Source organism: Paenibacillus sp. 1001270B_150601_E10, assembly GCF_015558675.1.
Taxonomy (GTDB): Bacteria; Bacillota; Bacilli; order Paenibacillales; family Paenibacillaceae; genus Paenibacillus_B.
The window spans coordinates 1-49,726 of record NZ_JADMOL010000022.1; the positions used below are offsets into that span (position 1 = coordinate 1).

General features: G+C 46.9%; 50 protein-coding genes and 2 riboswitches. Of the genes, 47 read left to right on the forward strand and 3 right to left on the reverse strand.

Annotated elements, in window-relative coordinates; translation table 11 throughout:
• Positions 1-214: 214 nt before the first annotated feature.
• Entirely contained in the window at positions 215-1,084 is an 870-nt protein-coding gene (locus I2H74_RS23990; protein WP_195576787.1) for an SDR family oxidoreductase, read from the reverse strand.
• A 138-nt stretch (positions 1,085-1,222) separates the two neighbouring features.
• Positions 1,223-1,747 (reverse strand): hypothetical protein, encoded by a 525-nt coding sequence (locus tag I2H74_RS23995; protein ID WP_195576788.1) that lies wholly within the window; start codon positions 1,745-1,747, stop codon positions 1,223-1,225.
• 230 nt (positions 1,748-1,977) lie between these two features.
• On the opposite strand from I2H74_RS23995, the gene I2H74_RS24000 reads away from it, so the two are divergent.
• The 10 genes from I2H74_RS24000 (at position 1,978) to rsmI (ending at position 9,859) form a co-directional block, all read left to right on the forward strand.
• On the forward strand, positions 1,978-2,163 hold the full coding sequence (locus I2H74_RS24000) for a sigma factor G inhibitor Gin (RefSeq protein WP_195576790.1): 186 nt from the start codon (positions 1,978-1,980) through the stop codon (positions 2,161-2,163).
• Positions 2,164-2,591: 428 nt separating this feature from the next.
• Positions 2,592-4,184, forward strand: coding sequence for an aminotransferase class I/II-fold pyridoxal phosphate-dependent enzyme (locus I2H74_RS24005; protein ID WP_195576792.1), 1,593 nt, complete (start codon positions 2,592-2,594; stop codon positions 4,182-4,184).
• A gap of 120 nt (positions 4,185-4,304) precedes the next feature.
• Entirely contained in the window at positions 4,305-4,952 is a 648-nt protein-coding gene (gene tmk, locus I2H74_RS24010) for a dTMP kinase (protein ID WP_229506168.1), read from the forward strand.
• 107 nt (positions 4,953-5,059) lie between these two features.
• Positions 5,060-5,389, forward strand: coding sequence for a cyclic-di-AMP receptor (locus tag I2H74_RS24015; RefSeq protein ID WP_195576794.1), 330 nt, complete (start codon positions 5,060-5,062; stop codon positions 5,387-5,389).
• Positions 5,390-5,419: 30 nt separating this feature from the next.
• Positions 5,420-5,863: a YaaR family protein gene (locus tag I2H74_RS24020; RefSeq protein WP_195576796.1), complete on the forward strand. Its 444-nt coding sequence runs from the start codon at positions 5,420-5,422 to the stop codon at positions 5,861-5,863.
• 16 nt (positions 5,864-5,879) lie between these two features.
• Positions 5,880-6,863, forward strand: coding sequence for a DNA polymerase III subunit delta' (gene holB / locus I2H74_RS24025; protein WP_195576864.1), 984 nt, complete (start codon positions 5,880-5,882; stop codon positions 6,861-6,863).
• Positions 6,864-7,664: a PSP1 domain-containing protein gene (locus I2H74_RS24030; protein WP_195576798.1), complete on the forward strand. Its 801-nt coding sequence runs from the start codon at positions 6,864-6,866 to the stop codon at positions 7,662-7,664.
• Positions 7,665-7,700: 36 nt separating this feature from the next.
• Positions 7,701-8,090, forward strand: a complete 390-nt coding sequence (gene yabA, locus I2H74_RS24035) for a DNA replication initiation control protein YabA (protein ID WP_195576800.1) — start codon at positions 7,701-7,703, stop codon at positions 8,088-8,090.
• 111 nt (positions 8,091-8,201) lie between these two features.
• Entirely contained in the window at positions 8,202-8,960 is a 759-nt protein-coding gene (locus tag I2H74_RS24040) for a tRNA1(Val) (adenine(37)-N6)-methyltransferase (RefSeq protein ID WP_195576802.1), read from the forward strand.
• Positions 8,961-8,962: 2 nt separating this feature from the next.
• A complete protein-coding gene (gene rsmI / locus I2H74_RS24045; protein ID WP_195576804.1) occupies positions 8,963-9,859 on the forward strand; it encodes a 16S rRNA (cytidine(1402)-2'-O)-methyltransferase in 897 nt (298 codons plus the stop codon).
• A 247-nt stretch (positions 9,860-10,106) separates the two neighbouring features.
• On the opposite strand, the gene I2H74_RS24050 is transcribed toward rsmI, so the two are convergent.
• Positions 10,107-10,361 (reverse strand): AbrB/MazE/SpoVT family DNA-binding domain-containing protein, encoded by a 255-nt coding sequence (locus tag I2H74_RS24050; protein WP_195576806.1) that lies wholly within the window; start codon positions 10,359-10,361, stop codon positions 10,107-10,109.
• Between the two features lie 358 nt (positions 10,362-10,719).
• Between I2H74_RS24050 and I2H74_RS24055 the strand changes: the two genes are divergently transcribed.
• The 37 genes from I2H74_RS24055 to ftsH all read left to right on the forward strand — a co-directional run bounded on the left by I2H74_RS24055 (position 10,720) and on the right by ftsH (position 49,591).
• Positions 10,720-12,012 (forward strand): HD domain-containing protein, encoded by a 1,293-nt coding sequence (locus I2H74_RS24055; RefSeq protein WP_195576866.1) that lies wholly within the window; start codon positions 10,720-10,722, stop codon positions 12,010-12,012.
• 76 nt (positions 12,013-12,088) lie between these two features.
• Entirely contained in the window at positions 12,089-12,856 is a 768-nt protein-coding gene (locus I2H74_RS24060; RefSeq protein ID WP_195576808.1) for a TatD family hydrolase, read from the forward strand.
• A 192-nt stretch (positions 12,857-13,048) separates the two neighbouring features.
• Positions 13,049-13,245: riboswitch (cyclic di-AMP (ydaO/yuaA leader) on the forward strand.
• A 300-nt stretch (positions 13,246-13,545) separates the two neighbouring features.
• The gene (locus I2H74_RS24065; RefSeq protein ID WP_195576810.1) at positions 13,546-14,715 is read left to right on the forward strand and encodes a 3D domain-containing protein; all 1,170 of its coding nucleotides are present in this window, start codon (positions 13,546-13,548) and stop codon (positions 14,713-14,715) included.
• Between the two features lie 141 nt (positions 14,716-14,856).
• On the forward strand, positions 14,857-15,393 hold the full coding sequence (gene rnmV / locus I2H74_RS24070; RefSeq protein WP_195576812.1) for a ribonuclease M5: 537 nt from the start codon (positions 14,857-14,859) through the stop codon (positions 15,391-15,393).
• Positions 15,394-15,485: 92 nt separating this feature from the next.
• Positions 15,486-16,388 carry a 16S rRNA (adenine(1518)-N(6)/adenine(1519)-N(6))-dimethyltransferase RsmA gene (gene rsmA, locus I2H74_RS24075; RefSeq protein WP_195576814.1) on the forward strand — a complete coding sequence of 301 codons (903 nt, stop codon included), beginning with the start codon at positions 15,486-15,488 and terminating at the stop codon, positions 16,386-16,388.
• 84 nt (positions 16,389-16,472) lie between these two features.
• Positions 16,473-17,375, forward strand: coding sequence for a sporulation peptidase YabG (yabG, locus tag I2H74_RS24080; protein WP_195576816.1), 903 nt, complete (start codon positions 16,473-16,475; stop codon positions 17,373-17,375).
• A gap of 166 nt (positions 17,376-17,541) precedes the next feature.
• Positions 17,542-17,817 (forward strand): biofilm formation stimulator Veg, encoded by a 276-nt coding sequence (gene veg, locus I2H74_RS24085; RefSeq protein WP_195576818.1) that lies wholly within the window; start codon positions 17,542-17,544, stop codon positions 17,815-17,817.
• A gap of 299 nt (positions 17,818-18,116) precedes the next feature.
• On the forward strand, positions 18,117-18,296 hold the full coding sequence (locus I2H74_RS24090; RefSeq protein ID WP_195576820.1) for a small, acid-soluble spore protein, alpha/beta type: 180 nt from the start codon (positions 18,117-18,119) through the stop codon (positions 18,294-18,296).
• 256 nt (positions 18,297-18,552) lie between these two features.
• The gene (ispE, locus tag I2H74_RS24095; RefSeq protein WP_195576867.1) at positions 18,553-19,407 is read left to right on the forward strand and encodes a 4-(cytidine 5'-diphospho)-2-C-methyl-D-erythritol kinase; all 855 of its coding nucleotides are present in this window, start codon (positions 18,553-18,555) and stop codon (positions 19,405-19,407) included.
• A gap of 141 nt (positions 19,408-19,548) precedes the next feature.
• Entirely contained in the window at positions 19,549-20,379 is an 831-nt protein-coding gene (purR, locus tag I2H74_RS24100; RefSeq protein WP_195576822.1) for a pur operon repressor, read from the forward strand.
• Between the two features lie 66 nt (positions 20,380-20,445).
• Entirely contained in the window at positions 20,446-20,829 is a 384-nt protein-coding gene (locus I2H74_RS24105; RefSeq protein ID WP_195576824.1) for a RidA family protein, read from the forward strand.
• A 150-nt stretch (positions 20,830-20,979) separates the two neighbouring features.
• Positions 20,980-21,264: a septation regulator SpoVG gene (spoVG, locus tag I2H74_RS24110; RefSeq protein ID WP_005545528.1), complete on the forward strand. Its 285-nt coding sequence runs from the start codon at positions 20,980-20,982 to the stop codon at positions 21,262-21,264.
• 120 nt (positions 21,265-21,384) lie between these two features.
• The gene (gene glmU / locus I2H74_RS24115; protein WP_324254156.1) at positions 21,385-22,791 is read left to right on the forward strand and encodes a bifunctional UDP-N-acetylglucosamine diphosphorylase/glucosamine-1-phosphate N-acetyltransferase GlmU; all 1,407 of its coding nucleotides are present in this window, start codon (positions 21,385-21,387) and stop codon (positions 22,789-22,791) included.
• A 103-nt stretch (positions 22,792-22,894) separates the two neighbouring features.
• Positions 22,895-23,848 (forward strand): ribose-phosphate diphosphokinase, encoded by a 954-nt coding sequence (locus I2H74_RS24120; RefSeq protein WP_195576826.1) that lies wholly within the window; start codon positions 22,895-22,897, stop codon positions 23,846-23,848.
• A gap of 122 nt (positions 23,849-23,970) precedes the next feature.
• Positions 23,971-24,531: an aminoacyl-tRNA hydrolase gene (gene pth / locus I2H74_RS24125; protein ID WP_195576827.1), complete on the forward strand. Its 561-nt coding sequence runs from the start codon at positions 23,971-23,973 to the stop codon at positions 24,529-24,531.
• A 78-nt stretch (positions 24,532-24,609) separates the two neighbouring features.
• Positions 24,610-24,840, forward strand: a complete 231-nt coding sequence (locus I2H74_RS24130; RefSeq protein ID WP_195576828.1) for an anti-sigma-F factor Fin — start codon at positions 24,610-24,612, stop codon at positions 24,838-24,840.
• Between the two features lie 154 nt (positions 24,841-24,994).
• A complete protein-coding gene (mfd, locus tag I2H74_RS24135; RefSeq protein ID WP_195576829.1) occupies positions 24,995-28,522 on the forward strand; it encodes a transcription-repair coupling factor in 3,528 nt (1,175 codons plus the stop codon).
• Positions 28,509-29,636: a peptidylprolyl isomerase gene (locus I2H74_RS24140; protein WP_195576830.1), complete on the forward strand. Its 1,128-nt coding sequence runs from the start codon at positions 28,509-28,511 to the stop codon at positions 29,634-29,636. Before mfd ends, I2H74_RS24140 begins: the two co-directional genes overlap by 14 nt.
• 732 nt (positions 29,637-30,368) lie before the next feature.
• Positions 30,369-30,911: a stage V sporulation protein T gene (gene spoVT / locus I2H74_RS24145; RefSeq protein WP_195576831.1), complete on the forward strand. Its 543-nt coding sequence runs from the start codon at positions 30,369-30,371 to the stop codon at positions 30,909-30,911.
• 236 nt (positions 30,912-31,147) lie between these two features.
• Positions 31,148-32,764, forward strand: coding sequence for a putative polysaccharide biosynthesis protein (locus I2H74_RS24150; protein ID WP_195576832.1), 1,617 nt, complete (start codon positions 31,148-31,150; stop codon positions 32,762-32,764).
• Between the two features lie 209 nt (positions 32,765-32,973).
• Positions 32,974-34,482: a nucleoside triphosphate pyrophosphohydrolase gene (mazG, locus tag I2H74_RS24155; protein WP_195576833.1), complete on the forward strand. Its 1,509-nt coding sequence runs from the start codon at positions 32,974-32,976 to the stop codon at positions 34,480-34,482.
• 204 nt (positions 34,483-34,686) lie between these two features.
• Complete coding sequence (locus I2H74_RS24160; protein WP_085498839.1) at positions 34,687-34,959, forward strand: HU family DNA-binding protein; 273 nt, start codon at positions 34,687-34,689, stop codon at positions 34,957-34,959.
• Entirely contained in the window at positions 34,959-35,234 is a 276-nt protein-coding gene (locus tag I2H74_RS24165; protein ID WP_195576835.1) for an RNA-binding S4 domain-containing protein, read from the forward strand. The genes I2H74_RS24160 and I2H74_RS24165 overlap by 1 nt, the downstream gene beginning before the upstream one ends.
• Before the next feature lie 252 nt (positions 35,235-35,486).
• Positions 35,487-35,530: riboswitch (PreQ1 riboswitch) on the forward strand.
• 175 nt (positions 35,531-35,705) lie between these two features.
• Entirely contained in the window at positions 35,706-36,371 is a 666-nt protein-coding gene (queC, locus tag I2H74_RS24170) for a 7-cyano-7-deazaguanine synthase QueC (RefSeq protein ID WP_195576837.1), read from the forward strand.
• The gene (queD, locus tag I2H74_RS24175) at positions 36,368-36,856 is read left to right on the forward strand and encodes a 6-carboxytetrahydropterin synthase QueD (RefSeq protein ID WP_195576839.1); all 489 of its coding nucleotides are present in this window, start codon (positions 36,368-36,370) and stop codon (positions 36,854-36,856) included. Before queC ends, queD begins: the two co-directional genes overlap by 4 nt.
• Positions 36,857-36,876: 20 nt before the next feature.
• Complete coding sequence (gene queE / locus I2H74_RS24180) at positions 36,877-37,641, forward strand: 7-carboxy-7-deazaguanine synthase QueE (protein WP_195576871.1); 765 nt, start codon at positions 36,877-36,879, stop codon at positions 37,639-37,641.
• Positions 37,642-37,697: 56 nt separating this feature from the next.
• Positions 37,698-38,189, forward strand: coding sequence for a preQ(1) synthase (gene queF / locus I2H74_RS24185; RefSeq protein WP_195576841.1), 492 nt, complete (start codon positions 37,698-37,700; stop codon positions 38,187-38,189).
• Positions 38,190-38,268: 79 nt separating this feature from the next.
• The gene (yabP, locus tag I2H74_RS24190; protein ID WP_195576843.1) at positions 38,269-38,553 is read left to right on the forward strand and encodes a sporulation protein YabP; all 285 of its coding nucleotides are present in this window, start codon (positions 38,269-38,271) and stop codon (positions 38,551-38,553) included.
• Positions 38,550-39,218, forward strand: coding sequence for a spore cortex biosynthesis protein YabQ (gene yabQ, locus I2H74_RS24195; protein WP_324254157.1), 669 nt, complete (start codon positions 38,550-38,552; stop codon positions 39,216-39,218). The genes yabP and yabQ overlap by 4 nt, the downstream gene beginning before the upstream one ends.
• Positions 39,219-39,230: 12 nt before the next feature.
• Positions 39,231-39,602, forward strand: a complete 372-nt coding sequence (locus I2H74_RS24200) for an FtsB family cell division protein (protein ID WP_195576845.1) — start codon at positions 39,231-39,233, stop codon at positions 39,600-39,602.
• A 180-nt stretch (positions 39,603-39,782) separates the two neighbouring features.
• Complete coding sequence (locus I2H74_RS24205; RefSeq protein ID WP_195576848.1) at positions 39,783-40,253, forward strand: S1 domain-containing RNA-binding protein; 471 nt, start codon at positions 39,783-39,785, stop codon at positions 40,251-40,253.
• 490 nt (positions 40,254-40,743) lie between these two features.
• Positions 40,744-43,233, forward strand: coding sequence for a stage II sporulation protein E (spoIIE, locus tag I2H74_RS24210; protein ID WP_195576850.1), 2,490 nt, complete (start codon positions 40,744-40,746; stop codon positions 43,231-43,233).
• Between the two features lie 87 nt (positions 43,234-43,320).
• The gene (locus tag I2H74_RS24215) at positions 43,321-44,115 is read left to right on the forward strand and encodes a vWA domain-containing protein (RefSeq protein ID WP_195576852.1); all 795 of its coding nucleotides are present in this window, start codon (positions 43,321-43,323) and stop codon (positions 44,113-44,115) included.
• Positions 44,099-45,136, forward strand: a complete 1,038-nt coding sequence (locus I2H74_RS24220; protein WP_195576854.1) for a protein kinase domain-containing protein — start codon at positions 44,099-44,101, stop codon at positions 45,134-45,136. Before I2H74_RS24215 ends, I2H74_RS24220 begins: the two co-directional genes overlap by 17 nt.
• Before the next feature lie 52 nt (positions 45,137-45,188).
• Positions 45,189-46,730: a tRNA lysidine(34) synthetase TilS gene (gene tilS / locus I2H74_RS24225; protein WP_195576859.1), complete on the forward strand. Its 1,542-nt coding sequence runs from the start codon at positions 45,189-45,191 to the stop codon at positions 46,728-46,730.
• 97 nt (positions 46,731-46,827) lie between these two features.
• Positions 46,828-47,373, forward strand: a complete 546-nt coding sequence (gene hpt / locus I2H74_RS24230; RefSeq protein WP_195576860.1) for a hypoxanthine phosphoribosyltransferase — start codon at positions 46,828-46,830, stop codon at positions 47,371-47,373.
• Positions 47,374-47,464: 91 nt separating this feature from the next.
• On the forward strand, positions 47,465-49,591 hold the full coding sequence (ftsH, locus tag I2H74_RS24235) for an ATP-dependent zinc metalloprotease FtsH (RefSeq protein ID WP_195576861.1): 2,127 nt from the start codon (positions 47,465-47,467) through the stop codon (positions 49,589-49,591).
• The last annotated feature ends 135 nt before the right edge of the window (positions 49,592-49,726 follow it).

Genomic DNA, 49,726 nt, shown 5'->3' on the forward strand with positions numbered 1-49,726 from the left:
GGAACAGCCCACTGACACAAGTCAGTGGGTTTTTCTTTATGTTTTTTATTTACTCGTCTTAAAATTCCTTTGATGTAGAGCTTCTTGAACAAAGCCATTGCTTTGTTCAAGGGCTATTACCACTATGTCTATTTCGGATTAGAATCATTCAATTAAGATCCCCTTCTTCAGCATAGAAGGTTACAAGAGATCTGTTGTTTTACGCTTATTACCTTTATCCGTTAACGATTTCCCCACCGTTAATATGAATGATCTGCCCTGTTACATAGGAGGAATCCTCACTCGCCAAGTATACATAGGCTGGAGCGAGCTCCTCTGGCTGTCCTGGTCGCTTCATTGGCACGTCACTGCCGAATTGGCTGACCTGATTTGCCTCCGCTGTAGAGGGAATGAGCGGCGTCCAGATAGGCCCTGGCGCCACGCCGTTTACACGGATGCCATCCTTAATAAGGTTGGCAGACAAGGAACGTGTAAAGGCCACGATTGCTCCTTTTGTGGAGGAGTAGTCGAGCAGATTAGCACTTCCTTTGTAAGCTGTAACTGAGGCCGTATTGATGATTACACCTTTATGCTGGGTGAGTTGGGGCATTGCCGCTTTGACAAGATAGAACATGGCAAATATATTTGTACGGAAGGTACGCTCTAATTGCTGGACCGTTATGTCCTCGATGCGCTGTTGAGGATGCTGTTCGGCAGCGTTATTGACAAGAATATGAATATGCCCAAGGTCCTGCATCGTTTGCTGAATAGCTTGCTGGCAGAATGCCTCATCGCCAATATCTCCTGCAATCAACAGGCATCGACGCCCTTGCTCCTCGATACACGCCTTAGTCATGGCAGCATCACTGTCTTCATTTAAATAGATGATTGCAACGTCAGCACCTTCTTTGGCAAAGGCGACAGCAACAGCCCGTCCAATGCCGCTGTCTCCACCGGTAATGACGGCAACTTTATTGGTGAGTTTACCTCCAGGCCGGAATTGTTTACCTTGAAATTTAGGATGTGGATTCATTTCTGATTCAAGCCCAGGCTGCTGGTTCTGGTGCTGCGGGGGGACAGTTTGTGACTTTTGCTCAGATGACATGCTTAAACTCCTTTCACTTCTCCTGTGTGATGGGTTAGAAAACCAACACAGCGAGATTTCATTTCCAATCGAATAATGTTAACATTGCCCAAATAACAAAAATCCACCCTTCCAAATTAGGGTGGATGTATAGATGGATCATGCTTTATAAATCAAACATTGATGCGGTTGAATCTTAAGGAGCTTGTCCTCTGAGATAGAAAGGACTGCAATCGTCACGTAAAGCCTCGGAATGAGCAGCCATATGTGCCAGAATATAAACTGGAGGCTGAAGCCGATAGGTAGCCATGGCATCAGGATCAAAATGATAATAAGGCCAATGACGAGTGTGTGAAGATTGACTTTTCGCATATATCTGTCACTAATATACTGCTGCGGCAGAGGGAGAAACCCAATCCAGGGCAGCTTGAATTGAAAACCCCAGCGCTTTTTATACGTATAACGATCCATGATGAACAGGGAACGAGCGATCACATAATGAATCCAGATCATGATGCTCCAAGCTAAGAATGCATAGAGAATCCCTGCAATTGAGCTTGACCATAATGCTGCTCCAACACCGAATACGGCAAAAGCAACGTATAGAATTAAAGTGAACCTATTAAAGTTTATTTTTTTCAATAGCTGGTATTGATAGTAGGTTCGTTCCGCACTCGCTGGCATGAAGAAGATGCTCCTCTCTATGAGTACCTCGGTAAAATATATATCGGCTTACAGGAAAATAGATTGAAGATAGCCAAAGCAAAAATGAACGCCCATGAAGTGTACATACACCTGCCCGGAACCACTTGCATACAATACATCAACTATTTGAAAATAATCTATGAAAGTGGTTTAATCGCTCTATGAAATGGACATACTAGGATTAAAATAGAAGTAAAGGCGGGATGGTCATGGAACATGATGCAAAGCAGCGCTGTATCGTATGCAGTGAAGAGAAGGCAGATGGCATTGTCGTTGTTGACCAATTCATTTGTTTGGATTGCGAGCAAGAAATGGTTCATACGGATGTAAAAGATGCAAAGTATCCTTTTTTCATTGACCAGCTTAAGCGTCTCTGGTTGAAACTTCATGCATAACGGCACATCTCTGATTTGTAATGATGATGTAAGGCATGAATTGCAAAATTAACTCCAACATAACGATGGTATACCCTGCAATCTCTTGGAAACAAACAAATCATCAGACGGCAGAAGTATTTTTCGAGTAATAACAATATAAAAATAATCCATTATCCCTTACAACCTGTAATTTGTATTCAAGTTGAATGTTTCTAGCGGAATGGCTTACCAAGTGATGGCGATTCAAAGCGATATCTTCATAGGAAGCAAAACCGTATATGGTTAGAGCCCTTCGGGGCTCTTTTTGGTATGCGATGAAGCCATGAAGACGAGAAGCAGATTAACTCGACATGGTCAGATAAAAGACGCATGAAGAGCGAAATAAAGCTGAATGTCATGTACGATTCCGTTACAATAGTAGGATATTAGAAATAGGGTGATATGGAATGAAAAAAAACTCTCGAGCACCGATTATGGATGCTCTACTAACATATAACCAAAAGGGACAGGTATCGATGCATGTGCCAGGTCATAAAGATGGTGCTGTCTATCGAGAGAAAGCTCAATTTTACAATGCATATGAGGATGCTTATCGTCGGTTCGGTGATCTGCTGCAATATGATGTTACTGAGGTGGAGGGGACAGATGATCTCCATCAGCCGGAGGAGGCAATAAAAGAGGCTCAGGAGCTTGCAGCGGCATGCTTTGGGTCAGAGGAGACTCACTTTCTCATAGGGGGAAGTACAGTAGGCAATATTGCCTCTATTCTTGCTTGCTGCATGAAGCAGGGGGATCTGATCATCGTGCAGCGTAACGTCCACAAATCTGTACTGAACGGGCTGCGGATGGCAGGAGCACGCGCAGTGTTTGTCAGCTCAAGAGAAGATAAGAAGACAGGACTTGTAAGCGGCCCTTCTGTAGATGTCATACAAGAGGCGCTGGAGCGCTATCCAGAGGCAAAGGCTGTATTTGTGTGCAATCCGAATTATTATGGCATGGGGATTGAACTTAAGCCATTGGCTGAGCTTGCTCATCAATATGGCGTGCCGCTGATCGTTGATGAGGCCCATGGAGCTCATTATGGATTCCATCCGAAGCTTCCCCAGTCAGCGCTTCAAGCAGGGGCTGATCTCGTCATTCAATCGACACATAAGATGCTTGCGAGCATGACCATGAGTGCGATGCTGCATGTACAGGGAAATCTTGTTCAGCGAAAGAGACTCAAAAAGATTCTTACGATGATTCAAAGCTCGAGCCCGTCCTATCCATTGCTCGCTTCCCTTGATCTTAGTCGCCTTTGGATTGAGGAGTCAGGTTCAGCGTTATTTGAAGAGGGCTTAAAGGCTGTGAACCAGATAAGAGAGGCGCTGCATAATAAACCGTTATGGGGCGTGGTCACTAAGGACATAACAATGGAATCTGGAAGCTACAATGGCTGCGACACATGGGATCCCTTCAAGCTTGTAATATGGGATCGCACAGGGCACTGGAGCGGTTATCATCTGCTGGAGCAATTGCAGAAGGCAGGCTGTGTGGCTGAGATGGCAGACCTCCAATACGTCGTTCTTATCCTGACTCTTGCGGATACCTGTCATGAGGCGGAAAAGGTTCTTCAAGCGCTGAAGCAATTAGAGAATATCCATCCAATCTCAGCAATTTCATCAACCGATTTCAAGGTTAGGGATAGCGAAGAAGCTCTTCTCGCATGTAAAGATATGTTACAATCAAAGGAAATGGATTTTAGCTCGATACATAATCAATCCGTATTTTCGAGACTAAAGGTAACGGCTCCAATAACGTTCTCGCTATATGAGGATGAGCGAAATGTCATGACGCTCCCTGTCGATGAGATTGCGGGCTACGAGGCTGCTGAGCCGGTCGTACCATATCCGCCAGGCATCCCCTTGATTATTCAAGGCGAGACGTTAACAGAGCGCCATATCGCGCTGCTAAAGCAATTAGCAAATGCGGGTGCCAAGTGTCAGGAAGTAATGGATACAAGCCTTCGCTCGTTGAGAGTGTATGAGAAGAATGATTAGGCGTGAAATCCGTACGACGGTACGTCTTCAAGTTTTAAATGACGAACAAGATAAAGGGCATGACGAACACGGATGTATTGGAAAAGATAAGGGTAGGAACCTAGAAGGGATAGATGGAATATGATGTCTACTACCGGGACATTTATCACGTTTGAAGGAGGCGAAGGGGCAGGCAAGACTACGGCGATCGCTTTGCTGAAGCAGCAGTTGGAGGAGCTTGGCGTAAACGTATTAGTAACAAGAGAGCCAGGCGGTATTCCGATCGCAGAACGCATCCGGGATGTCATCTTGGATACAAGCCATACCTCAATGGATCCGAGAACGGAAGCTCTTCTGTATGCGGCTGCAAGAAGGCAGCATCTGGTTGAAAAGGTTATACCGGCGCTAAAAGAGGGTAATATCGTATTATGTGATCGTTTTGTAGACAGTAGTCTTGTGTACCAAGGATTTGCAAGAGGCCTTGGCATGGACGCTGTAGAAGAGATTAACGCCTTTGCCGTACAGGAGACGGTACCTGAGCTGACGTTCTGGCTTGACCTCAACCCCGTGGTTGGTCTTGCTCGAATCAATGCCAATGACAGTCGTGAGCTGAATCGACTCGATCAGGAATCGATGTCCTTCCATTTAAAAGTACGAGAAGGATATAAGCGTCTTGCTTCCAAGCATCCGGATCGCATTCAGCTTATTGATGCTTCGGTAAGCAAAGAAGAGATTGTGAAGCAAATGATAGACATTTTACGCGAAAAAACAAGGATTTTGGGCAAATGATGTATAATTAAAGGGTATAAGTTCTATTTATTCACGAATGCTTAGAATCATAAGGTTCATAGAACTTGATCCCAGACATCACCATATGACGTGAGGAGGAATACGGCATGAAATTAATTGTAGCCATTGTACAGGACAAGGATAGCAATCGTTTGAGTCATGCATTGGTCAAAGCCGAATACCGCGCGACAAAGCTCGCAAGTACGGGCGGATTCCTACGTGCAGGCAACACGACCTTTATGATTGGTGTCGATGATGAACAAGTGGACGACGTACTAGAGCTTATTCGGACGAACTGTAAAGTAAGAGACCAGCTGGTAACGCCGGTTACGCCAATGAGCGGCTCTACAGATTCGTATATTCCGCTGCCTGTTGAGGTGCAAGTAGGCGGTGCGACTGTCTTTGTCCTTCCAGTTGATCGATTCGAACACTTTTAACAAAAATAAATTAAGGCAGGGTGATGATCGGTGAAAATTAATCCGGGCTTTCGCCCCATGGGACCGGATCTGCGTGTGGGCGATCCCGTTGCAAAGCCGGTCACGTCAAAATCATTCGCAGATATGATGCAGCAGCAGGATCGAGACGCCTCGAATGAGCAGCTGCAGCAGCGGCTTCGGGATATTCATCAGCAAGGTGATCGCCTCGCGAGATCGATGACGATACGAGAGCTTCATTTGTATAAAACGATGGTGAAGCGCTTCTTGGAGGATACGGTTCGCCGAGGCGTAGGGATTAAGGACACTCGCGGCTGGGACCGCCGTGGACGCAGCAGACGCTATCGTCTGGTCGAAGAGATTGATGAGGTATTGCTTGCGCTTGCTGATGAATTACTTCAGACCGAACAGGGAAAGATTGATTTGCTCAACAAGGTCGGGGAAATCCGGGGAATGCTGATTAACCTGACCTTCTAGAAAGGTAACGGTGAATATGTCGTTTCAACACATTCTTGGTCAGCAGCAAGCCAAGAAGATACTACAGCACGGTCTTAGGGCAGACAAGATTTCACATGCCTATCTATTTAGCGGTCCAGTAGGAACAGGCAAGCTTCAAACGGCCTTAACCTTCACAAAGGCGCTATTCTGCGAGAAGCTTGAGGATGATTGCTGCGACGAGTGCTTGTCTTGCCGTAAGATCAATCATGGCAATCATGCAGATGTCCAGATTATTGAGCCTGAAGGACAAACGATTAAAATAGATCAGATTCGTGAACTGCAGCGGGAATTCTCCTATCGGACCGCTTCATCTGACGGCCGAAAAGTCTATATTATGAAGCAGGCTGACAAGATGACGGTGCAAGCAGCCAACAGCCTGCTCAAATTTTTAGAGGAGCCGACGAGTCCGACTGTTGCGATACTCCTTGCCGACAACGGACAAGCGATGCTTCCAACAATCATTTCACGCTCCCAATGGGTACCTTTCACGCCTCTTCATTCCACCGAAATATGCGATAAACTCGTTGAAGAGGGCGTATCTCTGACCTTAGCACGTGCTGCCGTTCAAATTGTAAATGGATTGGATGCCAGCAGGGAATTGTGCCAACAGAATTGGTTTGCAGAACTGAGAAACGTAATGATACAATTAGGAAAGGAGTGCGGAGCGAGTCTATCCTCGGCACTTCTATTGGCACAACAGAATGTATTCAAGACGGGACTTGCGGAGCATGTGGACATGCTCTTTCGCTTGTTTCATCTCTGGTTTAGAGATATGCTGAATTACCAATTGAACCGACAGGACAGTCTCGTATTCATCGATCAGCAAGAGACGATGAAGAAGATGGCATGGACGAGAACAGCGGAAGGCTGGGTATCGTGCATGCAGCTTGCGATAGAGGCTGAGAAGCGCATGCGCGCGAATGTAAGCCCGCAGCTGGCACTGGAGCAGTTTCTGGTTGGAATGCAAGGAGGTACTTAATTGTATAATGTAGTCGGCGTCCGTTTTAAGAGAGCGGGCAAAATCTATTATTTCGACCCGGTCGATTGGCCGGTCCAGAAGGACCAGCATGTGATCGTCGAAACGGCGCGCGGCATCGAATACGGCAAAGTCGTCATCGGTCCCAAGACGGTCGGCGAGCATGATGTGGTGCTTCCACTGAAGAAGGTTATTCGGATCGCAACAGATGTGGATGGACAGCTGGTAGAGAATAACCGCCAAGCGGCCAAGGATGCCCTTGGTATTTGTTTGGACAAGATTCGGACTCATCAATTGAAGATGAAGCTTGTCGATGTAGAGTATACATTTGACCGGAACAAAATTATTTTTTACTTTACAGCAGAAGGTAGAGTGGACTTCCGAGAGCTCGTTAAGGACTTGGCTAGTGTATTTCGTACTCGAATCGAGCTTAGACAGATCGGGGTGCGGGATGAGGCCAAGATGCTCGGAGGGATTGGCCCTTGCGGCCGAGTGCTATGCTGCTCTTCCTGGCTGGGTGATTTTGAACCGGTATCCATCAAGATGGCGAAAGACCAGAACTTATCCCTTAATCCTACCAAGATATCGGGACTTTGCGGCCGCTTAATGTGCTGCTTGAAGTATGAGCACGACAATTATGAAAGTGTAAAAGAAGAATTGCCATCGGTCGGCAAGTTGGTTGTAACCTCTTATGGAGAAGGCAAGGTCGTTGGTTTGAACAACGGAGAACGGAAAGTGCACGTACAGCTGTTTGAGCTTGGTAAAGTGAAGGAATTGCTATTTGACGATGTAGTCGTGAAATAGTCACTACGACATCCGAATGGACTCTGGGGTGGGAACTTGGAGAAGAAAAATATATTTGCACAATTTCATGATTTAGAAGCTAATATGGGAGACCTTCACCAAGAAATCGGAACGCTCAAGCAGGTGGTTAAGGAGCTGCTGGAGGAGAATCAGCGCCTTATGATGGAAAATCAGCAGCTGCGCAAAGTGCTCCAATTGGAAAATCCATTACAAGAGCAGCATTCCGAAACGGACGCCAAGAGCGAGTATGATTCGAAAGAGGCTGAAGCAATGCCTAATGATGCAGAGCCGGGCAGTACGGTTGGTGAAGGTTACGATAACTTAGCTAGACTGTATCATGAGGGATTTCATATTTGCAACGTGTATTACGGTCACTTAAGAACCGAAGGAGATTGCTTATTCTGCCTCTCCTTCCTCAATAAATAACAGATGCCGTAGGCGAGGAATATTTTCCCTGTCTACGGCTTTGTCGTATTTATTGCGATATCGATCAAAATAGATGCTTAGTCGAATCAATGCAAAGGAGAATGCCAAGGCATGTCAAAGGTAACCTTACACCTTTCAGAGCGCTTGGATGATCTGCTTACCCATGAGCTTAAGATCATTCAGAGCGAGGAGGTATTCAGCTTCTCAATAGATGCAGTACTGCTTGCAAGATTCCCTAAAGTTCCGAAGCGGGGACGTATTCTTGATCTATGTACAGGCAATGGGGTCATTCCTTTGCTTCTGACAACAAGAACCGAGGCCTCAATTGAAGGCATTGAAATTCAACCTAGGCTTGCGGACATGGCGAGGCGAAGTGTGGAGCTAAATAATTTATCAGAGCAGGTCCAGATCATTGAAGGCGATCTCAAAACGTTTATTCCAGAAGGAAGCAGGCCTTACTATGACTTGATTACCGTTAACCCTCCTTATATGCCGCTAACAACGGGGGATATTAAGGAGAATGAGCACTTTGCCATGGCTCGTCATGAAATAGGATGCACGCTCGAGGATGTGATCCAAACCTGTGCAAGGCTAACGAAGACGGGAGGAAGAGTAGCGATGGTTCATCGTGCTTCTCGCCTTGTCGATATTATTAGCCTGATGAGGGTTTATCGCTTAGAGCCTAAACGCATCCGATTTGTCCATCCCAAGGAGGGGGCAGAAGCGAATATGGTGCTTGTCGAAGCCATCAGAGATGGGAAGCCAGACGTTCGTTTGCTGCCGCCATTATTCGTTTATAATAACAATAATGAGTATTGTCAGGAATTAATGGATATTTACTATGGAGAAGAAACGGAATTGGGGAATTAACAATGACATGGAATGTGCAAAGTAGTTATGAGATAAGTTCTCAGGATAAGGCAGGGAAGCTTTATCTTGTGGCGACACCAATCGGCAACCTTGAGGATATGACCTATCGCGCGGTAAGAATCTTGCAAGAGGTAGAGATTATTGCTGCTGAGGATACAAGAGAGACGAGGAAGCTTCTGTCTCATTTTGATATACAGGGAAAAAAGCTGTACAGCCATCATGAGCATAATAAATGGTCAAGCGGCCCAGAGCTTGTACGTCTTATGGAGGAGGGGCAATCGATTGCGCTTGTGTCTGATGCAGGCTTGCCAGCAATCTCTGACCCAGGCGCAGAGCTTGTACGGCTTGCCATCGATGCAGGCATCGCTGTAATCCCGATTCCAGGGGCGAATGCGGCGCTAAGCGCCCTTATTGCTTCTGGGCTAAGCACCGAGCGATTTTTATTCGTAGGCTTTCTGCCTAGAGACCGCAAGCGTATGGAAGAAGCGCTGCTCTCCTTTAAGCTGGAGCGGGGCAGTATCATGCTCTATGAATCTCCTCACCGTGTCGTAAAGACGTTGGAGCGAATGCTTGAGGTGCTTGGAGATCGTCAGGTTGTGCTTGCCCGTGAATTAACGAAGCGCTACGAGCAGTTCATCCGAGGCAGCATCACGGAATGCTTAGGCTACCTATCGGATCATGCTCCGCTTGGTGAATGTGTGTTAGTGCTAGAAGGCATATCGGAAGAGATGAGGCTTCAAGAGCCGGACGCCATATGGTGGAACAGCTATTCCATTCACGATCATGTGGAGCATTATGAAGAGCAGGATGGGCTTTCACGCAAAGATGCGATGAAGGCAGCGGCGAAGGATCGTGGTGTATCCAAAAGGGATATTTACCAGGCATTGCTGGAAGAATAGGTTTCAGCTTGTGAAAAACAAAAACGGGTATATGTTCCAAAATGGAATAAAGGTTGGTTAAGCAGAGCATGATAGGAAAAAATAAGAGGAATAAAAGGGGATAAGTCTTGTGATTATCCCCTATAGCCATTATAGGATGGTAAAAAAAAGACCTCTATGGTTGGGTTCATAACCATAAAGGCAAAAGGAAGATATGAAAAAGGTTAGAATTAACAGATGTAAGTAAAATTATTATAACCTATTTTTCTTATTTTGTCACAGGTTGTGGGATTTCTGAAATACATTCGTAACAAACAATTTTTCCTTTGAAGTATGTAACGTTTTCTGCATTGCCGCAGAAGATACAAGCTGGCTCATATTTCTTGAGCATAATGCGCTCGCCGTCTACGTAAATTTCAAGTGCGTCTTTCTCTCCGATGCCAAGCGTGCGGCGTAATTCAATCGGAATAACGACACGACCAAGCTCGTCAACCTTACGGACGATACCTGTAGATTTCATCATAAATCATCGCTCTCCTCTTTATGCTTAGATATGTCATGATTCGACAAAATTCTATGTTTGCTGGTATATATCGTACCAACCATTCCCATATTCGTCAACTAGTAAAAGCACGAGATTGTGTGTTAATTTATGGTTGTTTTCATAGAATGTTCTTGTTTTTACGTGTTTTTTATGCTTTATTCAGGTAAGAACTATCATGTTTGAACAGCAGTGGAAGTTTTTATCAAGGATATATAGCAAGAATACCCATTAATTGTTTATTCGACATTCATGATTTTCGTGTCGGAAATTTGTCGAATTGGTAAGAGGTAATGAACATATATTCAATTATTTTACATGGATAGGAGGGGAATTTATGATGTTAAGGGAAGAAAAGGTATTTAAGGATCCCGTACACAATTATGTACATGTTCAAGACCGGACAATATGGGATCTGATCAACACGAGGGAATTTCAACGATTACGCAGAATAAGGCAGCTCGGCACCTCTTATTTGACCTTTCATGGGGCAGAACACAGCCGGTTCTCTCATTCTCTTGGAGTATATGAGATTACAAGACGGATTGTTTCTCAGTTTGAGCGCCATCATATGGAGGAGTGGTCGGCGGAAGACCGGCTTGTAGCCTTGTGCGCAGCGCTGCTTCACGATGTGGGGCATGGTCCCTTCTCTCATTCCATAGAAGATGCCTTTCAGGTTCATCATGAAGACTGGACATGCCGCATTTTATTAGAAGATACTCACATTCGAAGCGTACTTGAGCAGGTGAGTGCAGACTTCCCCGAACAGGTTGCATCCGTGATTCAAAAGACGCATCCGCACCCGATCGTTGTGAATCTTGTAACCGGACCATTGGATGCAGATCGGATGGACTACTTGCTTCGTGATGCCTATTATACAGGTGTTCATTATGGCACCTTTGATTTGGATCGGATCCTTCGGGTCTTACGTCCTTACCAGGGGCGGATTGTGGTCAAGGAAAGCGGCATGCATGCGGTGGAGCATTATCTTATGAGTCGCTACCAGATGTATTGGCAGGTTTATTTCCATCCGGTCACAAGGAGCTCTGAGCTTCTCCTTCGTTTAATTTTCCGAAGAGCAAAGGAATTGTATCAATGCGGCTATCTGTTTCAGTATTTTCTGCCTCCTCTGGATGCCTTGTTTGAGAATCGGATGAATGCCTCAACGTACACACAATTAGATGAAGCATTTGTGCAAACGATGTTTATGCAGTGGATGCGAGAGCAGGATGATCGATTAGCAGAGCTTTGCCAGCGATTTATGGAGCGAAGACTATATAAATATGTAGAAGTCGACCATTTGAATGAGGAGCGCAAAGCTTTCCTGAGAAGGCAGTGGGCCGAGGCAGGGCTAGATCCTTCTTATGACCTATGGTTTGATGCACCAACTGATATGCCTTATGATGTGTATCGGACAGGAGATAAGCCCACCCTTCAGCACATCATGCTGCTCACCAATCATGATGAAGAACTGGTAGAACTGTCTAAGAAGTCCGATATTGTACGCTCGATCAGCGGGCTGCACCGAGGCAAGCACTATATTTATTTCCCAATGGATAAAGTAAAGCAGGTACAAGCTTCCCTCTCTAAAGAGGCAAGAGAACTTTTGAAGCTGGATAAGGCTCATTTATAATATTTCATTGCAGCAATGAGTGGTGAGAACCATAGATTGATGTGGACTGCAGGAAGACACAAGGAGTGAACGCAAGATGATTTTTGATACACATACCCATCTCGATAACGAAGCATTTGATGAAGACCGCGATCAGGTGATTGCGCGCGCCGTGGAAGAAGGCGTAACACGAATGGTGAATATCGGCTTTAATCGCGAGACGATTCCGACTACGATGGCGCTGGCGGAGAAGTATCCGTTTATTTATGCGGCTGTAGGCTGGCATCCCGTTGATGCGATAACGATGAAGGAAGGCGATCTAGACTGGATCGCAAAGCTGACGGAGCATGAGAAGGTAGTTGCCATCGGGGAGATTGGCCTTGATTATCACTGGGATACCTCTCCAAAGGATGTGCAGCAGCGTGTGTTCCGTGAGCAAATTGGGCTGGCTCGTGACCTTAGAATGCCGATTATCATTCATAATCGGGAAGCCCATGAGGATATTGTTCGTATTCTGCGTGAGGAGAATGCCAAGGAGGTTGGCGGCATTATGCATGCCTTCTCGGGCAGCTGGGAGACAGCCAAAATGTGTCTGGATATGGGCTTCTATATTTCCTTTGGGGGACCGGTAACGTTCAAAAATGCCAAGCAGCCGAAAGAGGTGCTGAAGCAGGTTCCGATGGATCGTTTGCTAGTGGAAACAGACTCTCCTTATCTTACGCCTCACCCATTCCGCGGGAAGCGTAATGAGTCCTCTTATGTACGTCTTGTAGCGGAGATGGGAGCTGGATTAAAAGACATGGATTTTGAAGAATTTTGCAAAATTACGACGTCGAATGCACTTACATGTTTTGACATACGATGAAAAACAGAGAAAAACTAATGAAATTTTAACCTACGACAATAATTAAATGAGTTTTATTTGGTAAATGGCGTATTTCGGTTTTATTTTGATTGTTTTTAGCTTATAACGGTTTTGAGTAAGTCTTTACAACTTTGTCATAAACACGATATGATTTCTCTCAGAAGTTCGAATGAACTTGAATATTGTTCCAACGAACCAGTAACGCTGAATCTTCTGCTAAAAAGAAGAGCGGGGGAACCAAAAGCAGGTTGCGAGTGCCGCGCAGCTTGTGGAGTGTATCCTTGGGGTGAATTACGAACGATCGAGCCATGAGCCGATCCGTTCGGATAGGGCGACTCTCATAGCCCGAATCCGACAGCTAACCTCGCAAGCGTAAAGAGAGAGGTCCTCGTGTAGAGCCCTGAACATTGGATGATGTTTGGGTCTATGAAAGAAGCCACGAAAGAGATCCCTCTTGCGGAAGGCTTCTTTGTGTTTTTACGGCTTACGATCCTTGCATCCATGCGACGAGCATAATGGTTACAATGTGTTCATAGGTTGTAAGAACAGGAGGTGGGCAGCAAGATTACTGGTGTTGGGGTGAAGATCAGCATGAGGCACACGCTCGTTCTTCACTAAAATACTTAATAGTCGCGTCAGATGTATCATGCATAACTCTCGACGGCGGGACTATGAAGGAGGACCGAGAAATGGGAAACCTCGTGAATAACGAACCCCATGATCCCCGATCATCCAGCAAGTCGCTCGCATTAAAGTGGAAGCATGAAAATATGCGTGTTGTTTCTGTAATTGCAGTTGTTGCTATCGCAATTACGCTTGTAAGTGTATTAGTAGGTTTTAGTTATCAGAAGAAGACGGTCTCTCTGTTCATTGATGGACAAGAGAACACCATAGAGACACGCAAGTCCACGCTACGCGATGTTTTGGATGAGCACGCGATAGCATTAGGGGCACATGATAAAGTATCCATGATGTTGGATACGGAGCTTGAAGATGGCGTATCGGTAAGCATTAAACGTGCGAAGCCGGTACAGGTAACCGTAGATGGCAAGACCAATACGCTGTATACGACAGAAGATCGTGTATCGAATGCCTTGGAGGGCTTCAACGTAACCGTGAACCCGCTCGATAAGGTATTCCCAGATAACAGTACAGCGATCTCTAAAGATATGGAGATCAAAGTAGTGCGCATCACAAAAGATGTGGAGACAAGAGAAGTCAAAGTTCCTTTCAAAACGGTGAAGCAGGCGAATGCTGACATGAAGAAGGGTACGACAAAGACTGTCCAGCAAGGACAGCAGGGTGTTGTCCTCCAAAACATCGAGAACACATATCAAGATGGTAAACTGGTTCATTCCGAACTTGTAGAGAAGAAGGTTCAGGCGAAGACCGTGAATAAGATTGTTGCTTATGGAACGAAGAAGGAGCCAGAGGTGCAGGTGCTGTCTGCAAGCACGAATAACCTTGCTACGCGCAATGCATCAGGAAGCTCGGGCTCATCCTCAAAATCATCTAGCAATGTTTCTAAAGACGGTATTAACTTTAAATACAAGCAAAAGCTAACGAACGTGCAGCTTACTGCTTATACAGAGCAGCCTGGTTCTGCAGGTGCCAAAACAGCCTCCGGAACGAAAGTAACCGAAGGTCGTACGATCGCGGTTGACCCAGATGTGGTACCGCTTGGCTGGTGGGTGTATATTGAAGGCTACGGCTTCTACCGTGCAGAGGATACGGGGGGAGCAGTCAAAGGCAAGATCATGGATATCTACTTCGATAGCTCCAGTCAAGTGAAGCGCTTTGGTCGTAAAAAGGGCAATACTGTATATGTGATTGGTCCAGTTAAGCCTGAGGCAAACTAACAGGTTCGAGTTGGATAAGCGCGTAGATAATAGCTGTGTTTTTATGATATAGTAATCCATAACCAATTATGTCATGCTAAGAAGAGGGGAAGCCCTCTTCTTTTGTATTTTATTCGTAAAGCGAGGAAAGGAGCGGTTCCATTGATCCGCGAAGTCATAGTCGTCGAAGGAAGAGACGATACGGTTGCCATTAAGCGAGCGGTGGACGCAGATACGATTGAGACCGGTGGATCTGCGCTCAATGAGATGACCTTTAAACGAATCGCGCTGGCGCAGGATCGTCGGGGCGTTATTATATTTACCGATCCTGACTTTGCTGGAGAACGCATTCGCAAGGCTGTTGCGCAGCGTGTTCCAGGCTGCAAGCATGCCTTTATTACAAAAAAAGAAGCCTTGGCTAAGGGAGATATCGGCGTGGAGAATGCTTCGCCTGAGGCGATACGCCATGCACTAGCCAATGTACGCACGGAAATGCCCTCTCCAGCCGGACAACCCCTGACCTGGGGGGATCTTATAGAAGCGGGACTAACGGCTCATACAGGCTCTTCTGAGCGCCGTATGAGGCTAGGGGAGATCCTTGGGATCGGCTATTGCAATGCCAAGCAGTTTTTGAAGCGCTGCACAGCGTTTCAGATTACCCGCGAGGAATTTGAGGAAGCCTTGGACAAGCTGGATTAGCCTTTTCCTTATGACGGAATGGATAAGCCTTTAACGATACGTTAAAGCTGTACGATAAATGAGTAGATGGAGTCAGAAAGGCAGGTACGCGTATGAAGCAGCACGCAATGGATATTGCGACGCCTTCTAGAACGAAGGATATTATTCGTAAACATGGATTTTCATTTAAGAAGAGCCTCGGTCAAAACTTCCTGATCGATATGAACATTATGCGGCGCATTGTGGGGGCAGCAGAGCTTGACGAACGCACAGGAGCTCTTGAAATTGGTCCCGGCATAGGCGCTCTTACGGAGCAGCTTGCAAGACAAGCAGAGCGGGTCGTGGCGGTCGAGATCGATAATCGCCTTATTCCGATTCTAGATGAGGTTATGGAGCCTTATGACAATGTATCTGTTGTTCATGGAGACGTATTGAAGGTTGACCTGCATGCTTTATTCGCGGAGAAGTTCCAAGGCACGGGGCGTGTCAGTGTCGTTGCCAACTTGCCCTATTATGTAACGACGCCTATTATGATGAAGCTTCTTGAGGAGCGTCTGCCGCTTAAGAACATCGTAGTAATGATTCAAAAGGAAGTAGCCGAGCGTATGGCAGCTTCACCAGGAGGCAAGGAGTACGGAAGCCTTAGCGTCGCGGTTCAATACTATTGTGAGCCGGATATCGTCTGCACGGTTCCACACACGGTCTTCATTCCACAGCCGAATGTGGAATCAGCGGTTATTCGCCTGAAGGTTCGGGATATGCCTCCTGTAGAGGTTTCAGATGAGGCACGCTTCTTTGAAGTTGTGCAGGCAAGCTTTGCTCAGCGCCGCAAGACCATATGGAATAATCTCAAGGCCCGTTATGGCCAAGCATTAGGCATAGAAGCTTTGCAGCAAGCGCTAGAGGACGCAGGCATTGAGCCGTCTCGAAGAGGGGAGACGCTATCGCTTGAAGAGTATGCGCGCCTTAGCGAGGCTATTGGAGCGATTCAACCACCTTCGCCTTCTGCTTCTTAATCGTTACCCTTTTTCTATAAATTGAAAATAAAAAGCACCAAATGCGACTCCCGCCCATAAGATACTTCAGAGGTGATAGAGCCTATGAAGACAGGAGATCTGGTCGTACGGAAATCTTACGGTGGGGACATTACGTTCCGAATTGAAGGCATATACAAGGATATGACTCTTCTGAAGGGAGTCGATTATCGTCTTATTGCGGATTCGCCCGTGACTGACTTGGTTAATGCCACAGCCAGCACAGTAAAAAGGCGCTCTCAGCAGGCCCATATCAAGATGCTTCAATCCGTGGAGGCCCTTGAGCTTGATCGAAGACGGCAAAAAGAAAAGAGGCCCTTGGACAGTCTGTTTCCAGGGACATCAGCGGGGAACGGGAATATATCCCATTTTGAGGTGCCAGGCAAGGTGCTTCATTTAGACGGTGACCCTAACTATTTGCAAAAGAGCATGACATTATATCGCCAGCTTCGCGTACCCGCAGAAGGTCATTATATTCAAGAGGGCAGCATGGCAGATGCTGTGTATCGGCTGCTCCCTGTATCAAGACCTGACATTATCGTGGTAACAGGCCACGATGGTGTGCTGAAGAATTTGAAGCATCGCGATTTGTACAGCTTGCAGAGCTATAAGAATTCCCAGAACTTCGTCAATGCCGTCAAAAATGCGAGGCAATACGAGAAGCATCTGGATATGCTTACGGTTGTTGCAGGTGCCTGCCAATCCCACTTTGAAGCGCTAATTGGAGCTGGAGCGAACTTTGCGAGCAGTCCCGGCAGAATTATGATACACGCGCTTGATCCAGTGTATGTGGCTGCCAAGGCGTCCTACACGTCCATTCGCGATACGCTGAGCATTGCCGATATTGCCCCCCATACGATGACGGGGACAGAAGGTCTAGGCGGTATTGAAACAAGGGGAAGCTATCGAGTGGGAATGCCGGATTGGAAAGATCTTTCGACCCTTCAAGTTACCCCTTCTGTTATATAAATAAAGGCAAATTGAAGGCATAAAATTTAGGATTTTGCACATTCTACAAAGTTATATAAAAAAACTTATTGACATGATTTGATAATCGTTGTTATAATAATTTATTTAATTTGACATTACCGCCTCGCTTGTTATATAATGGACAAGGAAAGAGGTGGTAGTTGTAATGGCAAAAAACACTTTGCTGGAAATTCGTCGTAGTCTTGAAGCTCATGTTGGTCAAAAGATCTTGCTCCGAGCGAATGGCGGCCGCCGTAAGATGGTTGAACGCTCAGGTGTGTTGGAAGAAACCTACCCTTCTGTGTTTATTGTTAAATTGGACCAGGAGCAGAACGCATTTAAGCGTGTCTCCTACAGTTATGCAGATATACTGACAGACGCGGTACAAGTATCCGTCTGCAATGATAACGGCGAGATGAAGCTTGACTTTATGCGCAGTTAATATTACTTCTAAAGCAGCCTGCTGGCTGCTTTTTGTTCTCTTTAAAGCGTTATTACTGCAGAACTTTTCAGTTCTTTTGCCTCCAACAATCATGGCGTCGAGGAATTCCCTCTTCTGTCTCCCATCAGACTTACCATGAAGTTTCTGCTCCCTATCACAACATATCGTGCATACGACGTGCATTGGCATCAAACGTCATTCCAAACGTCGTATAAGTCAAGGTCCACCTTCGCAACCTAGCCTTAGGGAGATCCCTTTTATGATTAGCCATTTATCATCACACGAGGAGGAATGGAACGATGGGACGTCGTAGACGAAGCGTCATGTCTGAAGATCTCAAATATGAGCTCGCTAAGGATCTAGGCTTCTATGATACCGTTCAAAAAGAAGGCTGGGGCTCCATACGTGCCAAGGATGCAGGCAATATGGTAAAGAGAGCAATCCAGATGGCTGAGGAAGCTGCAGCAAGGAAGCAATAATTGCGGATGTAGTCAGGGAAATTAGAGGAGAGCAGGCCATTTCGATATATAGATGAACATGGTTTGCTTTTCTTTTATCCTGCGTAAGAATAGATAAGTGGCGAATCGGCAATAGCTGTTGTAAACAGGGGGATCATCTCCATTGTAAGGCTGTAAAATAAGAGCTGCTGCAGTCAGGCGTCGCCCCATGACTTGCATGAAAGAGTCTGTTATAATAACGGAAGCGATTCGTAGGGTAAAGAAGGGTGAAATGCCAGTGAAAGTATACGAGAAGGCACCGGCCAAAATAAACTTGATGCTAGATGTATTAAGGAAGCGTGAGGACGGCTACCACGAGGTTGAAATGGTTATGACCATGGTGGATCTAGCAGACCGACTCGAGATGGAGGAGCTTCCTCGTGATACGATTATCATATCCAGCCAAGCGGGTTACATACCGTTAGATGAGAAGAATCTGGCTTTCCAAGCCGCGAAGCTGATTAAGGAACGCTACCAGGTCAAGCAGGGTGTCTATATTCATTTGGATAAAAAAATACCTGTTGCAGCTGGACTAGCTGGTGGGAGCAGCGATGCCGCCGCTACACTTAGAGGCCTGAATCGGTTGTGGGGACTGGATATCCCGAACGAGGAGCTGCTTGCCCTTGGCGCAGAGCTTGGTTCAGATGTTCCCTTCTGTGTCACTGGAGGAACGGCCATCGCCACAGGACGCGGCGAGAAGCTCGAGCACATCATGAATCCTCCTCAATGCTGGGTGGTCCTTGCCAAGCCGCCAATTAACGTGTCTACAGCTGATGTATACGGCAGGCTGCGTGCAAGCGAGATCATGGTGCATCCATCTGCGGCTGCAATGAAGCAGGCGATTGAAGCCCAATCGTTTCCTGATATTTGTGGACGTCTTGGTAATGTGCTTGAAGATGTCACACTTCCGTTATACCCGGAAGTGCAGCAGCTTAAGGATGCGATGATTCGACTAGGCGCAGACGGAGTGCTGATGTCAGGAAGCGGCCCGACAGTATTTGGCCTTGTATCCAAGGAATCAAAAATTGCTAGAATTTACAACGGACTTCGCGGCTTCTGCAAAGAGGTATATGCGGTTCGGATGCTTACTTAGGGATTCCATGATTTACTTATTTTAAAATATTGAAATGAAGCGTCACCATATTGTTACAGATGCAATTGCTAAATAACGGACATTCATGTATGATGACGTGTATAATATTCGTAATATAGTGATTCTGAGTGAGGAATAATCATGAAAAAGTTAAAACGAAGTGCACGGTTAGTCGAAATGACACAATACCTCACGTTAAACCCCCATACACTTATTCCACTTACCACTTTTGTAGAACGTTACGGCGCAGCCAAGTCTTCTATCAGTGAAGATCTGGCGATTATCAAGGAAGTGTGTGAAGGTGAGGAAACAGGGGAACTGCTGACTCTTGCAGGAGCAGCTGGCGGGGTGAAGTACATCCCGAAATACCCTCCCCACAAAGCATTGCCGCTCATTGAGCAAATCAGTGAGCAATTGAAGCAGCCGGATCGGATGCTGCCAGGCGGGTATTATTACATCACGGATTTGCTGGGACAGCCAGGCCTGATGAATGATATCGGTCGCATGTTCGCTTCAGCCTTCGCGGATGCCGACATCGACTGTGTCATGACGGTAGAAACGAAGGGGATTCCTATCGCTTATGCTGCAGCTGCACATCTTAACCTTCCTGTCGTGCTTGTACGACGTGACCATGTCGTAACAGAGGGTTCCGCCGTTAGCATTAATTACGTTTCAGGCTCTCACAAAAGCATTCATACGATGACGCTTGCGCGTCGTGCCTTGAAAGAGCGCTCAAAAGTCCTGCTCGTGGACGACTTTATGCGCGCTGGAGGCACATTCAAAGGGATGATGGATCTCCTGCATGAATTTGATGCGACCGTAGCGGGCGTCGGTGTGCTTGTGGAATCTGAGGATGTGACAAGCGAGGAGCGCTTGCTGCAGGATTATGTATCCTTAATTCGAGTTGGAACGGTAGATTCGCGCACTAAGCAAATGTCAGTCAAACCAGGTAATTACTTCGATCATATGTAATACGCTTTGCCATTGGACGGAAGGTGGCCGCAAGGCTATAAATATTTGAATAGGGGTGTTCTACAAATGTCTTCAACGATTGAAAAAGTAGCAACAACAGAAGCGCCACAAGCGATTGGACCTTATTCCCAAGCGGTCGTATACGGTGATCTAGTTATCACTTCCGGGCAAATTCCTCTTACACCAGCAGGTGAAGTGGTTGAAGGCGGTATGGAAGAGCAGACGCATCAAGTGCTTAGCAACTTGATCGCTGTTCTGAAAGAGGCAAATACTTCCTTGGATCGTGTTTTAAAGGCAACGGTGTTTTTGAAGGACATGAATCAATTTGCAGAAATGAACCGCGTGTTCGAATCTTATTTTGGTGACCATAAGCCAGCTCGCTCTACCATTGAAGTGGCTCGCCTGCCAAAAGATGTTCTTGTCGAAATTGAACTCATTGCAACGAAGTAAATCAGAATATGTCGAAACGTAGAAGTACTTCGTAAATTTAAAATAAAAATTCAAAAAAAAGTTGATAAGTTGGCAAAATAAAGAAGGATTTTATTTGCGCGTGTGGAATTATACACCAAGTCTCGATGGAAAAAGGTGGTGAACACACACGTGCAAATTACTGATGTTAGACTCCGCCGCGTCAACACTGAAGGAAGAATGAAGGCAATCGCATCGATCACTATCGATAACGAGTTCGTCGTTCATGATATCCGTGTTATTGACGGCAACAACGGCATGTTCGTCGCGATGCCGAGCAAGCGTACGCCTGATGGCGAATTCCGTGATATTGCCCATCCAATTTCATCCGCAACACGCGAGAAGATTCAGGCAGCTGTATTGGCTGAATACGAACGTGCAGCGACTGAAGAAGAGGTCATTGAAGAGGGCGCTTAATTGATTCTGCAATACGATGGGGTTACAAAGAAAGGGAGCCAAACATGGGGGCTCTCTTTTCTTTTTGTTCATAATGAGATATATTCTAGTATGGAGTAGAGAAGCAGGAGGTCGGATGCGGTGAAGAGAATGGCCATCGTGTTAGCAGCGGGTCAAGGAAAGCGTATGAAGTCCAAACTATACAAAGTCCTTCATCCCGTTTGTGGTACACCAATGGTTGGACATGTACTGAATCAATTAGAGCATGTCCATGTCGAACGTATCGTTACTGTGGTCGGCCACGGTGCCGAAGCGGTAAAGGCGTATGTAGGAGACCGTTCAGAATTTGTGCTTCAAGAACAACAACTAGGTACTGGCCATGCAGTGAAGCAAGCCAAATCGCTGCTTAGCCACGAGCAGGGCACAACGATTGTGATCTGTGGAGATACACCACTTGTCACGTCAGACACACTGATGCAGCTCATGAAGCTTCATGAGTCCACACAAGCTTCGGCGACGATTTTGACGGCTGAACTGGATCAACCTTTCGGTTATGGCCGATTGATTCGTGGAGAAGATGGTTCGGTCTTGAAAATTGTCGAGCAAAAGGATGCCACAGAGCAGGAACAGTGTGTTCGTGAGATTAACACGGGTACCTACTGCTTTGATAACGCCAAATTATTTGCAGCTCTTGAGAAGATTACGAACGACAATGCTCAAAATGAATATTATTTGACAGATGTTATTAGTATTCTTCAGGCTCAAGGCGATAAGATTCAAGCGTATTGCACGCAGGATCAGGCCGAATATATTGGCGTCAATGATCGAATGGCTCTGTCTGAGGCAGAACGTCTGATGCGTGAAAGAATCAATAAGCAGCACATGTTAAGTGGTGTAACGATTATCGATCCTGCGAACACCTATATTGAAGCCTCGGTAACTATTGGCTCTGATACGGTGATTCAGCCTGGAACGGTGCTTCGCGGACAAACCTCGATAGGGGAAGACTGCGTCATTGGCCCGAATACAGAGCTTATGGATTGCAAGATCGATGAAGGAGTTACGATTGCCCACTCTGTGATGCAAGAGGCGATTGTTGGCGCTCGCAGCTCGGTAGGGCCGTTTGCTTATTTGCGTCCAGGAGCGAACATCGGTCAAGATGTGAAGATCGGTGACTTCGTGGAAGTGAAGAATGCAACCATTGGCGACAACACCAAAGTTTCTCACTTGAGCTACGTTGGAGATGCCAAAGTTGGTAACAATGTCAACATCGGATGCGGTGCGATAACGGTCAATTATGACGGTTATAATAAATCCACTACCGAAATTGGCGACGATGCATTTATTGGAAGCAACGTTAATCTGATCGCTCCTATTCAGATTGGTCAGGGAGCTTATGTCGTTGCAGGCTCCACGATCACGCAGCAGGTCAATGCGGATGATGTAGCGATTGCACGCGACAGACAAGTTAACAAGCCGGGATATGCTTCGAAGCTTCGTGCTCGGGCTAAGGCAAAGAAAGAACGAGAAGCGCGTCAGCAGGACTAATTCTTTATATGATTACTCAAAGATCGTGTAACAATGTTAGCAACATTTTTATGCATAGAAAAAAGATGAACATGAACCAGCACACGGAGGGTTAACAACTATTATGACGTATTGTGATTCCAAGCTGAAAATTTTCACTTGTAACTCCAATCCGAAATTAGCACAGCAAATTGCAGATTATATCGGGGTTCCGCTTGGTGACTCAGTCACGAAGCAATTCAGTGATGGTGAGATTCAGATCAACCTGTCAGAGAGCGTTCGCGGATGCGACGTTTATGTGGTCCAATCTACTTGTGATCCAGTTAACGACAACTTGATGGAGCTTCTTGTTATGGTGGACGCGTTAAAGCGTGCATCTGCAAAGAGCATCAATGTCGTGATTCCATACTATGGCTATGCTAGACAAGATCGTAAAGCACGTTCCCGTGATCCAATCACGGCGAAGCTCGTGGCGAATCTCATCGAGACAGCCGGTGCTCACCGCGTCATTACGATGGATCTTCATGCGACTCAGATTCAGGGCTTCTTCGACATTCCAGTCGACCATATGCTTGGTGTGCCGATCCTTGCCCAGTACTTCCGTTCGAAGAAGATGCAGGACGTTGTCGTTGTATCTCCTGACCACGGCGGTGTAGTACGCGCTCGTAAGCTTGCGGACTTCTTGAATGCGCCGCTTGCGATTATCGATAAGCGTCGTCCTGAGCCGAATGTAAGTGAAGTCATGAATATTATCGGTGACATCAAAGGTAAGACGGCTATCATTATTGATGATATCATTGATACTGCCGGTACAATCGTGCTTGGTGCTAATGCGCTCGTTGAAGCAGGTGTTAAAGAGGTGTATGCATGCTGTACGCATGCGGTATTATCTGGCCCAGCGATGCAGCGCCTTGAAGACTCTCCGTTTAAAGAAGTAGTCATTACGGATACGATTCCAGTGAAACATGAGAATCCAACAAGTAAGCTTCGCACGTTGTCTGTTGCACCGCTTCTTGGCGAAGCGATCATCCGTGTACACGAAGAATTGTCGATCAGTAAATTGTTCGAAATTGAATAAATGATAACATCCATGCGGAGCCTAGCTCCTATACGAGAAGGGTTACATCAGCAAGCACTTGTGCTTCAGATGTAGCCCTTGTCGGCATTTGAAAATAAATTCGAGAAGGGAGGACGTTCAAAGTGAAATGGATCGTAGGGCTGGGGAATCCTGGATTAAAGTACGAGTCTACGCGACATAACATTGGCTTTATGGCGATTGATGAGCTGGCACGCCGCCACAATATTCAAGTAAGAGATAACAAGTGTAAAGCTCTAATTGGAGAAGGGCGTGTTGGAACAGAAAAGATCGTGCTTATTAAGCCTATGACCTATATGAATTTATCCGGAGAAAGCGTTCGCGCATATATGGATTACTATAAAGTATCGCTCGATGACTTTATTGTCCTCTATGACGATATGGATACAGAGCTTGGCAAAATTCGTCTTCGCTATCAAGGCAGCTCAGGTGGACATAACGGAATCAAGTCCATCATTCAGCACACGGGCACGCAAAGCTTCCAGCGTGTACGAATGGGGATTTCCCGTCCGGCGCCTGGCCGCGATATTGTTGATTATGTGTTACAGGACTTTGCCAAAAGCGAGCGTGAGGCTCTGAAGCAGTCCATTGAGCGTACTTGTGATGCTGTTGAATTCTTCATGACCAATACGTTTGAACAGACGATGGCAAAGTTCAATGGCTAGAATGCGCTGAATGGTTGGCTAATCGTGGAGACAAGCGGGCATACTAGACGGTATATAACTTCGCAAGGAGGCATATATATGTCTGTGAATTATGTCTGCAAGCACTGTCACACGTTAATTGGACGAATTGAAGGCGCATCCGTAGATAAAAATAGACTAGGATTCAACCTGTTAACGAGAGATGAACAGAATCATTATGTGCAAGAGCATGATAACGGCGATATTACCGTTCGAATGACCTGTGATTACTGTCAACAGGCCTATCAGCTTAATCCGGAGCTGTATGGGCTAGCCTCTCCACTACAGTAAATGTGGCGGTTGAACGATTGAAGCATGTTCATGGCGTACGTGATAAGCCTTGGCTTGTTAGCCGAGGCTTATTTGAAATATTACGGTCTATATGATTCAATGTACGCATTTATTTATCTCTATCATGTGTTGGGAAGAAAGAGGTGCCCTAAACTTGTTAAATGCATTGATGCAAGCTTTATCAGAAGAGCGAGATATTGACTCGATCGCAGCCGGTGTGAAGAGCGGATTGAAGGAGCAGCTTGTATCAGGATTATCGGGATCTTCGCGTCAGGTGATGATGGCTGCTCTCGCTCATAAGCTTGAGCGTCCGGTGCTGATCGTTACCCATAATATGTTTTCGGCTCAAAAAGCAGTGGAAGATTTGCAAGAATGCCTATCCCCAGAGCAGGTTGTGTTGTACCCGGCTAACGAGCTTGTGGCGGCAGAAGCCGCGATATCGAGCCCAGAGGTGATTGCACAGCGTATCGATGCGCTGACGCGCCTAGCCAAAGGCTTCCGGGGAGTTGTTGTTACGCCGTATGCAGGATTAAGACGCTATCTTCCTTCCCGCGATGTGATGGCTCATGCGGAGTGGGAGATTAAGGTCGATGATGAGATTCCGCTGGAATCCTTCCTTACGCGAATGGTTGCTCTAGGCTATGAGCGAGTTGAGCGTGTAGAAGCAAAGGGCGAGCTTAGTGTTCGCGGCGGTATCGTTGATATCTACCCTTATACGTCCGATAGAGCCTACCGATTGGAATGGTTCGACGATGTCATAGATTCGATTCGTTCCTTTGATCCTAGTGATCAGCGCTCGATCGATAAATATGAGCAGCTAACCCTCACTCCTGCTAAGGATATGCCTGTCGACAGCGATCGATTCCGCGCAGGTGCTGATGCTGCTTATGTCCTGCTTGAAGAACAGCTTGGCAAGATGAGTGACCGTCAGGCGAAGGATAGGCTCCGCCAGGAGATCCAGTCAGAGATTGAGCGGCTTCGCCAATCTATGTATTTTGCGGATATCTATAAATATATATCTGTTCTCTATCCGGAAAAAGAGACGCTTTATGATTATATGCCGAAGGACACTCTATTAATTATCGATGAGCCTGCCCGTGTGCTAGAAACGGCAAAACAGCTCGAACGCGATGAGGCAGAGTGGAATACACATTTGCTTCAGCATGGCAAGATGCTTCCTTCGCTCCTTTTAGGCCGTACCTCCGACGATACGCTAGGCAATCGTCCTTTTCAGACGATCTATATGGCGTTGTTCCTGCGTCAAGTCCCACATACTCACCCGCAGAACATTGTGAATGTCATGTGCCGTTCGATGCAGAACTTCCATGGACAGATGAATGTGTTGAAATCTGAGATGGACCGCTGGAAGAAGGCCAATGCCAAGGTGCTCATCCTTGCAAATGGAGATGAGCGCGTCGATCGGGTGCGTCGTGTGCTTCAGGACTATCAGATTCAAGAGCCGACGATTATTAACGGCAACCTTCAAAGCGGGTTTGAGCTGCCTTCCATTCATTTGGTTGTGATCACCGAAGGAGAAATGTTCTCCTCGAAACAGCGCAAGTCTGTCCGTCGTACCGATGTTAAAGCGGACAATGCTGAGCGTATTCGCAGCTACACGGAGCTCAAGGTTGGCGATTACGTGGTTCATCAGAATCACGGGATCGGAAAATATATGGGTATTGGTACCCTTGAGATCAACGGTATCCATAAGGATTATCTGCATATTATGTATGCTGGCGGAGATAAGCTGTCTGTTCCTGTCGAGCAGCTGCATCTTATTCAAAAATACGTCAGCTCAGAAGATAAAGAACCAAAGGTCTATAAGCTTGGTGGAACGGAATGGACCAAGGTTAAGAATAAAGTTCGATCCTCTGTTAAGGACATTGCAGACGATCTAATTAAGCTGTATGCCGTTCGTCAGGCTTCCGTTGGCTTTGCCTTCGAGAAGGATACGGCTGAGCAGCGTGAGTTCGAGGATGTGTTCCCTTATGAGGAGACTAGAGACCAGCTTCGCGCGATCGAAGAGATTAAGCGGGACATGGAGATGCCGCGTCCTATGGATCGTCTATTATGCGGTGACGTAGGCTACGGAAAGACCGAAGTAGCGATTCGTGCTGCCTTTAAAGCGGTTATTGAAGGCAAGCAGGTAGCGGTGCTCGTTCCGACGACCATTCTTGCCCAGCAGCATTATGAGACATTCCGCGAACGCTTTGTTGATTATCCGTTCAATATTCATGTCATGAGCCGCTTCCGCACGCGCAAGGAGCAAAATGAGACAATCAAGGGATTAAAGTCCGGTGTAGTCGATATTGTCATTGGAACACATCGATTGCTGTCTCAGGATCTGATATTTAAAGATCTTGGCCTCTTGATTGTGGACGAGGAGCAGCGCTTTGGCGTTACGCATAAGGAAAAATTGAAACGCCTGAAAACGAATGTGGACGTGCTTACGTTAACAGCAACGCCGATTCCCCGCACGCTTCATATGTCTATGCTTGGGGTACGTGATCTCTCTGTTATCGAGACGCCGCCTGAAAACCGTTTCCCTGTCCAAACCTACGTCTTGGAACATAGCGATACATTAATTCGTGAAGCCGTTGAGCGTGAGCTTGCCCGAGGTGGTCAAGTGTATTTCCTTTATAATCGTGTTCAAGGCATTCATCAGATTGCTGAGCATATTAAGATGCTCGTGCCGGAGGCCAGAGTAACGGTCGCTCATGGTCAAATGTCAGAGCAGGAGTTGGAGACAGCGATTCTGGACTTCTTGGACGGCGAGCACGACGTCTTGGTAAGTACGAGCATCATCGAGACAGGCGTCGATATTCCGAACGTAAATACACTGATCGTTCAGGATGCGGACAAGATGGGCTTGTCTCAGCTGTACCAGCTTCGCGGCCGTGTAGGGCGCTCCAACCGCATCGCTTATGCCTACTTCATGTATCAGCGCGACAAAGTGCTTAATGAGGTAGCAGAGAAGCGTCTGCAATCCATTAAGGAGTTTACAGAGCTGGGTTCAGGCTTTAAGATCGCGATGAGAGACTTGTCTATTCGCGGGGCGGGGAATCTGCTGGGTGCTGAGCAGCACGGATTCATTGCTTCTGTCGGATTTGACCTATATTCCCAAATGTTGGCGGAAGAAGTCCAAAAGCGTAAAGCAGAGATGGACGGACAGGTTATGGAAGATGAGCAAACGTGGACGACGGTTATCGATTTGAACATCGACGCCTATTTGCCTGCCGATTATATTTATGATAGTATTCAGAAGATCGAGATCTATAAAAAAGTAGCAGGGCTTTCTTCTCTTGAGGAAGTCGAAGAACTGCGCGATGAGCTGATCGATCGCTTCGGAGAACCTCCGTTAGCAGTGCTGCAGCTTTTAGCTGTATCTCGTCTCAAGTGGTACGCGAAGCAGTACGGTTTTGAAGCGCTTACGCAGCGCGGCGATGAGGTGACAATGAAGGTCTATCCTCAAGCAGAGTCGCGCCTTGACCGTAAGAAGCTTGCAGTACTTGCTGCGAATCTAGACAGAAAGTTCTCGATTGACCGCAACGTCAACGGTCCAATTAAATTAAATGCACGCGGTCTTGATGCTATGCAGCTGTTAATGAAGCTAGAGCAATTTATGCAAGGGGCGAAGGATGCCATCAAATCGAAGGGAGAACTGCAAGATGTTGCAAAGTAAAAAGGGTTCTTGGAAGGTCAGTCTTGTTGCACTGATGCTAGTGCTGGCTCTTTCCGTGGTTGCTGCTTGCGGCAACAAGAACGGCAGCGAACCGGCTGATAACAGCCCGGTTGTAGCCACTTATAAGGGTGGTACAGTGACTCAGAATCAATTTGACAAAGAACTGGCCAATATGCTGTTCTTCTATCCGAGCTATCAACAAATGATCGAAATGGACGAGTTCCGCCAATATTTCATCAAACAGCAAATTGCTTATCTGTATCTTGAAGATAAAGCAACAGATGCTGCGAAGAAGGAAGGCAAGAAAGAGGCCGAAGAGCAAATGGCCGCAATCAAGAAGCAAGTTGGCGATGATGAGTTCAAGAAGATGCTGGATGCTCAGAAGCTGACGGAACAAGACGTGATGAACTACATGACGCGTATTATGACCGTCGTTGCCGATTACAATGCGAAAGTAACGGACGAGCAGTTGAAGGCTCAATTTGAAAAAGATAAACAGAACATGACAACCGCTTCTGTGCGTCATATTCTAATTGGATTTACAGATGCTGAAGGAAAAGAGCGCAAGAAAGAAGATGCGCTTAAGCTTGCAAAAGACCTCCAAGCTCGCTTGAAGAAGGGCGAAGACTTCGCTAAGCTTGCAAAGGAGTTCTCTGAAGATCCAGCTTCCAAAGAAAACGGCGGCTTGTATGAAGATGTTGCTGTAGGCCAATGGGTGGAGCAGTTCCGTGATGCAGCTCTTACGCTGCCGCTTAACGAAATTTCCGATCCAGTTGAGACTTCTTATGGCTACCATGTCATGAAAGTGGAAAAGCGCACGGAGAAAGTCTTCGACAAATTGACAGATGAAGAGAAGGATCAAATTCGTGGCACCATCGCTTCTGAAGAAATGAACAAGTTCATGGAAGATGAGCTTGAAAAGATCGTGAAAGACGAAGATATCAAGCTTCCTGCTGTGAAGACGGAAGAAGAAAAGAAAGATGACTCTACTTCGACAGAAGGCGACAAATCCACTGAAACGGATAAGTCCGCTGATACTGAGAAGTCTGGAGACGCAAACAAGCAAGATACAACGGATAAGCAAACAGAAGAGAAGCCTGCTGACAACAAGTAAGAAAGCAGTTCTCATAAGGCTTTAATCCATGCGGTTAATCAACGCCTATATGGTGTGATTAACCGCTTTTTTCGCCCGTTGTGAAAGATATTCTTTTCCATAAAAACAATTTAGTAGTAAAAAATAAGCTAAATGTCAGAAAAACATGTTGTCATTTAAATAGGCAAGTGTCATGTTTCCAACTGACAAAATTTAGACAAATGTAAAGTGCTTCTGTGCGTCCCTACAGGGTGAACGACTGCTTGCACACCATGGACAAAAAATCCAAAAATCCGCATTATAAAGCCTTTTTTGGATCATACTAAAGGGGTTTAGACCATTTTTGCATACCTAAAATTTGTGCAATTCTTCAGTCAGTTGTCGCACTAAAATGAGGCAAAATTGGGAAAACATTTGGAAAAGGGTATACATAAATCTCCAGAATGAGTAAGATGCTATATGATAAGGAGCTTCTTACAATGCATCATCAGTCCTAACGATTTTCACGATTTTTCATCAGAAATGGTTAAAATGTGAAAATTTTTAGAAAACAGGGTAAAATAATGTCGTTTAGTGTCGAAAAATGTGATATTTTTTGCAACCTGGATGGGTTTACCTTCGTATTATGTGATGTATAAGATGTTGGGAGCAGATGAATACTATGGGCACGGTTCTAAAATCCAACGTATGGCTCCTAAATCAACATAATTTAGCTAGTGTTCAAATTAATCTCAGGAAAGCGGGGCAACATACATGAAAGCTACTGGTATTGTTCGTCGTATTGATGACCTAGGTCGAGTTGTAATTCCAAAAGAAATCCGTCGTACTTTGCGTATTCGCGAAGGAGATCCACTTGAAATCTTCGTAGACCGCGATGGAGAAGTTATCTTGAAAAAGTATTCTCCAATTGGCGAGCTTGGTGATTTCGCTAAGGAATATGCAGAATCTCTTTATGAGAGCACAAGCCATGTTACATTGATTTCTGACCGTGATACCGTGATCGCCGTTGCTGGTGGATCTAAAAAAGAATTTTTGGAGAAGCAAATCGGCATGCTGCTTGAGAACTGCATGGAGAATCGCAAGACGATCGTTGAAACGAATGCAGGTTCTTATGAAATCGTCAAAGACGGCGTGGATACTTGGTCCTCCTTCGTCGTAGCGCCAATCGTTGCTGGCGGAGACCCAATCGGAACTGTAGTCATGCTTACTAAAGATGAAGCTGCTAAGATGGGTCAATTGGAGCAAAAAATGTCTGAAACAGCTGCTGGCTTCTTAGGCAAGCAAATGGAACAATAATCATCTCTTCTACGAGATACAAAATAAACTCCTTGTCTTTACTCCTGCTGCTAGCGGCGGCGTAAAGACAAGGAGTTTTTTTGTTTAGGGCAGATAAAAGGATTCATTGCGATTGGAACGGTTACCCCGTCGTTGTCTTGGTATGAAATGGGGTTCATTTTTGTGAGGATCAGCCTATGTTATAATACTTGGCAGCAAGTTAGGTGAAGCTAAGGACTATAAGGCGGGATTGATATATGCAAACGGAACTAAAGCCCGAAAGAGGGCATTCATCCCATATCCTTCATGGAGCAATGCTTCTTGGATTAGCATCGGTTCTATCGAAGATCATTGGCACCTTTCAAAAAATTCCGCTGCAAAATATAGGCGGAGACGGCGTATTCGGCATCTACAATGCTGTCTACCCCTTCTACGTGCTGCTTTCCACCGCTGCTGCTGCGGGAATCCCCATCGCGATATCGAGGCTTGTAGCTGAGCAGGAGCTGTACGGAGACAAAGAAGAGCAACGGAGCCTGCTTATCGCAGCTCTATTGCTTGTCGAGATCATTGGAGCAATTGGCTTCATGCTTATGTATACGGAAGCGGAGCGAATTGCAGGGTGGATCGGCAACTCGCATACAATTGCTGCCATAAGAGCCTCCTCCTTCGCCATGCTGGTCATTCCACTAGCTGCGGTGCTCAGAGGTTATGAACAGGGCAAAGGGCGGATGACTTCAACAGCCGTATCGCAGGTGATCGAGCAGCTTGCGCGGGTAACCGTTATGATTGTGCTGCTTCTCGTCATGACGAGAGCTCATGCACAGGAGGACTCCATTGCTGCAGGTGCGGTGTTTGGATCATTTGCGGGTGGAATTTTCGGCATCATCGTATTAACGCTCATGATGAGGCGTGAACGAGGAACAACAGAGCAAGCATGGACGGGTGTCAGCTTAAGCAAGGTTGCAAGATGGACAAAGCGAATCGCTTGGACAGCGGTGCCGATCTGTCTTGGGGCTCTGGTGACGCCAATCGTCAATGTAGTGGATGTATTCACAGTGCCACGGATGCTGCTGCACGACGGATGGACAGAAACAGAAGCGATAATGGAGTATGGATTGTACTCACGGGCGCTGCCTTTGACACAGCTCATCACATTAACGGCAGGGTCCTTGGTAGTAGGTCTAGTGCCGACGATTGCATCTTCATGGCAGCGAGCTTCGTACCACGAGGCACGGACTTTGATCAAGGGGGCCATGCATACGGCATGGATCATCGGAAGCGCAGCAACCGTAGGTCTTGTGGTCCTGTCGCGGCCCATTAATATATCACTTTATACCAACGATGCAGGGATGACAGCCTTTATCTTGCTGTCCTGTACGGTCCTTATGGGCACGCTCCAGGTTGTCTCTGCTGGACTCCTGCAGGGAATCGGGGCGCTTCGTGCGCCTGTTATTCATTTGCTTATTGCTTCTGTGGTTAAAGTTGTGCTCAATCTCCTGCTCGTCCCTATGCTAGGAATCGCGGGAGCCGGATGGTCGGCTATTGCCGCTCTATCCGTGGCGGCAGTGCTTAATATCCGTGTGCTTGGGACGCAGACTGAGCTTAACAAAGCGGAGTGGATGGGTCATTCCTTCAAGCTATTTGGCTCCTTGCTGGGAATGGGTATGGCCGCATGGGTCAGCGCCCAGTTGGTAATGGGCTTTGCAGGAGGGCGCTTGTCTGCTGTTATCGCTACGACAATAGGCGTACTAATCGGAGTGGCTGTCTTTGCTGTTCTCTCGATGAGGCTGCGTGTATTAGAGCCGGAGGAATGGTTGATTGTACCTCGAGTCGGACATCGGTTGGAAGCGATGGCAAGGAGAATGTTGCGATAGTAGGGCACCATGTCTAGTCCAGTTGTGTACAAGGGGCATGTTAAGCAGCTGGATGGAAATACTTTAGAAGCCAATATAAGTGGGGTTCAATGCCGCTAGAATAGAAACGGATGAGGATTCGCATCTGAGTTCAATTAGGTATAGACTAAGAGGTGGAAGTAGAACCTGCTTTAGAGTATGGACACTACAGCCTAAGGAGGCTTTTCATAATGAATGGCAAGATTGTCGTGATGGGGCTTGGATCTGGGGATCCTGGCCAAATGACGCTTAAGGTGTGGAATCGTCTGCAAGGCGCTAAGCATCTTTATGTGCGTACAGAGCATCACCCGGTGATGGACCTGCTGCGTGATCATCAGATTCGCTATACAAGCTTTGATGGGGTCTATGAAGCTCATGACAGCTTTCCTGAGGTGTATGCAGACATAACGAATCGGCTAATCACACTGGCTAAGGAACAGGAAGAAGAAATCGTGTATGCTGTTCCGGGACACCCGATGGTCGCGGAATCCACAGTTAGCCTGCTCCGTGAACAATGCGAGAACGAGCATATCGGTCTTGAGATCATAGGAGGAGAGAGTTTTATTGATGAGACCTTTACGCGCTTTGGATTTGACCCGATTGATGGATTCCAGCTGCTTGACGCTGCGATGATCAATCCTGCCGTGCTGTCACCCCAGTTGCACATCGTCATTGGACAAGTGTATGATACGTTTACGGCATCTGATGTGAAGCTGAGCCTGATGGAGATGTATCCAGACGATTACGAGGTGGTCGTTGGCCACGCGCTTGGGGTACAGGGAATGGAGCAAATCATTCGCGTTCCTTTGTATGAGCTCGATCGCGTTGAAGGCTACGGGAATCTATCGTTGATTTGGGTTCCTCGCACAGAGGATGATCGTGTGCGCAATCGTACATTTGCAAGACTGCATGAGATTGTGGCAACCTTAAGAAGTCCGGAAGGATGCCCTTGGGATAGGGAACAGACCCATCAATCCCTTCGCAAGCATCTGATCGAGGAGACCTATGAGGTGCTTGAAACGATCGATGATGACAATGTGGAGGGCATGCAGGAGGAGCTTGGAGACCTGCTGCTGCAGATTCTGCTTCATTCGCAGATGGAAGAGGAGACAGGCACCTTCAACGTCTATGATGTTGTACAGGGGCTGAATGAGAAGCTCTTGTTCCGTCATCCGCACGTGTTTGGGGAGAGCTCTGCTAAGGATGCAGAGGCAGCACTACAGAACTGGGAGCAGATGAAGGCGAAAGAGAAGCAGCTGAAGGGTACATCATCGAAACAGCCATCGATTCTCGATGGGGTTCCTAGAGATCTGCCAGCACTGATGAAAGCCTATAAATATCAGAAAAAGGCAGGAAAAGTTGGATTTGACTGGGATCGTGTGGAAGATGTACTTGACAAAGTAGCCGAAGAATTGCAAGAATTGCGAGAGGCGATCAATGAAGGTCAGGCACAAGGACAGGGAGCAGAGGCATTGAAGCATGCACAGAAAGAGCTTGGAGATCTGCTGTTTGCTGCAGTGAATGTTTCTCGCTTTATTGATGTCGATCCAGAGGAAGCTCTGATGATGACGAATCATAAATTTGTGCAAAGATTCCGATATATTGAAGAACAGCTTCGTATAAACGGCAAATCTTTTGACCAGACTGATTTACTAGAAATGGAGCAGTGGTGGCAGGAATCGAAGCGGTTCACGCCTTGATGCAGCAGGACGCAACCACAATCATACAGATTTTTCGTCAAAATTATAAAAAGTGATCGTCCTAAGAAGGAATTTCCTCATCGAGCAAGAATACATAAAACGCAAGATTCCTTGAGTTATGTATCTATGCGGGCGACTGCGAACATTCAGGTCGTACACTAAAGCTCTATTAAATTTGATGAGAAGAACTAGGAGGCCAATAGAATGAATAAGACAGATTTGATCAACAACATTGCAGAGAAAAGCGGTTTGACTAAGAAAGACGTAGAAACAGTATTGAACGGTTTCTTCGGCGAAGTTACAGATGCTTTGACAAAAGGTGACAAAGTTCAATTGATCGGCTTCGGTACATTCGAAACTCGCAAACGCGCTGGTCGCACAGGCCGCAACCCACAAACAGGCAAAACGATCGAGATTCCTGAGTCTGTTGTACCTGCATTCAAAGCAGGCAACAAGCTTAAAGAAGCTGTAAAATAATGCGTCTCGATAAGTTCTTGAAGGTGTCCCGGCTTATCAAGCGCCGCACAGTGGCGAAGGATGTGTCAGGGCAAGGGCGCGTCGTACTGAATGGACGCGAAGCGAAGCCAAGCAGCACCGTGAAAGTCGGTGACGAGATCACCGTGCAATTTGGCCAGAAGCTCGTTACTGTTCGCGTTGAGCGACTTCAGGAAACAACGAAGAAGGAAGAGGCTCAAGGCATGTATACGCTGCTAAGAGAAGAACCGATTCCGAAGCAAGAGTTTGAATGGTAATTATCCTATTGTGAACAAAACGAGCGTTCAGGCTGCATGTTATGCAGCTTGGGCGCTTTTTATTTTTCCATAGAAGACCGACTCTGCTTAAAAGAATGCTGCAACTTCCAGTGCTTATGAATTGGAAAAATGGTGGCATAGCGTAACAGGCTCTTCGATATGTTATACTAGTAATCGTATTCCATTGATAGATGGAAGGAGGCTGCTAAAGCAGCAGCCATACAACATCATATATTCCGCATTCATCATAATGCGGGAGAGGTTCGCAATCTCCCTCTATAAAAAACTAAGGCCTGCAGCATCCCCTATTTACATGCTCTCTATTTGTGCATGCAAGAAATAGTAGAGGAAGGGTGCTGTATTTAATTCTTGCTATAGTCGATTAGAGGGGATGCACGGTAAACGTGGCATCCCCTTTGTGCGTGATATGGGGTGTTTGTAGAAAACAGAAGCGGAAGGGATGAGAGAAGCATGAAGAAGGAAGAGAAAGCCGTCGTTGTGTTTAGCGGCGGCCAAGACAGCACGACCTGCTTATTCTGGGCGTTAAATAGATTCTCCCATGTGGAGGCCATTTCCTTTGACTATGGACAGCGCCACCATACGGAGCTTGAGCATGCTAGCCGCATTGCCGAGGAGCTTAATGTCCCGCATCGTATTCTCGACATGTCACTGCTTAATCAGCTGGCTCCTAACGCGCTGACTCGGACGGACATGGATATCGTTGAAGAGGAAGGCAAGCTGCCGAATACTTTTGTCGATGGACGAAACATGGTGTTTTTCACCTTTGCAGCCATCTATGCGAAGCAAATCGGGGCAAGACATCTCGTTGTCGGCGTTTGCGAGACGGATTTCAGTGGATATCCCGATTGCCGGGATGTTTTTGTAAAGTCGCTGGATGTTACCTTAAACCTAGCGATGGAGTATCCGTTTGTTATCCATACGCCGCTTATGTGGCTCGACAAAGCCGAAACATGGAAGCTTGCAGATGAGCTTCACGCGCTTGACTTTGTGAGGGAGAAGACGGTTACCTGCTATAACGGCATCCCAGGGGATGGCTGCGGCGAATGTCCGGCATGCAAGCTGCGCCGTGCAGGATTGGATAAATATTTGCAAGAACGAGATGAGGTGCAGTCGTGAGACAGCCGGGGCCATTTCAGATCGTAGAGAAGCTGCAGAAGTTTGGCACGGACATCGACAAGAGCAAGCTTCGATACCATCAGAAGCGGGTGCTTGTGAGCAAGGAGTTCACATTTGATGCGGCGCACCACCTTCATGCTTACGAAGGAAAGTGCAAGAATCTTCATGGCCATACGTATAAAGTCATTTTTGGCATTAGCGGTTATGTGAATGAGATTGGGCTGACGCTTGATTTTGGGGAGATCAAGACGATCTGGAAGGAACGCATTGAGCCTTATCTCGACCATCGTTATTTGAATGAGACGCTCCCGCCAATGAATACGACTGCCGAGAACATGGTGGTATGGATCTATGATCAAATGGACGCTGCGCTTAAAGACGAGGCTCAGGTGCCAGGAGAGCTAAAGTGCCGAGTAGAATTTGTACGTCTCTATGAGACGCCGACCAGCTATGCGGAAGCAAGACGGGAGTGGATGATGGAATGAACCACATATCCAATAACGTGATGAATCTTGGCACAGAAGATCGTAACGAGAGTGCTGGTAAAGCAGCGCGGATTCCCGTGCTTGAGATCTTTGGACCTACCGTTCAAGGGGAGGGGGCACTTGTTGGGCAGAAGACGATGTTCGTTCGGACAGCTGGCTGTGATTATCGCTGCAGCTGGTGCGATTCTGCCTTTACCTGGGATGGAAGCGCGAAGGAGGAAATAGAGCTTCTGCGTGCAGCAGATATCATGGAGAAACTGGAGAGCCTTGCATCCGGCCGGTACTCTCATGTTACCATCTCTGGCGGCAATCCCGCTCTGCTTGCCTCATTGGGTGAGCTCGTCTCCCTATTGAAGCAGAAAGGAATCCGTACGGCCGTCGAAACACAAGGCTCCAAGTGGCAGCCATGGCTTACGCAGATTGATGATGTGACGGTATCGCCTAAGCCGCCGAGCTCTGGGATGATTACAGACTATCAGAAGCTCGATGAGATGATGGAGCGTTTAGCCGAAGCGGGTACTTCGGTATGCTTGAAGGTCGTTATTTTCGATGAAAAGGACCTTGAGTACGCCATTGGCATCCATGAGCGCTATCCTGTTGTTCCCTTTGTGCTTCAGACCGGTAATCCGGATGTCGCTTCTTCCAATGACGAGGAATTGGTTAGCAGCCTGCTGAGACGCTATGAGTGGCTGATTGACCAAGTGGCGAGCGAGTCAAGGCTGAACGATGCGAAGGTGCTCCCTCAGCTTCATACCCTTGTATGGGGGAATAAGCGGGGCGTATAAGGCCCGAGCATGCTCAGCATATATGAATACTTTTGAATCTTAAGGAGATGACTACGATGGCAGGACGTTCACATGAGGAGCTTCCGCTGACCCACTTAGGGCAGCAGACCAGCTACAAATCCACCTATGCGCCGGAGGTGCTGGAATCTTTCCCTAACAAGCACCCTTATCGCGATTACTTTATCAAATTCAATTGCCCGGAATTTACGAGCCTGTGCCCAATCACCGGCCAGCCGGACTTTGCGACGATGTACATTAGCTATATTGCAGATGAGAAGTGTGTAGAAAGCAAATCCCTGAAGCTCTACCTGTTCAGCTTCCGCAATCAAGGCGACTTCCATGAGGATTGCGTGAATATTATTATGAATGACTTGATTGAACTGCTTGACCCTCGTTATATCGAGGTATGGGGCAAATTTACGCCTCGCGGCGGGATCTCTATTGATCCTTATTGCAATTATGGACGCCCAGGGACCGTGTATGAGGATATGGCCCGTCAGCGCCTGATGCAGCATGACCTGTATCCGGAGAAGGTAGACAACCGATAGAGGCAAAATAACTTCATCTGCAAGTTCTATTCTAGCACCTCTCCTTCATATCTATTGGTGAGAAGGAGGGGTACATGCTATGAATGAGATGAATAAGACGCAAAAGCGGCAGGAAATGAAGATGATGAACCGCAAGGTGCTGGAGATTAGCGGAATCAATAGCGTGGAAAGCTTTGATAGTGAGGAGTTTCTGCTTGAGACCGAATGCGGGTACCTCACCATTCGCGGACAGAATCTGCATATTAAGAATATGAATCTTGAGCAAGGCATTGTAGCTATTGAAGGCTTGGTCAACTCCCTGACCTATCTAGACGGCAATCAGCAGAACAAATCGAAAAGCTTCTTCGGGAAGTTATTCAAGTGAGTCATCTAAGCCTATACAGCCAGTGGATGACATTGCTCCTGATGCTGATTAGCGGTGTCACCTTAGGCGTTGTCTATGACAGTTACCGTGTCGTCGCTCATCAGCTTCGCTTTCCAAGGTGGAGTCTGCCGTTGTTTGATGTCGTCTATTGGCTCGCCGCGACATGGTTCGTGTTCCAAATGCTTGTCAAAGGTAATCAGGGAGAGCTTCGATTCTATATCTTCTTAGGCCTTGCTGTAGGCGCTTATGCTTATTATTTGCTGCTTAGCAAAGCGACGGTAAGCGTGGCGACATGGATGGTACAAGCTGCAAAAGCCGTCGTAAGATTCCTTCTTCGCACGCTATATGTCGTTATCATCGTTCCAATTAAGACTTTGGCACTGTTTTTGCTTGCTATAGGCCGTTTTGTGCTGCGTGTCGCTATGTTCCTAGGTAAACTTGTGCTAAAATGTATTCAGCCGCTATGGTGGCTCATACGCTGGCTTTTTGCACCTCTTGTGATGCCGTTGTGGAATCGCTTCGGAATGACCGAGCGCCTCTTAAAAGGTTGGACAGGTCTGAAACGTTGTGTCCAAGCTGTTTCAGATGGATCGAAGCGGGTAATGAAGTGGTGGCGAGACATCCTACAGCGAATTTGGAAATGGCTTCGTCATTCGAACAAGTAAGGAGGTTAATGCATGTCTAGATCGAGACCCGAAGCACAATGGAGAACACAGCGTCAAGCAGAACTGCTGTCATCTTCGAATGAGAAGCAGCAGGCTTCTTCCGTTAAAAAAAGCACAAAACGGCGGATACAGCTGTGGCTTGCTTTTGTTGTTGTTTTTAGCGGCTGGGGGGTCTATACATACGTTAACCAGATGCTTAAGATGCAGGAGCTAAAGCAGGAGTACTCTGCTCAGGAGCAGGCTCATTCTGAAGCCTTGCAGGAGCGTGATGAGCTTCAGACCAAAGTGAACAAGCTCAATACGGAAGAATATATCCTTGATATTGCAAGAAGCAAAGGAATGCTGCGACCGGATGAAATTCTCATTCGCAAACAAGATGAATAGGCTAAAAAACGGGACAGCCGTCAGTTGACCAAAGCTCTCCTGCTACAGTATAATCACGACATAAGCTGTGTATCGATCTGAATAATGCCGTCGTTTTCTTTTACAAGAGGACTACGGCGATTTTGCAATTGTTCAGCGCCTTACGCCGTTTAACTTTTTAAGGGAGGAACGTTTTATTTTATGACAATTGAAGTGGGCACCAAGTTAGAAGGCAAAGTGACAGGTATTACGCATTTTGGAGCGTTTGTGGATCTGTCGGGAGGTGTCACGGGACTCGTTCACATCTCTGAGATTGCCGATAACTACGTCAAGGACGTCAATGATCATCTAAAAATTGACGACGTCGTCACCGTCAAAGTTATTAACGTGGACAAAGACGGGAAGATCGGCTTGTCTATTAAGCAAGCTGTTGATAAGCCTGCATCCGAGCAAAGACCGCCACGTGGGCCTCGTCCAGATCGACCAAGTGGCAGAGATGGAGGCAAACCGGGATTTGGAAATCGAGATCGTGGAGGACGTAAATCATCGTATAACGCCCCTTCTTTTGAGGATAAAATGTCACGTTTCCTTAAAGACAGTGAAGAGCGCATCTCCTCGTTAAGAAAGAACACGGAAGGCAAGCGCGGCGGCCGCGGCGCACGTCGGATGTAATCACCATCTAATCGCTCTTGCTTGATGTAGGTATGAATAAGCTGCACAACGGTTCAAGCCGTTGGTGCAGCTTTTTTGCTATTTCCGGCTATATCCCGAGCAACCTGTCCAGAAAGACCAGCATTCGTCAGCACAGCCGAAACCAGTAGTTCATGAATTGACAAACGTCAATGGTTCTCGGTCCATGCCTTCTATTTTTGTCGTCGCGAAAGAAAGTTGCGACAACATCCCCCTAATAATCGTATCCTTCAAGGGTTTTTGAAGACGATTAGCGTTTATTGACCTTCGAAATTGTGACAAAGCTTCCTGATAAGAAGTGGAAAGCAACTATGTTTGTCCCTTGCCAGTAGCCGATTCGCCCCTCTCCTGACATAACCTCAATACCTGTCGGAAAGTTTTTTTACAGACTAACGATATTCTGACAAACCTTTCCTATTCGTGCTCCTATAATAAGAGGCACAAGAAACTGAGAATAGGTGGTGCTTGGTCAATGAGCAAGGTAATTCCGTTTCCGAAACAAATGTGGAATGAAGATAAGGAGGAACGTGGAATGGACAAAGGGGCTAAGAAATGGAGATACGAACGCTTTAAGCAGTTGATCGGAACGCGTAAGTGGACCATTTTGTTCATGTGCGTAGGCTTCTTATTGGGACGAGCCGTCATTCTGCAGGACTTGTTCCCGTTCGCCTCCGCATTCTTTGCGGTCATGTACTTCACAAGACGGGACCTCGCGGTTTGGATTGGAACTTCGCTCTTGGCAGGCAGCTTATTTGCAGCAGAGCCTACAACCTTAATGATTGCGATGCAGCTTCTCATCATTATTCTGATGCATCGGGGACTTCAAGCTTATGAGAAGAGCGAGATTAACTTCGCTCCCTTTATGGTCTTCTTTGCGAATCTAGCTGTTCATCTATTTACTACTTTTATGAGCAGCAATCTTGGTTGGTATCCGATCCTAATGGACGTAACAGATGCAGTTCTTGGCCTAGTGCTGACATTAGTCTTTGTACAAGCATTGCCGGTTCTTACTCTTCATAAACGCAACTATACGCTCAAATCAGAGGAGCTTGTCTGCTTGTTCATCTTGCTCGCATGCATGATGACAGGAGCAGTGGGGTGGATGGTTCAAGGCATGCAAGTGGATCATGTGCTGTCGCGCTACATGGTGATGCTCTTTGCCATTGTAGGCGGAGCTCCGCTTGGGGCCGCCGTTGGGGTCATTCTTGGCCTTATCCTGAGCCTTGCTGAGCCCCATTCCATGCTTCAGCTAAGCCTCCTTGCCTTCGCAGGGCTGCTTGCAGGACTGATGAAGGAAGGCAAGCGATGGGCTGTTGCCTTTGGCATGCTGCTTGGTACAGCGATTCTATCGGTCTACTTGGGGCCCGTTGAGCAGGTGCTGGCATCCACATGGGAAACCATCGCAGCCGCCGTGTTATTTATACTGACGCCGCGGGTCATTATGGACACGCTAGCCAAATATATTCCGGGCACGAACGAACATGTGAAGTCACAACATGATTATGCGAGAAGAGTTCGAGATATGACTGCCGACCGCGTCAAGCAGTTCTCGGAGCTGTTCCGTCAGCTGTCTGCAAGCTTCGGACAGATGGCGGGAGCGGGCGAGCTAAGGCGAAAGGAGGAAGACTACAACGGAATCATTGGAGCCGTATGCGAGAAGACATGCGGCAGCTGCGCCAAGCAGCATGCGTGCTGGAGCAGCCGTTATTTGCAAACGGTCACTTGGATGAATGAAATGATGGAGGCTGTGGAGGAGCATCCTGATTTTAAGGAAAAGCAAATTTCAAAGAAATGGAAGGATTCCTGCACTAAGACGCCGCAGGTGCTTGCGGCCATGAAGGAACAGCTGGATCGATATCATCAGGATTTGAATTGGCGCAAGCAAATCTATGACAGCCGCACCTTTGTTTCCGAGCAGCTTGCCGGTGTTTCAAAGGTTATGGATGATCTTGTGAAAGAAATTAATCGGGAAGGGAGACAAATGTTCCTGCAAGAGGAGCAAATTCGCCAAGCGATCGAGGAGCTTGGACTATCTGTTAATCGAGTTGAGGTGATTTCACTAGAGAAAGGACATGTGGAAATTGAACTCGTGCACTCCTTTACCGAAGGATATGACGAATGCCGTAAGCTTATTGCCCCATTACTGTCGGATATCTTAGGCGAGCAAATATCGGTCAGAGAGGAGAACCGGTCGGAGGAGCACGGTGGACAAGGCATGGTTACGTTTGTATCGGCAAAGTCTTTCGAGGTGCAAGTCGGAATGGCGTGGGCCGCCAAAGGAGGAGATGTCCTATCGGGGGACAGTTATCATGCACAGGAGCTTGCAGGGGGAAAGTATGCCATTGCTTTAAGCGATGGGATGGGAAACGGAGAAAGAGCCAGTATGGAAAGCCGAACGGCGCTTACACTGCTTTCGCAGCTCCTTCAATCTGGGATGGATGAGAAGCTCGCTATACAATCGGTGAACTCTCTCCTGATGGTGCGGTCGCCTGATGAAGTATACGCGACAGTTGACCTGGCGATTGTAGATCTGTATACCGCCAAGACGACCATGATGAAGAGCGGATCGACGCCAAGTTTTATAAAAAGCGGCAGGGAGGTGCGGCCTATTGCGGTAGGTAATTTACCGCTCGGCATTATTCAAGACATTGATGTGGAATCCATTCATATGAATATGAAGCCTGGAGACCTGCTTATTATGATGACAGATGGTGTATATGACGCGCCAGGTCCAGCCGTTAATAAAGATCTATGGCTGAAGCGTCTAATTGGGGAGTTAGACACGGATGATCCGCAGGAGATTGCCGATCTTCTGCTGGATACGGTCATACGACAGGCACAGGGGAGAATTGAGGATGATATGTCTGTCATTGTGACCCGTTTGGATCGTCATATGCCGGAATGGTCTACGCTGAACTGGGCATCAAGGGAGCATGCGGAGCGTCCACTGACCGTAAGCTGAATTCGCAGGAGTCTATCGATTAAACCCTCTCAAATCAGGGAATGCTAGAACTAGATTCTAGGTTCATGATGAAGGAGGGTTCTTTTTATGTTAAAGCAAATCTTACTTATTACGGATGGATGCTCCAATGTGGGGATTCAACCGGCAGCAGCTGCTGCGGAGGCGTACGCCGCGGGAATCATGGTCAATGTTGTAGGCATTATAGACGAAGGCACGATAGGACAGTATGGACAGGCCGAGATCGAGGATATTGCGAGAATGGGAGGCGGAATGAGCCGAATCGTCAACGCAAGGGAGCTGTCCTACACGATTCAGATGATGACCAGGAAGACGGTCATGGACACGATTCACCTAGCAGTGAATCGAGAGTTAAAGCATATTTTACAGCAAGAGTTGGAGGAGGATGCTTCACGTTCAAATGAATACTCCTTAGCAGACCTACCGCCTGCAAAACGTGGAGAAGTTGTACAGGTGATGGATCAGATGAGCGAGGAGATGGATCTTCGGGTAGCTCTGCTCATTGATGCTTCTGCAAGCATGAAGCCCAAGCTTGCAGCGGTGGAGGAGGCCATCCGCGATCTTATGCTTAGTCTAAAAGCAAGAAGGGGAGGAAGTGAATTATCGGTATTTCACTTCCCAGGCTCCCATGAAGGAGAGCCGGCCGTGCTTGATATGGACTGGGCAACCGATATGGATCGTGTGAAGAAGCTGTTCCATCGCATGCAAATGCGTGGAACAACTCCTACGGGACCAGCTTTGCTTCACGTGGTAGACTATTATCAGTATAATAGTAGGAATGATTTGGAGAAATTGAGCGAGGATTCCTCGATAGCATATAAAGAAACGGGAACAGGCGGGGTGTGGAGTGACTACATCGTATAAGCGGCCTCCAAGCCGCAAGCAGGACAAGAAGAGACGATCGGTCGGGCTGATGCCAGGAGATCGTGTGATTGGAAAATGGAATAGCCACATTTACCGAATTGTTCGCTTGCTGGGTCAGGGCGCTAACGGTGTTGTATTTCTGGTGCATCAGGAGAGAGGTTCTGCTCCGAGACTTGGCAAGCATCAGGAGGCCTATGCGCTAAAGATCGGATACGAGACACTTGAGCTCCAATCCGAGATTAACGCGTTGCAGGCGCTTGAGGCGTTAAAGCCTGCCAAGGATGCAGGGAGGCCTGTCAGTATAAGCAGCCGCTATCTAATTGAGGCAGATGATGCGGACATCGAAGGTAAACAGCTACCTTTCTATGTCATGAAGTACTTGCCGGGCAAGACACTATCCAAGTTTATTCTGAAGAACGGCAATGATTGGATGGGGATTATCGGGGAGAAGCTGCTGCAGCGGCTTCTTCACTTGCACCAACATCATGTTGTCTTTGGTGACTTGAAGCCTGATAATGTTATGATTGGCACATATGGCGAGGTAAACTTGATTGACTATGGCGGTTTGACGAAGGAAGGGGACAGTATTCGTCAATTTACCGAATGGTATGACCGCGGATATTGGAATGCGGGAACACGAAAAGCCGACTACTGCTATGATTTATTCGCTTATGCAGTTATGGTTATTCATCTATTAAGCAAAGGATTGTTGCATAAAAAAGTAGCAAGCACGCTCCCGCAGCTTCGGGAGCCTGGGCATCTGTTAAAGGTAGCGGCAGAATGCAAGGCATTAAATCCGTATCAGCCATGGCTTCGCCGGGCGATCTATCAGAACTTCAGCTCCACAGAAGAAGCACTTAAAGAATGGAAGCAGCTAAGCAGCCGAATCGTTCGAACGGGCGCTTCTCCTTCCAGACCTACCCCGCGCTGGCTTCGTTGGTCCTTCATTGCATCCGCGTTATTGCTAATCATAAGTCTCATCTATATGTTCTTTGGTTCAAATGTTGAATTAGGTATATGATAGAATGAGTAATTTTTATAGATACGGGTTAAATAAACTAGGAGGACGAGGCATGTTACCACACGAAGAAACAAACAGAGATTACGCTTGGGAGCAATGGGTACTCGACGTAAAGAGGCAGACAGGCTGTCATCAGCTTATTACGGATGATTCTCCCATTGTCATTGCAGTCTCTGGAGGTCCTGACTCCATGCTGCTTATGCATTGGCTCTCTTCGCTAAAGCAGTTGACAGACAGTCCCTCTAGTCTCGTCGTGGCGCATGTTCACCATGGATTCCGCATGGAGGAATCAAAGCAGGAGGCCGCGCTGGTTCAACAAGCTGCGGAAAGGCTAGGCTTGCCCTTTGAAATGATTCAGGTTGACTCTCCTGGCTATGCCGAAGAGCAACGAATGAATGCGCAGGCCGCCGCAAGAAAGCTTCGATATTCGTTCTTAAAGGATATAGCGAAGAAATACAATAGTCATACGATTGCACTTGCCCATCATGCCGACGATCAAGCGGAGACTGTGCTCATGCATATGCTTAGGGGAGCGGGAAGCAGTGGGCTCCGTGGCATATCGTGGCTGAGGGAAGAAGAGGGGATTCGCTATATTCGCCCTTTTCTTCAATTAAGAAAGCAAGAACTTGTAGCGTGGTGCCATACACATGGCATACCTTACGCAACGGACAGCAGCAATGAGAAGAGAGGGTATTTGCGCAATCGAATTAGACTCGATATCATGCCGATAATGGAGCAAGAGAACCCTCGCCTTACGGAAGCACTTGGTCAGCTGGCGGAGATGATGGGCGCAGAAGATGACTGGCTTCAAGAGGAGACTGAGGTATTGTTTGCCAAGCACGTGCATGCCTTTGGCATCAAAGGAATGACTCCATCTACAGAAAGGTCAGCCAACCTAACGCTGCTAAAGACTTTTACCTCGCAATATCAAGCTGGCTTTTTGATAGGGCGTGACTTGTTCTTATCGGTACATGTTGCTTTACAACGCAGATTGATTAAACTAATATTAAATTATCTCTTTCTGGAAGCAGGGCAAGCGGACTTTTCGACGATTGAACGCCTGCGTCTTAAGATACAAGACAACAAGACAACATGGCGTGAAGTGGTTGGCAATGATGTGATTGCCGTTAGAGAATACGATCATGTTGCTTGGCTGCTAAAGGAGAGAGAAGGAGCAGAGCCCGCGTCAGTTCATTTTGAAATCGAGCGAGGGAGCGGAGAAATGTTCTACTCCAGTTATCCAAGCAAGATTATATGGAATGAAGTGGCGATGAATCAGGCTGATTCCGTCATGATGACAGGTCACCTTGATGCAGTGTTCGATGCGGATGCGATTCAGTGGCCGATGAGGATTCGAACGAGAGAACATGGAGATCGGATGCGAGTGCAAGGATTAAATGGCAGCAAAAAGGTGCAAGATATGTTCGTTGATGCCAAAATCCCGCCTTCTCTTCGCGATATCATGCCTATTCTTGTTGACGCTAGCGGACAGATTGTATGGCTGCCTGGCGTAAGACGATCCGACATCGCCCTTATCGGACCGGCTACTCGCTCAGTCGTACATATCAGATTGGAGCCCGGTTCCTTATCTTAACTCATGGATAACGGGGCAGGGTTATGGATCTGCAGCATTTTTACACATAGGCATTATTCATAAGCTTAATCAGTATTTATTCTAGGAGGTCCCATCATTGCATAACGACATTGAGAAAGTAGTTTTTACAGAGGAACAGATTGCGGCCCGTGTGAAGGAGTTGGGTGAGGAGCTTAGCAGAGATTACGCAGAAAAAAAACCGCTTGTTATTTGTGTATTGAAAGGCGCGTTTATCTTCATGGCGGATCTTGTGAAGCGTATGAATGTACCTGTTGAGCTGGATTTCATGGCGGTATCAAGCTATGGAGCTTCAACCAAGTCTTCTGGTGTGGTCCGCATTATCAAGGATCTTGATGTATCAGTTGAAGGCAGAGACGTATTGATTGTAGAAGATATTATTGATACAGGTCTCACCTTAAGCTATCTGATCGAGGTTCTTCAAGGTCGCAAGGCAAGCGACGTAAAAGTTGTGACCTTGTTTGATAAACCTGCGCGCCGTACAACGGACATGGAAGCAAATTATAAAGGCTTCGTGCTTCCTGATGAGTTCATTGTAGGTTATGGGCTGGACTACGCAGAGCAATATCGCAATCTCCCATATATTGGGGTGCTTAAGCCAGAGATTTATACAGATGCTAAATAGTACGTATAATTACCATTTGTAAGCCGATGAAGTTGAGTTGGTAATACGTGCTATGATACAATATTTTCGTGTCTTTGAGAGGAGGTAGGGGATGAATCGGTTCATCAAGAATTCTGGTTTTTATCTGATTCTTTTTTTAGTTGTGGTTGGGATTGTCCAATTCATCGGAAGCGGCAATGAAGCCACAGATACCCCAAGATATGACCAGTTTCGTAAAGAGCTCGCAGCCAACAATATTGATACCATCAAGATGCAATACGAAGGCCGAGCCTATTTAGTGGTGGGTAAATATAAGGATAAGCCGACTGATGCTAAATCTCTTGACTTCGTAACGTATATTCCGGATACAAGTCCGGCTGTTCAAGAGGTCATGGATGCAAGCAAGTCGAATCCTGGTTTAAAGTTTACTATGGATAAGATGAAGGAGCAGAGCCTTTGGCTTACGCTATTGACTTCCTTTGTTCCATTCATTATTATGTTCATCCTGTTCTTCTTCTTCTTTAATCAAGCGCAAGGTGGCGGCGGTAAGGTCATGAACTTCGGCAAGAGCCGTGCCCGTTTGTATAATGAAGAGAAGAAACGTGTCACATTTGAAGATGTGGCAGGCGCAGATGAAGAGAAGCAAGAGCTTGTTGAGATCGTAGAGTTCTTAAAAGATCCTCGCAAGTTTGCAGCACTCGGTGCGCGCATTCCGAAGGGTGTATTGCTAAGTGGTCCTCCGGGAACAGGTAAGACGCTTCTTGCACGTGCCGTTGCAGGTGAGGCCGGCGTACCATTCTTCAGCATTTCCGGTTCGGACTTTGTTGAGATGTTTGTCGGTGTCGGTGCTTCCCGTGTTCGTGACTTGTTTGAGAATGCGAAGAAGAACGCACCTTGTATTATCTTTATTGATGAGATCGATGCTGTCGGTCGTCAGCGCGGTGCCGGTTTAGGCGGCGGGCATGACGAGCGCGAGCAGACACTCAACCAATTGCTCGTTGAGATGGATGGCTTTGGTGCGAATGAAGGCATTATCATTATCGCTGCAACGAACCGTCCAGATATCCTTGACCCAGCGCTCCTTCGTCCAGGCCGCTTTGACCGTCAAATTACGGTGGATCGTCCAGACGTTAAGGGCCGCGAATCGGTGCTTAAGGTTCATGCTCGCAACAAGCCGCTTAATAAAGATGTTAAGCTGGGTACGATTGCGAAGCGTACGACTGGTTTTACCGGTGCAGATTTAGAGAACTTGTTGAACGAAGCAGCACTTCTTGCTGCTCGTAAAAATCATAAAGACATCACGATGCAAGATGTGGATGAAGCGATCGACCGCGTTATCGTCGGTACAGAAAAGCGAAGCCGCATGATCAGTGATCGTGAGAAGCGTATCGTTGCCTATCACGAAGCTGGACATACCATTATCGGCTACTTCCTGGAGCACGCGGATACTGTTCATAAAGTAACCATCGTTCCTCGTGGCCGCGCTGGCGGTTATGTTATTATGCTTCCGAAAGAAGATCGTATGATCGTGACGAAGCAAGAGCTTCTGGACAAAGTAACAGGACTCCTGGGTGGTCGCGTAGCTGAGGAAATTTTCATCGGAGAAATTGGTACCGGTGCTTATAGCGACTTCCAGCAGGCGACACGCATTGTGCGCAGCATGATTATGGAGTACGGTATGAGCGAGAAGCTTGGACCGCTTCAATTCGGTGCTCGACAAGGCGAAGTGTTCTTGGGTCGTGACCTTGGTCATGAACAGAATTACTCCGATGCGATCGCTTATGAGATTGATCAAGAGATGCAAAGCATCATCAATGAATGCTATGATCGTGCTCGCGAACTGCTGACGAAGCATATGAGCGAAGTGCATCTGATCGCGAATACCTTGCTTGAAAAGGAAACGCTCGAGCTTGAACAGATCAAGCAATTGATCGATACAGGTAAGATCAAGGAGGACGCTTCTTCTGATGAGGCGAAGTCCGAGACTCGCGGCGGTGAGACACAAACGGTGGATCACACAGGAGATGTAAAAGTGAATCTGGTAAGCAAGCCAGAGAAGCTTGGACCATCTGCTTGGGATTCCAACGATAAGCCGGCAGAGCAGGCGAAAGAGGAGCCATCCTCTGAAGATCGTCCTGCTGAGCCAGCTCAAGTCGAGGAGAAGGCAGAGACGAAGCTTGAGAATGGCGAAGCTGTTCAAAAGCCAACTTCAACCGACGAGGATAAGAAGGATCAATAAGAGAATTGTTCTCTTGTATATATGGAGGAGCGCACAGTGTGCACTCTAGACCTTTATCAAAGAAACCCCTGTCTTTTTAGTGAAGTGCACCCCATAGAATAGACATTGGAAAAACCTCTGGTTATTCCGATGAAT

Excerpts from the sequence above, each read along its gene's own strand:
- queC (WP_195576837.1), top strand. The coding sequence starts at position 35,706 with ATGAAGAAGGAAGAGAAAGCCGTCGTTGTGTTTAGCGGCGGCCAAGAC.
- queE (WP_195576871.1), top strand. The coding sequence starts at position 36,877 with ATGAATCTTGGCACAGAAGATCGTAACGAGAGTGCTGGTAAAGCAGCG.
- I2H74_RS24150 (WP_195576832.1), top strand. The coding sequence starts at position 31,148 with ATGCAAACGGAACTAAAGCCCGAAAGAGGGCATTCATCCCATATCCTT.
- purR (WP_195576822.1), top strand. The coding sequence starts at position 19,549 with ATGAAAAAGTTAAAACGAAGTGCACGGTTAGTCGAAATGACACAATAC.
- I2H74_RS24120 (WP_195576826.1), top strand. The coding sequence starts at position 22,895 with ATGACGTATTGTGATTCCAAGCTGAAAATTTTCACTTGTAACTCCAAT.
- yabP (WP_195576843.1), top strand. The coding sequence starts at position 38,269 with ATGAATGAGATGAATAAGACGCAAAAGCGGCAGGAAATGAAGATGATG.
- mazG (WP_195576833.1), top strand. The coding sequence starts at position 32,974 with ATGAATGGCAAGATTGTCGTGATGGGGCTTGGATCTGGGGATCCTGGC.
- I2H74_RS24215 (WP_195576852.1), top strand. The coding sequence starts at position 43,321 with ATGTTAAAGCAAATCTTACTTATTACGGATGGATGCTCCAATGTGGGG.
- I2H74_RS24015 (WP_195576794.1), top strand. The coding sequence starts at position 5,060 with ATGAAATTAATTGTAGCCATTGTACAGGACAAGGATAGCAATCGTTTG.
- I2H74_RS23990 (WP_195576787.1), bottom strand. The coding sequence starts at position 1,084 with ATGTCATCTGAGCAAAAGTCACAAACTGTCCCCCCGCAGCACCAGAAC.
- ftsH (WP_195576861.1), top strand. The coding sequence starts at position 47,465 with ATGAATCGGTTCATCAAGAATTCTGGTTTTTATCTGATTCTTTTTTTA.
- holB (WP_195576864.1), top strand. The coding sequence starts at position 5,880 with ATGTCGTTTCAACACATTCTTGGTCAGCAGCAAGCCAAGAAGATACTA.
- I2H74_RS23995 (WP_195576788.1), bottom strand. The coding sequence starts at position 1,747 with ATGCCAGCGAGTGCGGAACGAACCTACTATCAATACCAGCTATTGAAA.
- I2H74_RS24065 (WP_195576810.1), top strand. The coding sequence starts at position 13,546 with ATGGGAAACCTCGTGAATAACGAACCCCATGATCCCCGATCATCCAGC.
- spoIIE (WP_195576850.1), top strand. The coding sequence starts at position 40,744 with ATGAGCAAGGTAATTCCGTTTCCGAAACAAATGTGGAATGAAGATAAG.
- queF (WP_195576841.1), top strand. The coding sequence starts at position 37,698 with ATGGCAGGACGTTCACATGAGGAGCTTCCGCTGACCCACTTAGGGCAG.
- I2H74_RS24105 (WP_195576824.1), top strand. The coding sequence starts at position 20,446 with ATGTCTTCAACGATTGAAAAAGTAGCAACAACAGAAGCGCCACAAGCG.
- tmk (WP_229506168.1), top strand. The coding sequence starts at position 4,305 with ATGATGTCTACTACCGGGACATTTATCACGTTTGAAGGAGGCGAAGGG.
- I2H74_RS24040 (WP_195576802.1), top strand. The coding sequence starts at position 8,202 with ATGTCAAAGGTAACCTTACACCTTTCAGAGCGCTTGGATGATCTGCTT.
- I2H74_RS24205 (WP_195576848.1), top strand. The coding sequence starts at position 39,783 with ATGACAATTGAAGTGGGCACCAAGTTAGAAGGCAAAGTGACAGGTATT.
- I2H74_RS24050 (WP_195576806.1), bottom strand. The coding sequence starts at position 10,361 with ATGATGAAATCTACAGGTATCGTCCGTAAGGTTGACGAGCTTGGTCGT.
- I2H74_RS24055 (WP_195576866.1), top strand. The coding sequence starts at position 10,720 with ATGTTAAGGGAAGAAAAGGTATTTAAGGATCCCGTACACAATTATGTA.
- veg (WP_195576818.1), top strand. The coding sequence starts at position 17,542 with ATGGCAAAAAACACTTTGCTGGAAATTCGTCGTAGTCTTGAAGCTCAT.
- spoVT (WP_195576831.1), top strand. The coding sequence starts at position 30,369 with ATGAAAGCTACTGGTATTGTTCGTCGTATTGATGACCTAGGTCGAGTT.
- I2H74_RS24090 (WP_195576820.1), top strand. The coding sequence starts at position 18,117 with ATGGGACGTCGTAGACGAAGCGTCATGTCTGAAGATCTCAAATATGAG.
- tilS (WP_195576859.1), top strand. The coding sequence starts at position 45,189 with ATGTTACCACACGAAGAAACAAACAGAGATTACGCTTGGGAGCAATGG.
- I2H74_RS24000 (WP_195576790.1), top strand. The coding sequence starts at position 1,978 with ATGGAACATGATGCAAAGCAGCGCTGTATCGTATGCAGTGAAGAGAAG.
- rsmA (WP_195576814.1), top strand. The coding sequence starts at position 15,486 with ATGAAGCAGCACGCAATGGATATTGCGACGCCTTCTAGAACGAAGGAT.
- I2H74_RS24200 (WP_195576845.1), top strand. The coding sequence starts at position 39,231 with ATGTCTAGATCGAGACCCGAAGCACAATGGAGAACACAGCGTCAAGCA.
- I2H74_RS24140 (WP_195576830.1), top strand. The coding sequence starts at position 28,509 with ATGTTGCAAAGTAAAAAGGGTTCTTGGAAGGTCAGTCTTGTTGCACTG.
- I2H74_RS24130 (WP_195576828.1), top strand. The coding sequence starts at position 24,610 with ATGTCTGTGAATTATGTCTGCAAGCACTGTCACACGTTAATTGGACGA.
- I2H74_RS24005 (WP_195576792.1), top strand. The coding sequence starts at position 2,592 with ATGAAAAAAAACTCTCGAGCACCGATTATGGATGCTCTACTAACATAT.
- rsmI (WP_195576804.1), top strand. The coding sequence starts at position 8,963 with ATGACATGGAATGTGCAAAGTAGTTATGAGATAAGTTCTCAGGATAAG.
- yabG (WP_195576816.1), top strand. The coding sequence starts at position 16,473 with ATGAAGACAGGAGATCTGGTCGTACGGAAATCTTACGGTGGGGACATT.
- I2H74_RS24160 (WP_085498839.1), top strand. The coding sequence starts at position 34,687 with ATGAATAAGACAGATTTGATCAACAACATTGCAGAGAAAAGCGGTTTG.
- I2H74_RS24060 (WP_195576808.1), top strand. The coding sequence starts at position 12,089 with ATGATTTTTGATACACATACCCATCTCGATAACGAAGCATTTGATGAA.
- I2H74_RS24165 (WP_195576835.1), top strand. The coding sequence starts at position 34,959 with ATGCGTCTCGATAAGTTCTTGAAGGTGTCCCGGCTTATCAAGCGCCGC.